The organism is Streptomyces albiaxialis, assembly GCF_039530985.1.
Taxonomy (GTDB): Bacteria; Actinomycetota; Actinomycetes; order Streptomycetales; family Streptomycetaceae; genus Streptomyces; species Streptomyces albiaxialis.
Genome location: NZ_BAAAPE010000028.1, coordinates 282,682 through 340,352 on the forward strand (window position 1 = coordinate 282,682; position 57,671 = coordinate 340,352).

Annotated in this window: 50 protein-coding genes (2 of these 50 only partly in view); 37 read left to right on the forward strand and 13 right to left on the reverse strand. The window is 72.5% G+C overall.

The features are described from left to right. Together ABD343_RS38580 and ABD343_RS38585 are read right to left on the reverse strand one after the other, a co-directional pair. Positions 1-530: the 5' portion of a DUF349 domain-containing protein gene (locus tag ABD343_RS38580; protein ID WP_344535301.1), read on the reverse strand. 700 nt of this gene lie to the left of the window's left edge; 530 of the gene's 1,230 nt are visible here — the first part of the coding sequence; its start codon is at positions 528-530; the stop codon falls past the left edge of the window. Positions 531-734: 204 nt separating this feature from the next. Continuing rightward, positions 735-1,565, reverse strand: coding sequence for a peptidylprolyl isomerase (locus ABD343_RS38585; RefSeq protein ID WP_344535302.1), 831 nt, complete (start codon positions 1,563-1,565; stop codon positions 735-737). 176 nt (positions 1,566-1,741) lie between these two features. On the opposite strand from ABD343_RS38585, the gene ABD343_RS38590 reads away from it, so the two are divergent. The 4 genes from ABD343_RS38590 to ABD343_RS38605 all read left to right on the forward strand — a co-directional run bounded on the left by ABD343_RS38590 (position 1,742) and on the right by ABD343_RS38605 (position 5,896). Beyond that, positions 1,742-2,461: an MBL fold metallo-hydrolase gene (locus ABD343_RS38590; protein WP_344535304.1), complete on the forward strand. Its 720-nt coding sequence runs from the start codon at positions 1,742-1,744 to the stop codon at positions 2,459-2,461. A gap of 10 nt (positions 2,462-2,471) precedes the next feature. Next, on the forward strand, positions 2,472-3,734 hold the full coding sequence (hisS, locus tag ABD343_RS38595; protein ID WP_344535306.1) for a histidine--tRNA ligase: 1,263 nt from the start codon (positions 2,472-2,474) through the stop codon (positions 3,732-3,734). Positions 3,735-3,803: 69 nt separating this feature from the next. After that, entirely contained in the window at positions 3,804-4,439 is a 636-nt protein-coding gene (locus tag ABD343_RS38600) for a vitamin K epoxide reductase family protein (RefSeq protein WP_344535308.1), read from the forward strand. Between the two features lie 98 nt (positions 4,440-4,537). After that, on the forward strand, positions 4,538-5,896 hold the full coding sequence (locus tag ABD343_RS38605) for a replication-associated recombination protein A (protein ID WP_344535310.1): 1,359 nt from the start codon (positions 4,538-4,540) through the stop codon (positions 5,894-5,896). 69 nt (positions 5,897-5,965) lie between these two features. Here ABD343_RS38605 and ABD343_RS38610 read toward each other — a convergent pair whose 3' ends face one another. Together ABD343_RS38610 and ABD343_RS38615 are read right to left on the reverse strand one after the other, a co-directional pair. Then, positions 5,966-7,414 (reverse strand): carboxylesterase/lipase family protein, encoded by a 1,449-nt coding sequence (locus ABD343_RS38610; protein WP_344535312.1) that lies wholly within the window; start codon positions 7,412-7,414, stop codon positions 5,966-5,968. Positions 7,415-7,471: 57 nt separating this feature from the next. Then, entirely contained in the window at positions 7,472-8,374 is a 903-nt protein-coding gene (locus tag ABD343_RS38615; RefSeq protein WP_344535314.1) for an MBL fold metallo-hydrolase, read from the reverse strand. Positions 8,375-8,502: 128 nt separating this feature from the next. On the opposite strand from ABD343_RS38615, the gene ABD343_RS38620 reads away from it, so the two are divergent. After that, on the forward strand, positions 8,503-9,474 hold the full coding sequence (locus tag ABD343_RS38620) for a helix-turn-helix domain-containing protein (RefSeq protein WP_425578369.1): 972 nt from the start codon (positions 8,503-8,505) through the stop codon (positions 9,472-9,474). 186 nt (positions 9,475-9,660) lie between these two features. Here ABD343_RS38620 and ABD343_RS38625 read toward each other — a convergent pair whose 3' ends face one another. Further along, the gene (locus tag ABD343_RS38625; RefSeq protein ID WP_425578370.1) at positions 9,661-10,380 is read right to left on the reverse strand and encodes a DUF2470 domain-containing protein; all 720 of its coding nucleotides are present in this window, start codon (positions 10,378-10,380) and stop codon (positions 9,661-9,663) included. 184 nt (positions 10,381-10,564) lie between these two features. Here ABD343_RS38625 and rpsD point away from each other — a divergent pair, with 184 nt between their 5' ends. Continuing rightward, positions 10,565-11,176 (forward strand): 30S ribosomal protein S4, encoded by a 612-nt coding sequence (gene rpsD, locus ABD343_RS38630; RefSeq protein ID WP_344535318.1) that lies wholly within the window; start codon positions 10,565-10,567, stop codon positions 11,174-11,176. A gap of 24 nt (positions 11,177-11,200) precedes the next feature. Here the strand turns inward: rpsD and ABD343_RS38635 are convergent, their stop codons facing one another. Beyond that, complete coding sequence (locus tag ABD343_RS38635) at positions 11,201-13,525, reverse strand: ATP-binding protein (protein ID WP_344535320.1); 2,325 nt, start codon at positions 13,523-13,525, stop codon at positions 11,201-11,203. 211 nt (positions 13,526-13,736) lie between these two features. Here ABD343_RS38635 and ABD343_RS38640 point away from each other — a divergent pair, with 211 nt between their 5' ends. From ABD343_RS38640 to nusB, 13 genes are all read left to right on the forward strand, one after another. Next, positions 13,737-14,171, forward strand: coding sequence for a DUF948 domain-containing protein (locus ABD343_RS38640; protein WP_344535322.1), 435 nt, complete (start codon positions 13,737-13,739; stop codon positions 14,169-14,171). Between the two features lie 9 nt (positions 14,172-14,180). After that, complete coding sequence (locus ABD343_RS38645) at positions 14,181-14,513, forward strand: DUF6167 family protein (RefSeq protein ID WP_344535324.1); 333 nt, start codon at positions 14,181-14,183, stop codon at positions 14,511-14,513. Beyond that, positions 14,513-17,188, forward strand: coding sequence for an alanine--tRNA ligase (alaS, locus tag ABD343_RS38650; protein WP_344535326.1), 2,676 nt, complete (start codon positions 14,513-14,515; stop codon positions 17,186-17,188). The genes ABD343_RS38645 and alaS overlap by 1 nt, the downstream gene beginning before the upstream one ends. Then, a complete protein-coding gene (ruvX, locus tag ABD343_RS38655) occupies positions 17,188-17,661 on the forward strand; it encodes a Holliday junction resolvase RuvX (RefSeq protein ID WP_344535328.1) in 474 nt (157 codons plus the stop codon). Before alaS ends, ruvX begins: the two co-directional genes overlap by 1 nt. Positions 17,662-17,791: 130 nt before the next feature. Further along, complete coding sequence (gene mltG, locus ABD343_RS38660) at positions 17,792-19,498, forward strand: endolytic transglycosylase MltG (RefSeq protein WP_344535329.1); 1,707 nt, start codon at positions 17,792-17,794, stop codon at positions 19,496-19,498. Next, entirely contained in the window at positions 19,498-20,382 is an 885-nt protein-coding gene (locus ABD343_RS38665; RefSeq protein WP_344535331.1) for a shikimate dehydrogenase, read from the forward strand. The genes mltG and ABD343_RS38665 overlap by 1 nt, the downstream gene beginning before the upstream one ends. Positions 20,383-20,724: 342 nt before the next feature. Then, positions 20,725-21,909: a chorismate synthase gene (aroC, locus tag ABD343_RS38670; RefSeq protein WP_344535333.1), complete on the forward strand. Its 1,185-nt coding sequence runs from the start codon at positions 20,725-20,727 to the stop codon at positions 21,907-21,909. Beyond that, the gene (locus ABD343_RS38675) at positions 21,906-22,433 is read left to right on the forward strand and encodes a shikimate kinase (protein WP_425578371.1); all 528 of its coding nucleotides are present in this window, start codon (positions 21,906-21,908) and stop codon (positions 22,431-22,433) included. Before aroC ends, ABD343_RS38675 begins: the two co-directional genes overlap by 4 nt. Then, positions 22,430-23,524: a 3-dehydroquinate synthase gene (gene aroB / locus ABD343_RS38680; protein WP_344535335.1), complete on the forward strand. Its 1,095-nt coding sequence runs from the start codon at positions 22,430-22,432 to the stop codon at positions 23,522-23,524. The genes ABD343_RS38675 and aroB overlap by 4 nt, the downstream gene beginning before the upstream one ends. A gap of 154 nt (positions 23,525-23,678) precedes the next feature. After that, positions 23,679-24,728, forward strand: a complete 1,050-nt coding sequence (locus tag ABD343_RS38685) for an AAA family ATPase (protein ID WP_425578372.1) — start codon at positions 23,679-23,681, stop codon at positions 24,726-24,728. Between the two features lie 93 nt (positions 24,729-24,821). Next, positions 24,822-25,943: an aminopeptidase P family protein gene (locus ABD343_RS38690; protein WP_344535337.1), complete on the forward strand. Its 1,122-nt coding sequence runs from the start codon at positions 24,822-24,824 to the stop codon at positions 25,941-25,943. Positions 25,944-26,012: 69 nt separating this feature from the next. Continuing rightward, a complete protein-coding gene (gene efp, locus ABD343_RS38695; RefSeq protein WP_344535339.1) occupies positions 26,013-26,579 on the forward strand; it encodes an elongation factor P in 567 nt (188 codons plus the stop codon). Between the two features lie 2 nt (positions 26,580-26,581). Next, positions 26,582-27,007: a transcription antitermination factor NusB gene (gene nusB / locus ABD343_RS38700; protein WP_344535341.1), complete on the forward strand. Its 426-nt coding sequence runs from the start codon at positions 26,582-26,584 to the stop codon at positions 27,005-27,007. Positions 27,008-27,058: 51 nt separating this feature from the next. On the opposite strand, the gene ABD343_RS38705 is transcribed toward nusB, so the two are convergent. Further along, positions 27,059-28,018, reverse strand: coding sequence for a DUF4331 family protein (locus ABD343_RS38705; RefSeq protein WP_344535343.1), 960 nt, complete (start codon positions 28,016-28,018; stop codon positions 27,059-27,061). A 136-nt stretch (positions 28,019-28,154) separates the two neighbouring features. Continuing rightward, positions 28,155-28,655, reverse strand: coding sequence for a transcriptional regulator BldD (bldD, locus tag ABD343_RS38710; protein ID WP_027751102.1), 501 nt, complete (start codon positions 28,653-28,655; stop codon positions 28,155-28,157). A 253-nt stretch (positions 28,656-28,908) separates the two neighbouring features. Between bldD and pyrR the strand changes: the two genes are divergently transcribed. The 13 genes from pyrR (at position 28,909) to metK (ending at position 43,232) form a co-directional block, all read left to right on the forward strand. Further along, complete coding sequence (pyrR, locus tag ABD343_RS38715; protein WP_344535347.1) at positions 28,909-29,475, forward strand: bifunctional pyr operon transcriptional regulator/uracil phosphoribosyltransferase PyrR; 567 nt, start codon at positions 28,909-28,911, stop codon at positions 29,473-29,475. 125 nt (positions 29,476-29,600) lie between these two features. Next, positions 29,601-30,569 (forward strand): aspartate carbamoyltransferase catalytic subunit, encoded by a 969-nt coding sequence (locus ABD343_RS38720; protein ID WP_344535348.1) that lies wholly within the window; start codon positions 29,601-29,603, stop codon positions 30,567-30,569. Beyond that, positions 30,569-31,858: a dihydroorotase gene (locus tag ABD343_RS38725; protein WP_344535350.1), complete on the forward strand. Its 1,290-nt coding sequence runs from the start codon at positions 30,569-30,571 to the stop codon at positions 31,856-31,858. Before ABD343_RS38720 ends, ABD343_RS38725 begins: the two co-directional genes overlap by 1 nt. Beyond that, the gene (locus ABD343_RS38730; RefSeq protein ID WP_344535352.1) at positions 31,855-32,460 is read left to right on the forward strand and encodes a PH-like domain-containing protein; all 606 of its coding nucleotides are present in this window, start codon (positions 31,855-31,857) and stop codon (positions 32,458-32,460) included. The genes ABD343_RS38725 and ABD343_RS38730 overlap by 4 nt, the downstream gene beginning before the upstream one ends. After that, a complete protein-coding gene (gene carA, locus ABD343_RS38735) occupies positions 32,457-33,617 on the forward strand; it encodes a glutamine-hydrolyzing carbamoyl-phosphate synthase small subunit (protein ID WP_344535354.1) in 1,161 nt (386 codons plus the stop codon). Before ABD343_RS38730 ends, carA begins: the two co-directional genes overlap by 4 nt. Next, the gene (carB, locus tag ABD343_RS38740) at positions 33,610-36,921 is read left to right on the forward strand and encodes a carbamoyl-phosphate synthase large subunit (protein WP_344535355.1); all 3,312 of its coding nucleotides are present in this window, start codon (positions 33,610-33,612) and stop codon (positions 36,919-36,921) included. The genes carA and carB overlap by 8 nt, the downstream gene beginning before the upstream one ends. A gap of 20 nt (positions 36,922-36,941) precedes the next feature. Next, positions 36,942-38,051: a quinone-dependent dihydroorotate dehydrogenase gene (locus ABD343_RS38745; RefSeq protein WP_344535469.1), complete on the forward strand. Its 1,110-nt coding sequence runs from the start codon at positions 36,942-36,944 to the stop codon at positions 38,049-38,051. After that, positions 38,048-38,899: an orotidine-5'-phosphate decarboxylase gene (pyrF, locus tag ABD343_RS38750; RefSeq protein WP_344535357.1), complete on the forward strand. Its 852-nt coding sequence runs from the start codon at positions 38,048-38,050 to the stop codon at positions 38,897-38,899. Before ABD343_RS38745 ends, pyrF begins: the two co-directional genes overlap by 4 nt. A 215-nt stretch (positions 38,900-39,114) precedes the next feature. Continuing rightward, positions 39,115-39,438 carry an integration host factor gene (locus ABD343_RS38755; RefSeq protein ID WP_019356158.1) on the forward strand — a complete coding sequence of 108 codons (324 nt, stop codon included), beginning with the start codon at positions 39,115-39,117 and terminating at the stop codon, positions 39,436-39,438. A 37-nt stretch (positions 39,439-39,475) separates the two neighbouring features. Next, entirely contained in the window at positions 39,476-40,072 is a 597-nt protein-coding gene (gmk, locus tag ABD343_RS38760; RefSeq protein ID WP_344535358.1) for a guanylate kinase, read from the forward strand. A gap of 85 nt (positions 40,073-40,157) precedes the next feature. After that, positions 40,158-40,439 carry a DNA-directed RNA polymerase subunit omega gene (rpoZ, locus tag ABD343_RS38765; protein ID WP_344535360.1) on the forward strand — a complete coding sequence of 94 codons (282 nt, stop codon included), beginning with the start codon at positions 40,158-40,160 and terminating at the stop codon, positions 40,437-40,439. Positions 40,440-40,526: 87 nt separating this feature from the next. Next, a complete protein-coding gene (coaBC, locus tag ABD343_RS38770) occupies positions 40,527-41,759 on the forward strand; it encodes a bifunctional phosphopantothenoylcysteine decarboxylase/phosphopantothenate--cysteine ligase CoaBC (protein WP_344535362.1) in 1,233 nt (410 codons plus the stop codon). Between the two features lie 264 nt (positions 41,760-42,023). Next, entirely contained in the window at positions 42,024-43,232 is a 1,209-nt protein-coding gene (metK, locus tag ABD343_RS38775; RefSeq protein ID WP_344535364.1) for a methionine adenosyltransferase, read from the forward strand. Positions 43,233-43,541: 309 nt separating this feature from the next. Here metK and ABD343_RS38780 read toward each other — a convergent pair whose 3' ends face one another. Genes ABD343_RS38780 through ABD343_RS38795 form a run of 4 tightly spaced genes read right to left on the reverse strand, consistent with a single transcriptional unit; the run spans position 43,542 to position 48,878 of the window. After that, complete coding sequence (locus tag ABD343_RS38780; protein WP_344535366.1) at positions 43,542-44,666, reverse strand: hypothetical protein; 1,125 nt, start codon at positions 44,664-44,666, stop codon at positions 43,542-43,544. Between the two features lie 16 nt (positions 44,667-44,682). Then, on the reverse strand, positions 44,683-46,689 hold the full coding sequence (locus ABD343_RS38785; RefSeq protein WP_344535368.1) for a hypothetical protein: 2,007 nt from the start codon (positions 46,687-46,689) through the stop codon (positions 44,683-44,685). Further along, entirely contained in the window at positions 46,686-47,459 is a 774-nt protein-coding gene (locus ABD343_RS38790) for a toll/interleukin-1 receptor domain-containing protein (protein ID WP_344535370.1), read from the reverse strand. The genes ABD343_RS38785 and ABD343_RS38790 overlap by 4 nt, the downstream gene beginning before the upstream one ends. Positions 47,460-47,495: 36 nt before the next feature. Continuing rightward, positions 47,496-48,878, reverse strand: a complete 1,383-nt coding sequence (locus ABD343_RS38795) for an NsdA family TPR-like regulatory protein (protein ID WP_344535372.1) — start codon at positions 48,876-48,878, stop codon at positions 47,496-47,498. A gap of 187 nt (positions 48,879-49,065) precedes the next feature. Here ABD343_RS38795 and ABD343_RS38800 point away from each other — a divergent pair, with 187 nt between their 5' ends. The 3 genes from ABD343_RS38800 to ABD343_RS38810 all read left to right on the forward strand — a co-directional run bounded on the left by ABD343_RS38800 (position 49,066) and on the right by ABD343_RS38810 (position 53,697). Further along, positions 49,066-49,707 (forward strand): TetR/AcrR family transcriptional regulator, encoded by a 642-nt coding sequence (locus ABD343_RS38800; protein ID WP_344535374.1) that lies wholly within the window; start codon positions 49,066-49,068, stop codon positions 49,705-49,707. After that, a complete protein-coding gene (locus tag ABD343_RS38805) occupies positions 49,704-51,305 on the forward strand; it encodes an MFS transporter (RefSeq protein ID WP_344535376.1) in 1,602 nt (533 codons plus the stop codon). Before ABD343_RS38800 ends, ABD343_RS38805 begins: the two co-directional genes overlap by 4 nt. 139 nt (positions 51,306-51,444) lie before the next feature. Beyond that, a complete protein-coding gene (locus ABD343_RS38810; protein WP_344535377.1) occupies positions 51,445-53,697 on the forward strand; it encodes a primosomal protein N' in 2,253 nt (750 codons plus the stop codon). Positions 53,698-54,625: 928 nt separating this feature from the next. Here ABD343_RS38810 and ABD343_RS38815 read toward each other — a convergent pair. Next, entirely contained in the window at positions 54,626-55,246 is a 621-nt protein-coding gene (locus ABD343_RS38815; RefSeq protein ID WP_344535379.1) for a hypothetical protein, read from the reverse strand. Positions 55,247-55,587: 341 nt separating this feature from the next. On the opposite strand from ABD343_RS38815, the gene fmt reads away from it, so the two are divergent. Both fmt and ABD343_RS38825 read left to right on the forward strand, forming a co-directional pair. After that, positions 55,588-56,520 (forward strand): methionyl-tRNA formyltransferase, encoded by a 933-nt coding sequence (gene fmt / locus ABD343_RS38820; protein ID WP_344535381.1) that lies wholly within the window; start codon positions 55,588-55,590, stop codon positions 56,518-56,520. Between the two features lie 107 nt (positions 56,521-56,627). Further along, positions 56,628-57,671 carry the 5' portion of an RsmB/NOP family class I SAM-dependent RNA methyltransferase gene (locus ABD343_RS38825; RefSeq protein WP_344535383.1) on the forward strand. The gene runs 438 nt beyond the window's last position, so the window shows 1,044 of its 1,482 coding nt (coding positions 1-1,044); its start codon is at positions 56,628-56,630; its stop codon lies beyond the right edge, outside the window.

Sequence of the window (57,671 nt, forward strand, 5' to 3'; positions counted from 1 at the left end):
CGCGCGTGGGAGAAGCGGTGCCACAGCTCGTCGTCGGTCTTCCGGTCGAGCCGGGGCAGGCCCTTCCAGGTGTCGACGAGGGCCCGCAGCCGTTCGCCCGCCGCGCGCCACTGCTCGCTCTGCGCCAGCTCCTCGGCCTCGGCGACCAGCTCCTCCTTGGCGCCCCTGGCCTCCTCGTTCTGCTGTGCCTTGCGCGCCTTGCGCTCCTCGCGGCGCTCCTCGACGGCCTCCATCAGCTTGTCGAGCCGGGCGCGGAGCGCGTCGAGGTCGCCGACCGCGTGGTGCGCGTCCACCTGCTCCCGCAGGTGCTCGACGGCGGTCGTCGCGTCCTTCGCCGACAGGTCGGTGGTCTTCACCCTGCGCTCAAGGAGGCCGATCTCCACGACCAGACCGTCGTACTTGCGCTTGAAGTAGGCGAGGGCTTCCTCCGGCGAGCCCGCCTGCCACGAGCCGACGACCTTCTCGCCGTCGGCCGTACGCACGTACACAGTCCCCGTCTCATCGACGCGGCCCCACGGGTCGCTGCTCACAGCGCCTCCTCCACATGACGCCTGGACAGGGGCTCCCGCGCCCCCCGGCATCGTCCACAGTTTTCGTCCGGCCGACAGAAAGGTCCGGCCGTCGGCGCAGGCACCCTACACAACGCCAACATAGGCGACCGGCGCCCGCGCTGTCCGCAATCCGCGCGCCGGAAATTCCCCGTGTGCGCGGTGTCGTTCCCGCTGTACGCGGGGTCAGGACTCGCGGACCCGCGCCCGGTCGATCACCACGGTCGCGTTGGGCGGGGTGTTGCCCGTCTGGGGGTCGGGCGAGGACCCGGCTTTCGCGATCTTCTTGAGCACGTCCATACCCTGCGTGATCCGGCCGAACGGGGTGTAGTCGGGCGGCAGCTTGCTGTCCTCGAAGACGAGGAAGAACTGGCTGCCGCCGGTGTCGCGGCCCTTGCCGGTCTTCGCGTCGTACTGGTTGGCCATCGCCACCGTGCCCGCCGGGTACTTCTTGCCCTTGAGCCGCGGGTCCTTCAGGTTCTCGTCCGGGATCGTGTAGCCCGGACCGCCCTGCCCCGTGCCCTGGGGGTCGCCGCACTGGAGGACGTGGATGTCGGCGTCGACGAGCCGGTGGCAGGGGGTGTGGTCGAAGAACTTCTGCCCCGCGAGGAAGCGGAACGAGTTGACCGTGTGCGGGGCCTTCCCCGCGTCCATCTCGATGCCGATGGTGCCGCAGGTGGTGTCGAGGCTCATCGCGTACGAGGCCGACTTGTCGACCTTCATCGCGGGCTCCTTCTTCCACTGCTTGCCGTTCGGCTCGCCCTTGGCGGGCTTGTCGCAGGGGTCGGGCGCCTGGCTCGGCTCCGGCGACCGCGCGGCGTCCGCCGTGTCGCCGTCGTCCCCGCCGAGTCCGCCGGTGGCGGCATAGGCCGCGCCGGCCGCGAGCACGAGCACCAGTCCGAGCGCGATGGCGCCGTTGCGGACGCGGGCCTTGCGCCGCGCGGCGGCCCGGCGGCGCTCCTGGCGCTCGAACTTCTCCCGTGCGAGCTGCTTTCTCCGCTGCTCACTGCTGACCACGGTCTCGTCTCCTTCGAGCCTTCGGGGGCTGCGGGTGCAGTGGGGGGTGCGTGCTGGCCACGTACCGTATACGCCCCGGATACGGGTTCGCCCCGTGCGTACCGGCGCCGGTAGGCTGTGACCAGCCTGATCGGCGGAAACGCCGTTCCCCGTTGTCGGACGACTGAAGGACGATCGTGCTCGTTGCCGGGTTCCCCGCCGGGGCCTGGGGGACCAACTGTTATCTGGTCGCCCCCGCCGCCGGCGAGGAGTGCGTGATCATCGACCCGGGCCACCAGGCCGCCGAGGGTGTCGAGGAGGTCATCGCCAAGCACCGGCTGAAGCCGGTCGCGGTGCTCCTCACGCACGGCCATATCGACCATGTCGCCTCCGTCGTCCCGGTCTGCGGCGCGCACGACGTGCCCGCCTGGATCCACCCCGACGACCGGTTCATGATGAGCGACCCCGAGAAGGCCCTGGGGATGCGCATCGGCCAGCCGCTGATGGGCGAGCTGACCGTGGGCGAGCCGGACGACGTCGAGGAGCTGTCGGACGGAGCGAAGCTGGAGCTGGCCGGGCTGGAGCTGACCGTCGCGCACGCGCCGGGCCATACCAGGGGGTCGGTGACCTTCAGGATGCCCGAACAGGCCGACGTACCGCCGGTGTTGTTCTCGGGCGACCTGCTGTTCGCCGGCTCCATCGGACGCACCGACCTGCCCGGCGGTGACCACGCCGAGATCCTCCGCTCGCTGGCGCGCGTATGCCTGCCGCTGGCGGACGAGACCGTGGTCCTGCCCGGACACCAGCACCAGACGACCATCGGCCGCGAGCGCGCCACCAACCCGTTCCTTTCCGGGCTGGCCGCCGACGGCACGGGAGGCGGCGCCCCGGGCGCCGCCCCGCGACGAGGAATGTGACGAGAAGACCGTGAGCACCTTCAACGCCCCCAAGGGCACCTACGACCTGCTGCCGCCCTCCTCCGCGACCTACCTCGCGGTCCGCGAGGCCCTCGCGGCCCCCCTGCGCCGCGCCGGGTACGGGTATGCGGAGACGCCGGGATTCGAGAACGTCGAGCTGTTCGCGCGCGGCGTCGGCGAGTCCACGGACATCGTGACCAAGGAGATGTACACCCTCACCACCAAGGGCGGCACCGATCTCGCCCTGCGCCCCGAGGGCACCGCCTCCGTGCTCCGCGCGGCGCTGGAGGCCAGCCTCCACAAGGGCGGCAACCTCCCGGTGAAGCTGTGGTACTCGGGCTCGTACTACCGCTACGAGCGCCCGCAGAAGGGCCGCTACCGCCACTTCTCGCAGGTCGGCGCCGAGGCACTCGGCACCGAGGACCCCGCGGTCGACGCGGAGCTGATCATCCTCGCCCACGACGCGTACCGCTCGCTGGGCCTGCGGAACTTCCGCATCCTGCTCAACTCGCTGGGCGACAGGACCTGCCGTCCCGCCTATCGCGCGGCGCTCCAGGAGTTCCTGCGCGGGCTCGACCTCGACGAGGAGACCCGCGCCCGTATCGAGATCAACCCGCTGCGGGTGCTGGACGACAAGCGCGAGAGCGTGCAGCGGCAGCTCGGCGGCGCGCCGATGATGCGCGACCACCTGTGCGAGGAGTGCAAGGCCTTCCACGAGGAGGTCCGCGCCCTGATCACCGAGGCGGGCGTGGCGTACGAGGACGACCCCAAGCTGGTGCGCGGCCTCGACTACTACACGCGGACCACCTTCGAGTTCGTCCACGACGGCCTCGGCGCGCAGTCCGCGGTCGGCGGCGGCGGGCGGTACGACGGCCTGTCCGAGATGATCGGCGGCCCCGCGCTGCCGTCGGTGGGCTGGGCCCTGGGCGTCGACCGTACGGTCCTCGCGCTGGAGGCCGAGGGCATCGCGCTCGAACTGCCGTCCGCGACCGAGGTGTTCGCGGTGCCGCTCGGCGAGGACGCGCGGCGCACCCTGTTCGGCGTGGTCACCGCGCTGCGCCGGGAAGGCGTCGCGGCCGACCTCGCCTACGGGGGCAAGGGCATGAAGAACGCGATGAAGTCCGCCAACCGCTCCGGCGCGCGGTACGCGCTGCTGCTGGGGGAGCGCGACCTCGCCGAGGGCGTCGCGCAGTTGAAGGACCTCGACAGCGGCGAGCAGACCCCCGTCCCCCTCGCGAGCGTCGTCGCGGACGTATCGGCCAAGGTGCGCTAACTCCCCTTGCCGGTGGGGCAGAATGACGCACACACCCCCCATGGACCAAGTGACGGGACGAAGAGCGCTATGACCACGACGGCATCCCTCGACGAGACGCACACCGATGCGGACGGATCGAAGGGGGGTGCCGTCGGCGCGAGTCGCGCGTTCGCCTGGATGCTGATCGTCACGGGCGCCGCGGGGCTGCTCGCCGCCTGGGTCATCACCATCGACAAGTTCAAGCTGCTGGAGGACAAGGGCTTCAAGCCCGCCTGCAGCATCAACCCGGTGGTGTCCTGCGGCGACATCATGGAGAGCGACCAGGCGTCCGCCTTCGGCTTCCCGAACCCGATGCTGGGCCTGGCGACCTACGCCATCGTGATCTGCGTCGGCGTGACCCTGCTCGCGAACGCCCGCTTCCCGCGCTGGTACTGGCTCACGTTCAACTTCGGCACGCTCTTCGGCGTGGGCTTCTGCACCTGGCTGATGTACCAGTCGCTCTACGTCATCGGCAATCTCTGCCTGTGGTGCAACCTCGCCTGGATCGCGACGCTGATCATGTTCTGGTACGTGACGGCGCACAACATCCGCAACGGCTTCCTGCCCGCGCCCCGCGCCGTGCGCGACTTCGTGTCCGAGTTCCCCTGGGTGCTGCCCGTGCTGCACACCGGCGTGATCGGGATGCTGATCCTGACCCGCTGGTGGGACTTCTGGACGAGCTGACGGGCGCTGACGGGCATCGGCGGGCGTGGGCGGCGCCGACCGGGCAGGCTGACCGGCCGTTTCGGGCTCTGTCAGTGGTCTGACTTAGGGTTTCCGACGTGGAGCCCGATCTTTTCACCGCAGCAGCCGAGGACCGCCAGGCCAAGGACCCCTCCGCCAGCCCCCTGGCCGTGCGGATGCGCCCGCGTACGCTCGACGAGGTCGTCGGCCAGCAGCATCTGCTCCGCCCCGGCTCCCCGCTGCGCCGCCTGGTGGGGGAGGGCGGCGGCGGTCCCGCGGGCGCCGCGTCCGTGATGCTGTGGGGCCCGCCCGGCATCGGCAAGACCACCCTGGCGTATGTCGTCAGCCAGGCCACCGACAAGCGCTTCGTGGAGCTGTCCGCGATCACCGCGGGGGTCAAGGAAGTGCGCGCCGTGATCGACGGCGCCCGCCGCTCCTCGGGGGCGTACGGGAAGGACACCGTCCTCTTCCTCGACGAGATCCACCGCTTCAGCAAGGCCCAGCAGGACTCCCTGCTGCCCGCCGTGGAGAACCGCTGGGTCACCCTCATCGCGGCGACGACGGAGAATCCGTACTTCTCGGTGATCTCCCCGCTGCTCTCCCGCTCCCTCCTGCTCACCCTGGAGCCCCTCACCGACGACGACATCCGCGGCCTGCTCCACCGCGCCCTCACCGAGGAGCGCGGGCTCAACGGGGAGGTGGAGCTGCCGGAGGACGCGGAGGCCCACATCCTGCGCATCGCGGGCGGCGACGCGCGCCGGGCGCTCACCGCGCTGGAGGCGGGCGCGGGCGCGGCGCTCGCCAAGGGCGAGGCCGCGATCTCCCTGGCCACCATGGAGGAGGCCGTCGACCGCGCCGCGGTGAAGTACGACCGCGACGGCGACCAGCACTACGACGTCGCGAGCGCCCTCATCAAGTCCATCCGCGGCTCGGACGTCGACGCCGCGCTGCACTACCTCGCGCGGATGATCGAGGCGGGCGAGGACCCCCGGTTCATCGCGCGGCGCCTGATGATCTCGGCGAGCGAGGACATCGGGATAGCGGATCCGACGGCGTTGCCGACCGCCGTGGCCGCCGCGCAGGCCGTCGCCATGATCGGCTTCCCGGAGGCGGCCCTCACCCTCAGCCACGCGACGATCGCCCTCGCCCTGGCCCCGAAGTCGAACTCGGCGACGAAGGCGATCGGCGCCGCCCTCGAAGACGTCCGAGGCGGCCTCGCGGGCCCGGTCCCGTCCCACCTGCGCGACAGCCACTACAAGGGCGCGCAGAAGCTGGGCCACGGCAAGGGCTATCAGTACCCGCACGACCTCCCGGGCGGCATCGCCGCCCAGCAGTACGCCCCGGACGAGATCCACGGCAAGCACTACTACGAGCCGACGCGTTACGGCGCGGAGGCCCGGTACGCGGACGTGGTCGAGCGCGTCAGGGCCCGGCTGCGCGGGGAGACGGGCGACTAGGACCCCGCGCCCTCGCCGGACTCACGCCTCGCGGCCCTCACGCCTCACCGCCCTCACGCCTCACCAGACCTACGCCTCGCCCGTGAAGCGCCGGGGCTCCGTGGGCGCCCAGCCCGGATCGCCGGTGCGGGCGAACCGTACCCATGCGGCGTGCGTCTCCGAGGCGAGCGCGGTGAGCGCGGCGGGCGGCTCCGGGGCCGGGGCGTCCCCCAGGAGCCCGCGCGGACCGCGCAGCGTGGGCAGGTCGAGCCGGTCGAACACGAAGGGCAGCTCCACCGTGTGCGCCGCCCCGAGCAGGCCGTCCACGGCGGGGGAGCGCCAGCCGAACTCGTATGTGTACGTCGGCGCGCCTCCCCGTCCCGCGTGTGCCTCGGCGAGGCGGCGGCTGCCCGTGCCGAACAGCGCGTCGCCCAGCACGGCGGCGCGCAGCTCCCCGGGGCTCGCGTGCGGACGCCGCGCGCGGTACCGCGCGAGCGCCGCGTCGGGATCGGCGTGCGCCCGCGCAGCGGCCTCGCGCGCGTCCCGCGAGGTCGAGGCGGTCAGCTCGCCCTGCGGTACGAGGTAGAGGTTGCCCTCCTCCGCGTTCGTACCGACGACGAGCGGGACGTCGGCGCCCTCACCGGCGGCCACCGCCTCGGCGGGCTGCCGCTCCAGCACCAGGCTGAACGGGCTGAGCCCCACCAGCGGGTCGAACCGGTCGGCCGTCCGCAGGTCCAGGCCCGCGAGGCGCGGCAGCACCTCCACGAACCCCGCGTCCGGCACCCGCGCGAACTCCGCGGCCGTCGGCGCGACGCCGAGCGCCTCCGCCGCCGCGCGGGTCACGCGGGCGGCCTGGTCCGGCGAGAACGCGCCGAGGCCGTTGCCGCTCTGGACGACGGCCCGGTGGAAGAGGCCCTCGGCCCCGGGGTGCGCCAGCACCCCGGCCGTGAGCGTGGCGCCCGCGGACTGGCCGCACAGGGTGACGTTGCCGGGGTCGCCGCCGAACGCCCCGATGTTGCGCCGCACCCAGCGCAGCGCGGCCACGACGTCGAGCAGCCCCCGGTTGGGCGGGGCGCCGGGCAGGTCGAGGAATCCGGCCACGCCCAGCCGGTAGTTGAGGGTCACCAGCACCACGCCGTCGCGCGCGAAGGCCGTCCCGTCGTACAGCGGGGCGCGGGCGGACCCGGTGACGAAGCCGCCGCCGTGCACGAAGACCAGGACGGGAGCGCGCCGGACGCCCGGCGGGGCCCACACGTCGACAGTGAGGTGATCGTCGCCGGGCACCCAGCCGGGCCCGAAGTACGGCGTCATGTCGAGCGCCCCGAAGCCGTCCCTGCGCGGCTGCGGCGCGGTGGGACCGGGGCGCAGCGCGTCCCGTACGCCCTGCCACGGGGCGTGCGGCGCGGGCGCGGCGAAGCGGGCGGCGCCGGTCGGGGGCGCGGCGTAGGGGATGCCGTGGAAGACGTGCGCGGTGCCGTCGGCGCGTCCGCGTACGGTGCCCTCCGCCGTGGTGACGACCGGTTCGTCCGTGCTCTTCATCGCTGTTCTTCCCCTCGTGGTCCTGTCGTGGTCCTGGTTCCTGTTCCGCGGGCCGCGTCAGGCACGGCTGAACGGGGCCCAGGAGCGGACGGCGAAGCCGTCGCCCTCGCGGGCGATCTCGGCGCCGCCGCGCCCGCCGAGGTGCGCGGGGAGGACGAGCGTGCGCGTGTCGGCCGCCCGACCCAGCAGCCTCCGCCGGGAGGCGGCGGCCTCGGCGGGGTCCTCGCAGAAGCAGCTATTGGTGTCGGGGTCGGTGAACTGGAACGGCGAGTGCAGCAGGTCCCCGACGAACAGCGCGCGGTCCGTGCCGGACGCGAGCGAGAGCACCGACGAGCCGGGAGTGTGCCCCGGGGCCGCCTCCAGCGTGAGGTTCTTGTCGATGCGGTGCCGGTCCTCCCACAGCAGGGCGAGGCCCGCCTCGTGGACGGGGGCGACGCTGTCCTCGAAGACGTTCTGGTTGCCGCGTCCGAGGCGCGAGGAGTGGCCGTTGGCGGGGTTCCAGAAGGTGAAGTCGGCGCGGGGGAGGAGGTAGGTGGCGTTGGGGAACGTCGGTACCCAGGTCCGGTCGTCGAGGTAGGTGTTCCAGCCGACGTGGTCGATGTGCAGATGGGTGTTGATCACGAGGTCGACGTCCTCGGGCCGCACCCCGGCCCGGGCGAGGTTGCCGAGGAAGTCGGTGCGCAGATGGCTCCAGACCGGGGCGTACGGCCGTTCCTTGTGATTGCCGGCGCCCGTGTCGACGAGGATCGTCCGGCCCTCGCTGCGCAGCACCCAGGTCTGGAGCGCCGAGACGCAGATCCCGGAGTCGGGGTCGAGGAAGTCCGGGGCGAGCCAGTCCGCGTGCTTCTTCCAGGCTTCCCCGGGACTTCCGGGGAAGAACTCGTCGGGCCGCATCCCGACCGGGCCGGTGTACTCCATGACGCGGGTGACCGTGACGTCACCCAGGACGATCTCGTGCATGTTCGCTCCCGAGCGTTCGCTGGTGGTCCGGCCAGCCTGTGACCGGCACCGGGAAGCAACCAGCCCCGCTCGTGGCTATCCCCGGCAGGGACAGGCTCGGGACACGGGCACGGCGCACACTGAGAGGCATGAGCGTGACGGAGGAGCTGCGGACGACGGGCGGGCCGAGAGAAACGGGCGAACTGGGCGCGCTGGGAGAGCTGGGCGAGCCGGGCGCATTGGGCGAGCTGGGGGAGCTGGGCGAGTTCCTGCGCGCCCGTCGCGCGCGGCTGCGCCCCGAGGACGTCGGGCTGCGCCGTTACCCGGAGCGGCGGCGCGTCGCCGGGCTGCGCCGGGAGGAGCTGGCCCAGCTCGCCGGGGTGAGCCCCTCGTACTACACGCGCCTGGAGCAGGGGCACGCGGCGAACGCCTCGGACGCCGTCCTCGACGCGCTCGCCGCGGCCCTGCGGCTGGACGGCCACGAGCGCGCCCACCTCCACGACCTGGCGGCGCGCCGCTCCCGGTCCGCGCACCTCCCGCCGCCGGAGCGGATCGCCCCCGCCACCCGCGACCTGCTCCGCTCGCTCGGGGGCGCGCCCGCGATGGTGCTCGGGCGGCGCACGGACGTCCTGGCGTGGAACGCCGCGGGGCACGCGCTGTTCGCGGGACACCTCGACCGCACCGCGCCGGAACGGCCGGACGCGCGGCCGAACCTGGCCCGTACGCACTTCCTGGACCCGCGCGCCCGCGCGCTCTACGACGCGGACTGGCACCGCAAGGCCCGCGCCGTGGTCGGCAATCTGCGGCTGATCGCCGGGCGCCACCCGGACGACGCGCTGCTGGCCGCGCTGGTGACGGAACTGTCGGCGAAGAGCCCCGAGTTCGCGGCCCTGTGGCGGGACCACCGGGTCAGCGCGTGCGAGGCGGACACGTACGGGCTGCGTCATCCGGTGGCGGGCAGGCTGACGGTCACCCAGCAGATGCTGGTCCTGGCCCGTTCCCCGGAGCAGTCGGTGGCCGTGGTCACGGCCGAGGAGGGCTCGGCCTCGGAACGGGCCCTGGCGTCCCTGGCGTCCCGCGCGGCGGAGAGCGGCCGGACCGCGCCCGGGAGCGCCCCGTAAGGGGCCCGGGGAGCTGCGCGCTCAGCTCTCCCGGCGGGCTCCCCTCGTCCGGAGGACGCGGGGAGGACCCGTGAGGTCCCGCCCGCACTCCGCGGCACGCGGCCCGGACCCTCCTCACCGGCGGGAACCCGCACAGGCGGGGCCCCTCACCGGCGGGTCCGACCGGCCCCCTCGGGGGCCCGGCGGCTAGCTCCCGGAGGCCGTGAAGAGGGCGTGCATCGCGTGCCGCAGCTCGGCCACGCTCTCCACCGTCCGGGGGAACTCGAAGCGCGCGTCCATGCAGCGCTCCCCGCGTTCCCCGCGCCCCCCGGGTTCCCCCTCCCCGTCCCCGTCGGACTCGCAGAACCGCACCCGCAGCCCGTACCGGTCCAGGGCGAGCGGCACCACGCGCTCGGTCTCCCGGCACGCGCACAGCCCCCGCACCTGCTCGCCGTGGGCGGAGGCGAGGTGCTGGAGCAGCTCGGCCTCGTGGCGGACGAGGGGGTCCGGCGCGGCGTCCGCGAACTCGTCGGGCTCGACGTGCTCGGGGCCCCACAGGTCGTCGACGAAGGCCTCGCCGACCTCCAGCCGCAGCATCAGCCAGGCCGTGCCCGCGGGCATGCCGGAGGGGTTGGCCTCGCCGAGCAGGCGGGCGCACTCGGCCCGCTGCTCGTTCCGTACGGCCGTGAGCCACCCGGCGACCCAGGCGCGTCCCCGGATGCGGTGCGGGACCGCGACGGGCGCGACGTCCGTGATCTCCATCACCGCCGTGAGGTCGTCGTCCTGCGCGTACGCGGCGGCCTGGGCCGCGGGGGAGTCCGCCGGGACCAGCAGAATCACGTCCCCGTCGGGGGTCACGGCTCTGACCTCGGGCGACCCTGCGCCGGGGACGCCGGCACCGGTCTCGATGCCGGGAATGGTCAGCATGGCGGATACGCTGGACTCCACGAGGGTTCGTACACGCTCGGCGGCCGTGGGCCGCGGGGCGTCTTCCACGGGACGCGGCTGATCCCCCTCGGCGTCGGTGCCGGGCTGGGAAATCCCAGGTCGAAACATGCGTTCTCCTCCGCTAAGGTAAGCCTCACCTAACTTACACGGAGGTCCGTTCAACGTGAACCAGTCGCGTCCCAAGGTCAAGAAGTCGCGTGCGCTCGGCATCGCGCTGACCCCGAAGGCTGTCAAGTACTTCGAGCAGCGCCCCTACCCGCCGGGCGAGCACGGCCGGGGCCGCAAGCAGAACAGTGACTACAAGGTCCGTCTGCTGGAGAAGCAGCGCCTGCGCGCGCAGTACGACATCAGCGAGCGCCAGATGGCGCGTGCCTACGACCGCGCTCGGAAGGTCGAAGGCAAGACGGGCGAGGCCCTCATCGTCGAGCTTGAGCGCCGTCTGGACGCGCTCGTCCTGCGTGCCGGTCTGGCCCGCACGATCTACCAGGCCCGCCAGATGGTGGTCCACGGCCACATCGCGGTCAACGAGCGCAAGGTCGACAAGCCGTCCTTCCGCGTCCGCCCGGACGACGTGGTGCAGGTCCGCGAGCGCAGCCGCGACAAGCACCCCTTCCAGGTGGCCCGCGAGGGTGGTTACGCGGGTGAGGGCGAGACCCCGCGCTACCTGCAGGTCAATCTGCAGGCCCTGGCCTTCCGCCTGGACCGGGACCCGAACCGCAAGGAGATCCCGGTGATCTGCGACGAGCAGCTCGTCGTCGAGTACTACGCCCGCTGATCACTCGCTGATCCGGCGGCACGCTCAGCCCGCCTGCTGTCCCCCGTCGGCCCCGGCCGTCGGAGGCGGCACGGCGGGCTGAGCCGTCTCCGCCCCCGGACCGCGCTCCGGCTCCGGCAGCCGCCCCGCCGACCCCTGCGTGGTCCGCGCGACCCCGGCGCCCGCTCCCGCGCCGGTGCCCGCTCCCGTGCCCGCCGCCGAGAAGGGCACTCGCGCCGCCCCGCCCGTACGCGCTCCCCGGTGCACGGCGTCGTCCACCGCCGCGAGCAGCCCCCGCTTCCGCCCCCGCGCGTACGCGTCCTCGTACGCCTCCTCGCCCAGCTCCGCCAGCAGATGGGAGCGGCACGAGGCGGCGATGCTCTCGAAGTGCCGCGAGCCGAAGCGCCGCGCGCCCACCACCCGCCACCCCGCGTCGGCGGCGCCCAGCATGGCCGCCGCGCCCCCCGGGTCCTCGGCGGCCGTGAGGGGCGCCAGGTGTTCCAGTGCGATCGTCATGCCGAGGACGTCGTGGAACTCCCGTTTGATCGTCAGGCACTCCACGCTCAGCTCGCGCGCCCGCGCGTGGTCGTCGCGGACCATGTGCACGTAGGCGAGCAGATAGAGCGCGTACGACCGCACCCAGCGCTCCCCGCTGTCCGCCGAGACGTCGCGCGCCTCCTCGCACAGCGTCCGCGCCGTCTCCAGCTCGCCGTCGAACGCGTGGGCCATGGCCAGTTCGACCTGCGCCAGCATCACCAGCGCGTTCAGCTCGCCCAGCTCGCGGAAGCGGTCCAGGGACTCGCGCAGCAGCGACTTGCCCCGGGGCAGGTCGTCGCTGACGACCGCGAGGACGCCGAGCATCTGCAGCGCGTACGCCTTCGCCGTCTCGTCGCCCCGCTCCTCGCTCAGCTCCAGGCACTCGTGCAGCAGCCCGAGCGCCTTGACGACCTGGCCGCGCACGAGCGAGGCGAGGCCGGAGACCCAGAGCGCCTTCGTGCGCGTCTGCGGATGGCCGCCGTCCCAGGCGAGCGCCTGGTCCAGCCAGTGCTGCCCCTCCGCGAGCCGTCCGCAGCCGATCCAGTAGAACCACAGCGTCGCCGCGAGGTACTGCCCGATGTGCGCGTCGTCCGGCGAGCGCAGGCTGTGCTCCAGCGCCAGCCGTACGTTGGGCAGGTCCTGCTCGACGCGGGCCGCGACCTCCGGCTGGCGGGGCCCGAACCAGTCCAGCTCGCACCAGGTCGCCAGGCCCAGGTACCAGTCCCGGTGACGGCGGCGCAGCTCCTCGGCCTCGCCCAGCTCCTCCAGCCACCCGGCGCCGTACTCGCGCACGGTCTCCAGCAGGTGGTACCGCGCCTGCCCCTCGGTGCCGACGCCCGTGTCCCGTACGACGACGGACTGGGCCACCAGCTCGTCCAGGACCGAGAGGACGCGGTCGGCGGGCAGGGCCTCGCCGGAGCACAGGTACTCCACGGCCTCCAGGTCGAAGTCCCCGGCGAAGACCGACAGCCGCGCCCACAGCAGCCGTTCGCGCGCGGTGCACAGCTCATGGCTCCAGCCGATCGCCGTGCGCAGCGTCTGATGGCGCGCGAGCCCGCTGCGGCTGGTGCTCGCCAGCAGCCGGAAGCGGTCCTCGATGCGGTGTGCGATCTGCTCGACGGAGAGCACCCGCAGCCGTCCGGCGGCCAGTTCGAGCGCGAGCGGGATCCCGTCCAGGCGGCGGCACAGCTCGACCACAGCCTCGTCGGGGCCCGGCGGCTCGGCGAGGACGGCGGCGGCGCGCTCGGTGAACAGCTCCACCGCCTCGTCCTCCGGCATCGGCGCCAGCGTGAACACGTGCTCGCCCGCGATCTCCAGCGGGCGGCGGCCGGTGGCCAGGACGCTCAGCCCCGGCGCGTGCCGCAGCAGCGCGTCCGTCAGCTCCGCGCACTCCTCGACGAGGTGTTCGCACCCGTCGAGCACGAGCAGCACCTCGCGGTCGGCGAGCTGGCGCAGCAGCGCCGAGCGCGGCGGACGCACCGAACTGCCCGCCAGCCCGAGGGCCTCGGCGACGGTGTGGTCGAGCAGCCTGCCGTCCCGCAGCGCGGACAGCTCGGCCAGCCATACACCGTCGCAGAAGCGATCCTGCACTTGTTCAGCGGCGTGCAGCGCGAGACGGGACTTGCCCACGCCGCCCACGCCCGTCACCGTCACCAGCCGCGCGGAGGCGAGCTGTCCGCCCAGCTCGACGGCCTCGACGGAGCGGCCCACGAACCGGTTCAGCTCCGCCGGGAGATTGCCCGGCCGGGGTGTGGCGCCGCCGCCCGGGGGCGTACGCCGGGGCGTGCGGGCGCGATCGCGGGGCGTGCCTGATGAGGACTGAGAGCGTCGCATAAGACACGGAGCGTACTGGCCTGTTCGCTGACCGTACAATCGCCCGGAACGATGACACCACGCACCCTGTGCCTCGCGGGCGTAATGCGGTACGGGCGCGGCAGCGCGGCGCGATAAGGTCGGTACCTGTCTGTCGCCGCGGTCGGCCACCCGGCGAGCGGCGGCCGATCCCATGACGATTCTGAGGGAATTCCGAGGAAAGCGGTGCAGCGTGTCCGGTGGAGAAGTGGCCGGCCTCCTGGTGGCAGTCTTCTGGGCGATCCTGGTGTCGTTCCTCGCCGTGGTGCTGGTGAGGCTCGCCCAGACGCTCAAGGCCGCGACCAAGCTGGTGACGGGCGTGACGGAGCAGGCGGTGCCCCTCCTCGGTGAGGCGTCCGCGACCGTGCGCTCCGCACAGACCCAGCTCGACCGCGTCGACGCCATCGCGACCGACGTCCAGGAGGTCACCTCCAACGCGTCGGCGCTCTCCTCCACCGTCTCCACCGCCTTCGGCGGCCCCCTCGTGAAGGTGGCCGCGTTCGGATACGGCGTGCGACGCGCGCTCTCCCGGAAGAACGGGACGGACGCGCCGCCGCCCCGCAAGGTCGTCGTGAGCCGCACCCTGCCCGCCGCCCGGCGGGCCGGCCGCAGGCGCGGAAAGGGCTGATCCACGCACATGTTCCGCCGCGCCTTCTGGTTCACGACCGGCGCAGCCGCCGGTGTCTGGGCCACCACCAAGGTCCAGCGCAAGATCCGCAGCCTCGCCCCCGACGCGCTCGCCGTCCGGGCCGCCGACAAGGCCGTCGAGGGAGGCCACAAGCTGAAGGGCTTCGCGCTCGACGTCCGCGCGGGCATGACCCAGCGCGAGACCGAACTCAAGGACGCGCTGGGCCTGTCGGCGCCCCCCGAGGGCGAGCGGCTCACCGAGCTGCCCGCGCAGGCACGCAACCGCCAGCTCGGCGGCACCGTCCATCCCACCTACACGTACGACCGGAAAGAGGACCACTGATGGAGTCGGCTGAAATCCGCCGCCGCTGGCTGCGCTTCTTCGAGGAGCGCGGGCACCACGTCGTGCCGTCGGCGTCGCTGATCGCGGACGACCCGACGCTGCTCCTGGTCCCCGCGGGCATGGTCCCCTTCAAGCCGTACTTCCTGGGTGAGGTCACCCCGCCCTGGCCGCGCGCCACCAGCGTGCAGAAGTGCGTGCGCACGCCCGACATCGAAGAGGTCGGCAAGACCACCCGGCACGGCACCTTCTTCCAGATGTGCGGCAACTTCTCCTTCGGGGACTACTTCAAGGAGGGCGCCGCCAAGCTCGCCTGGGAGCTCCTCACCAGCCCCCAGGACGAGGGGGGTTACGGACTGGACCCCGAGCGCCTGTGGATCACGGTCTACGAGCAGGACGACGAGGCCGAGCGCATCTGGCGCGATGTCGTGGGCGTCCCGGCCGAGCGCATCCAGCGCCTCGGCATGGAGGAGAACTACTGGTCGATGGGCGTCCCCGGGCCCTGCGGACCCTGCTCCGAGATCAACTACGACCGAGGCCCCGAGTTCGGCGTCGAGGGCGGCCCCGCCGTCAACGACGAGCGGTACGTGGAGATCTGGAACCTGGTCTTCATGCAGTACGAGCGCGGTGAGGGCTCCACCAAGACCGACTTCGAGATCCTCGGGGACCTGCCCAGCAAGAACATCGACACCGGGCTCGGCCTGGAGCGCCTGGCGATGATCCTCCAGGGCGTGCAGAACATGTACGAGATCGACACCTCGCGCGTCGTCATCGACAAGGCCACCGAGCTGACCGGTGTGGCCTACGGCGCCGCCGAGGAGTCCGACGTCTCCCTGCGCGTCGTCTCGGACCACATCCGTACGTCCGTGATGCTCATCGGCGACGGCGTCACGCCCGGCAACGAGGGCCGGGGCTATGTGCTGCGCCGCATCATGCGCCGCGCCATCCGCAACATGCGCATCCTCGGCGCCACAGGCCCGGTCGTCGCCGACCTGGTCGACGTCGTCATCAAGACGATGGGCCAGCAGTACCCCGAGCTGGAGACCGACCGGAAGCGCATCGAGACCGTCGCGCTCGCCGAGGAGGCCGCCTTCCTCAAGACGCTCAAGGCCGGGACGAACATCCTCGACGCCGCCGTCACCGAGACCAAGGCCGAGGGCGGCAAGGTCCTCCCCGGCGACAAGGCGTTCCTGCTCCACGACACCTGGGGCTTCCCCATCGACCTCACCCTGGAGATGGCCGCCGAGCAGGGCCTCTCCGTGGACGAGCGGGGCTTCCGCCGCCTGATGAAGGAGCAGCGGGAGCGCGCCAAGGCCGACGCGAAGGCCAAGAAGACGGGCCACGCCGACCTGTCCGCGTACCGCGAGATCGCCGACAGCAGCGGCACCACCGACTTCACGGGCTACACCGACACCGAGGACGAGGCCAGCATCGTCGGCCTGCTCGTCGACGGCGTCTCCTCGCCCGCGGCCCACGAGGGCGACGAGGTCGAGGTCGTCCTCGACCGCACCCCCTTCTACGCCGAGGGCGGCGGCCAGCTCGCCGACACCGGCCGGATCCGGCTGCACAGCGGCGCCGTGATCGAGGTGCGCGACGTGCAGCAGCCGGTGCCGGGCGTCAGCGTCCACAAGGGCACCGTCCAGGTCGGCGAGGTCACCGTCGGCGCCCCGGCGTACGCCCAGATCGACATCACCCGGCGCCGCTCCATCGCCCGCGCCCACAGCGCCACCCACCTCACCCACCAGGCGCTGCGCGACGCGCTGGGCCCGACGGCCGCACAGGCCGGTTCGGAGAACGCCCCGGGCCGCTTCCGCTTCGACTTCGGCTCGCCCGCCGCCGTTCCCGGCACGGTGCTCACCGACGTCGAGCAGAAGATCAACGAGGTGCTGGCCCGCGAACTCGACGTCCAGGCCGAGTACATGGGCATCGACGAGGCGAAGAAGGCGGGCGCGCTCGCCGAGTTCGGCGAGAAGTACGGCCAGACCGTGCGCGTCGTCACCATCGGCGACTTCTCCAAGGAGCTGTGCGGCGGCACCCACGTCCACAACACGGCCCAGCTCGGGCTGGTGAAGCTGCTGGGCGAGTCGTCCATCGGCTCCGGCGTGCGCCGTGTCGAGGCCCTGGTCGGTGTCGACGCGTACAGATTCCTGGCCCGCGAGCACACGGTCGTCTCGCAGCTCACCGAGCTGGTCAAGGGCCGCCCCGAGGAGCTGCCGGAGCGGATCTCCGGGATGCTGGCCAAGCTCAAGGACGCGGAGAAGGAGATCGAGCGCTTCCGCGCCGAGAAGGTCCTCCAGGCCGCCGCCGGGATCGCCGAGGGCGCCAAGGACGTGCGGGGCGTCGCGCTCGCCGCCGCCCGGGTGCCGGACGGCACCGCCGCCGACGGCCTGCGCACGCTCGTCCTCGACGTGCGCCAGCGGCTCGGCTCCCGCCCGGCCGTCGTCGCCCTCTTCGCGGTGACCAACGGCCGCCCGCTGACGGTCATCGCCACCAACGAGGCCGCGCGCGAGCAGGGCCTCAAGGCCGGCGACCTGGTGCGTACGGCCGCCAAGACGCTCGGCGGCGGTGGCGGCGGCAAGCCCGACGTCGCGCAGGGCGGCGGCCAGAATCCGGAGGCCGTGGACGAGGCCCTCGCCGCCGTCGAGCGGCTCGTCGCCGAGGCCGGGGGCAACGCCTGATGTCGTCCGTCCGGCGGGGCCGCCGCCTCGCCGTCGACGTGGGGGACGCCCGTATCGGGGTCGCGAGCTGCGACCCCGACGGGGTCCTCGCGACCCCCGTGGAGACCGTGCCGGGACGCGACGTCCCGGCCGCGCTCCGGCGGCTCGTGGCTCTGACCGAGGAGTACGAGCCGCTGGAGGTCGTCGTCGGGCTCCCCCGTTCGCTGAGCGGGGGAGAGGGGCCCGCGGCGGCCAAGGTGCGGGCCTTCGCCGAGGAGTTGGCGAAAAACATCACACCCGTACCGGTCAGACTCGTCGACGAGCGCATGACAACGGTCACAGCGGCGCAGGGGATGAGAGCCTCGGGGGTCAGTTCCAAGAAGGGCCGGGGGCGCATCGACCAGGCGGCCGCCGTGGTGATTCTCCAGAGTGCACTGGAGACCGAACGGGTGTCTGGGCAGGCACCGGGCCAGTGCGTCGAAGTGGTTGTCTGATCGCGATACGGTAACGTGCCGCGCGACACGGCAGCCGCCCGAACAGCACTCGCACAGCGCGGGGCACCCACGGAACTCGCGCCCGACGCGCACCGCAAGGCTGCCGCACCCTCGCGGCACAAGGGGATCGATGACTGAGTACGGCCAGGGACCTGGCTCCCAACCGTGGCACCCCGATGACCCCCTCTACGGGGATCAGGAGTGGAACGGTGGTCAGCCCGTCGGACAGCAGAATGGCTGGAATCAACCCCCGTACGAGGGCCAGCCCCAGCAGCCGTACTACCCCCAGCAGCAGGCTCCCCAGCCGCACGCCCCCCAGCAGCAGTACGACGGGTCCGCGTACGGCTGGAACGGCCAGCAGTACGACCCCTCGTACGGCGCGGGCGGTACCGATCCCTACGGCATGCCGCCCGTCGACCCCTACGGCACCGGCGAGCAGCCCGACTACTACGCGGCCCAGGGCGGCTATCCGCCCCCGCGCCCGCAGCACATGCGGGACAGGCCGGGCCCCGAGATGTACGAGCAGCAGGTCCACGCCCATCCGGGTCATCCCGGGTATCCGGGGCACCCTCATCCGGGTCATCCGCAGCAGGGCGACCACGGCGGCGGCCCCGGCGCTCCCGACCCGGAGACCGGCTGGGACCCCGGGCCGGACCGGGGCGAGCACGCCTTCTTCGCCGACCGGGACGAGGACGACGCGGACCGCCAGGCGTTCCTGGAGGAGGAAGAGGACTCCCGGCGCGGGCGGCGCGGCGGCAAGGGCGGCAAGCCCAAGAAGGCCGACGGCACCAAGCGCCGCAGCGGCTGCGCCTGCGCCGTGGTCGCCGCCGTGCTGGCCGTGGGCGTGGGCACGGCCGGCTATTTCGGCTACGACTTCTACAAGTCCCATTTCGCCCCGGCCCCCGACTACTCGGGCTCCGGCAGCGGCGAGGTCCAGGTCGACATCCCGGACGGCGCGTCCATCTCCGACATGGGCGCCGTCCTCAAGCGCGAGGGCGTCATCAAGAGCTCGGGCGCCTTCGTCGAGGCCTCGAACAGCAACAAGAAGGCCCAGAGCATCCAGGCGGGCACGTACACCCTCCGCAAGGAGATGTCCGCCTCCAGCGCCGTCGACATGATGCTCGACCCCGCCAGCCAGAACGGGCTGATCGTCGCCGAGGGCTGGCGCGCCAAGAAGGTCTACGAGGAGATCGACAAGAAGCTCGACGCGCCCAAGGGCACCACCAAGAAGGCCGCGGACAAGGCGGACCTGGGGCTGCCGGGCTGGGCCAAGGGCAAACCGGAAGGTTTCCTCTTCCCCTCGAAGTACAGCGTCGGCAAGAGCAGCAAGCCCGAGGACGTGCTGCGCCAGATGGTCAAGCGCGCCGAGGCCGAGTACTCCAAGACCGGCCTGGAGAGCGCGGCGAAGAAGACCGGCAAGTCGCCGGAGGAGATCATCACCATCGCCTCCCTCATCCAGGCGGAGGCCCAGCAGGACCACGAGTTCGGCAAGGTCTCCCGGGTCATCTACAACCGCCTCGACGACGGCATGCTCCTCGGCTTCGACTCCACGATCAACTACGCCAAGGGCCGCTCCACGCTGAACACCTCCGTCGAGGACACGCGCTACCCCTCGCCGTACAACACCTACCTGCACAAGGGCCTGCCGCCCGGGCCCATCGGCAACCCCGGGCACCAGGCCATCGAGGCGGCACTCAAGCCCACCAAGGGCAACTGGCTCTACTTCGTCACCGTCAAGCCCGGCGACACCCGCTTCACGGACAGCAAGTCCGAGCACGACAAGAACGTCCAGGACTTCAACGCGGAACAGCGCAAGCAGAACGGGAGCGGCGGCTGATGCCCCACCAGGTGCGCCAGGAGTCACACACGGCCCGAACGGGGACCGCGGCGCGCACCAGACGCGCGGCCGTCCTCGGCTCGCCCATCGCGCACTCGCTCTCCCCGGCCCTGCACCGCGCCGCGTACGGCGAGCTGGGCCTGGACTCCTGGACGTACGACAGCTTCGACGTCGACGAGTCCGGTATCGCGGGGTTCCTCGCCGACCTCGACGCGACGTGGGCGGGGCTCTCCCTCACGATGCCGCTCAAGCGCGCGGTGATCCCGCTGCTCGACGAGATCAGCGAGACCGCCGCCTCGGTCGAGGCCGTCAACACGGTCGTCTTCCGCGAGGACGGGCGCCGCCTCGGCGAGAACACCGACATCCCCGGCATGATCGCCGCCCTGCGCGAGCGCGGCGTCGAACGCGTGGAGAGCGCGGCGGTGCTGGGCGCGGGCGCCACCGCCTCCTCCGCGCTCGCGGCGCTCGCACGCGTGTGCGCGGGCGAGGTCACGGCGTACGTCCGCAGCGAGGCCAGGGCCCGCGAGATGCGGGGCTGGGGCGAGCGGCTCGGGGTCCCCGTCCGTACGGCCGAGTGGGCCGACGCGGCGGAGGCGCTGCGTGCGCCGCTGGTCATCGCCACGACCCCGGCGGGCACGACGGACGCCTTCGCGCCGGCGGTTCCGGCTGAGGGGCTCGGCACCCTCTTCGACGTGCTCTACGACCCGTGGCCGACGTCCCTCGCGGCGTCCTGGCAGCAGCGCGGCGGCGCGGTGGTGAGCGGCCTCGACCTGCTGGTGCACCAGGCCGCATTGCAGGTCGAACAGATGACGGGCCTCCGCCCGGCTCCGCTGGCGGAGATGCGAGCAGCGGGCGAAGCGGCCTTGAGGGCCCGAGGAGCGTAGCGCCGTTACCCGGCATGGCGGGCTGCGCTTGCCAGCCCTGCACCTCCGGCGCAGGCCTCCCGAGGACAGCGGGGGAAGGTGCCCCGTCAGGGGCGCGGGGAACTGCGCGAGCGGGCACGGCGTACCCGCGGACCGCGACGCGCGGGAAGGGGCAGCCCTTCCCCGGAGCCACGGGAGGGCAGGCGAAGGCCGGGCCCGGAACGAGACGAGGGCGGGTTTCCGTATGCCGGACCAGTAATCGGTGGCGGGCTCCCACGTGGGAGGATCGGGGCAGGCACAAGTGGGCGTAGGGCCCGTGAGGGGCCGCGCTCTTCCGCTGGCGCGCCCCGCGAGGAGGAGACGTTGAGCAGGTTGCGCTGGCTTACGGCGGGGGAGTCGCACGGTCCCGCACTCGTGGCGACGATCGAGGGGCTGCCCGCAGGGGTGCCGGTCACCACCGACATGGTCGCCGACGAGCTGGCACGGCGGCGCCTGGGCTATGGACGCGGCGCCAGGATGAAGTTCGAGCGCGACGAGGTCACCTTCCTCGGCGGCGTCCGGCACGGACTGACGCTCGGCTCCCCGGTCGCGGTGATGGTCGGCAACACCGAGTGGCCCAAGTGGGAGAAGGTGATGGCCGCCGACCCGGTCGACCCCGCGGAGCTGGCCGAGCTGGCGCGCAACGCGCCGCTGACCCGCCCCCGCCCCGGCCACGCGGACCTCGCGGGCATGCAGAAGTACGGCTTCGACGAGGCCCGCCCCGTCCTGGAGCGCGCCTCCGCGCGCGAGACCGCGGCCCGTGTCGCGCTCGGCACCGTCGCGCGCTCGTACCTGCGGGAGACCGCCGGCGTCGAGCTGGTCTCGCACGTGGTGGAGCTGGGCCGCGCCAAGGCCCCGTACGGCAGCGTGCCCGTGCCCGGCGACGTCGAGCGGCTGGACGCCGACCCCGTGCGCTGCCTCGACCCGGAGGCGAGCGAGGCGATGGTCGCCGAGATCGACCAGGCCCACAAGGACGGCGACACGCTGGGCGGCGTCGTCGAGGTCGTCGCGCACGGCGTGCCCGTCGGCCTGGGCTCGCACGTCCACTGGGACCGGCGCCTCGACTCGCGGCTCGCGGGCGCGCTGATGGGCATCCAGGCGATCAAGGGCGTGGAGCTGGGCGACGGCTTCGACCTCGCGCGGGTGCCTGGCTCGCAGGCGCACGACGAGATCGTCCCGACCGACGAGGGGCTCCGCCGCTCCTCCGGCCGTTCCGGCGGCACCGAGGGCGGCCTCTCGACGGGCGAACTCCTGCGCGTACGGGCCGCGATGAAGCCCATCGCCACCGTGCCCCGCGCCCTGGCCACCGTCGACATCGCCACCGGCGAGCCCGACAAGGCGCACCACCAGCGCTCCGACGTGTGCGCCGTCCCGGCGGCCGGGATCGTCGCCGAGGCCATGGTCGCGCTGGTGCTGGCGGACGCGGTGGCGGAGAAGTTCGGCGGCGACAGCGTGGCCGAGACCCGGCGCAACGTCCGCGGCTACCTCGACAACCTGGAGATCAAGTGACGGACACGGGCGGGGGGCCCGCCGTCGTCCTCGTCGGCCCGATGGGCGTCGGCAAGACGACGGTGGGCGCGATTCTGGCCGAGCGGCTCGGTGTGACCTGCCGGGACACCGACCGGGACATCGTGGAGAGCACGGGCAGGGAGATCTCGGAGATCTTCCTCGACGACGGCGAGCCCGCCTTCCGCGAGCTGGAGCGCGCCGCCGTACGGACCGCGCTCGCCGAGCACACGGGCGTGCTGTCCCTCGGCGGCGGCGCGGTCCTCGCCGAGGAGACCCGCGCGCTGCTGGCCGGGCACCGCGTGGTCTACCTGGAGATGGACGTCCACGCGGCCGTCAAGCGCGTCGGACTGGACGCCCCCCGCCCGCTGCTCGTCATCAACCCGCGCCAGCAGTGGCGGAAGCTGATGGAGGAGCGCCGCCCGCTCTACACCGAGGTCGCCCGCGTGACGGTCGACACCGGGACCCGCACCCCCGAAGAGGTCGCCGAGACGATCCTCGACGCATTGGAGCTCAAGGAAGCATGACCGAGCAGGCACCCACCCGTATCACCGTCGGCGGCTCGGCGGGGACGGACCCGTACGACGTCCTCGTCGGGCGGCAGCTCCTGGGCGAACTCCCCGGTCTCATCGGGGAGAAGGCCCAGCGCGTGGCGGTGCTGCACCCCGAGGCGCTGGCCGAGACGGGCGAGGCCCTCCGCGAGGACCTCGCCGCGCAGGGCTACGAGGCCATCGCGGTCCAGCTCCCGAACGCGGAGGAGTCCAAGACGGCGGAGGTCGCCGCGTACTGCTGGAAGGCGCTCGGCCAGACCGGCTTCACCCGCACCGATGTCATCGTCGGCGTCGGAGGAGGGGCCACCACCGACGTCGCGGGCTTCGTGGCCGCCACCTGGCTGCGCGGGGTCCGCTGGATCGCCGTGCCGACGACGGTGCTGGGCATGGTGGACGCGGCGGTCGGCGGCAAGACCGGCATCAACACCGCCGAGGGCAAGAACCTCGTCGGCGCCTTCCACCCCCCGGCCGGAGTGCTGTGCGACCTGGCCGCGCTCGACTCGCTGGGCACGCACGACTACGTCAGCGGCCTCGCCGAGATCATCAAGGCGGGCTTCATCGCCGACCCCGTCATCCTGGACCTGATCGAGAAGGACCCTGCGGCGGCCCGTACGCCCGAGGGCCCGCACACCGCCGAGCTGATCGAGCGCTCGATCCGGGTCAAGGCCGACGTGGTCTCCGACGACCTGAAGGAGTCGGGCCGCCGCGAGATCCTCAACTACGGGCACACCCTCGCGCACGCGATCGAGAAGAACGAGCGCTACAACTGGCGGCACGGCGCGGCCGTCTCGGTCGGCATGGTCTTCGCCGCGGAGCTGGGCCGCATCGCCGGACGCCTCGACGACGCAACCGCGGACCGCCATCGCGCCGTCCTCGAATCCGTCGGGCTTCCGGTCACCTACAGGGGCGACCAGTGGCCCAAGCTCCTGGAGACCATGAAGGTCGACAAGAAGTCCCGGGGCGACAGGCTGCGCTTCATCGTCCTGGAGGGCCTGGCACGGCCCTCCGTCCTGGAGAGCCCGGACCCGGCGATGCTGCTCGCCGCGCACGCCGAGATCGCGGCCTGACCGGCGCGGCCCGGCGCGACCGGCCTGACCGGGCACTCGGGAGCGGACCCGGCCGTTCATACGGGGACGGCCGGGGAAGGTACCGTTCGGTATCTGCACGACACACGGCACCGCGGGGGCGGCGTCGGCACACGTGAGACGGAGTGGGGTCCGGATGCAGCGTTACGGGGACGGTGGAGCCTACGGGGCACGTCCGCCCGTACCTCCCCCCGGTTTTCCGCCCCCTCCGGCCGTCGCGCGGGCGGCCGGACCCCCGCAGGGACCGCCGGGTCCGCCGGGCCAACCGGGTCCGCAGGGTCCGCCGGGCTCACGGGGACAGCAGCCGCCGCCGCATCCGCACCCCCAGGCCCAGCACCACCCCCGGCCCCAGCCTCCCCAGCACCCGCACCCCCAGCCGCCGCAGCACCAGCCCCCGCACCCCCAGGCCCAGCGCCCGGGGCCGCCGCCGGGGCCGCTGGTGCCCACGGCGCCGCCCGCCCCGGGCGGTCCGCGCCCGGCGGCTCCTGCCGGGCCGCCGCATCCCGGGGGCGCCCCCGCGGGCGGCGGAGCGCCGTCCAGCGAGACCACCGGTCACATCAAGCTGCCGCCCGGCGGTCCCGTCCAGGTGCCCGCGCCCGGCGCGACGCCCGCGCAGCTCGACGGGACCCGCGCGGCCGTCGCCGTGCTGCTGATCGGCCCGGCGGGCGCGGGCAAGACGACCGTCGCGCGGTACTGGGCGGAGCACCGTGCCGTGCCGACCGCGCACATCAGCCTCGACGATGTCCGCGAGTGGGTCCGCTCCGGCTTCGCCGACCCGCAGGCGGGGTGGAACGACCACTCGGAGGCGCAGTACCGGCTGGCCCGCCGCACCTGCGGCTTCGCCGCGCGCAACTTCCTGGCGAACGGGATCTCGTGCGTCCTGGACGACGCCGTCTTCCCCGACTGGCCCGTGATCGGCCTCGGCGGCTGGAAGCGCCACGTCGGACCGGGCCTCATCCCCGTCGTGCTGCTGCCCGGCCTCGACATCGTCCTGGAGCGGAACGCGGAGCGGAGCGGCAACCGCCGCCTGTCCGACGAGGAGGTCGCGCACATACACGGCCGGATGGCGGGCTGGTACGGCTCGGGGCTGCCCATCATCGACAACTCCCGCCAGGAGGTGTCGGCCACGGCCCAGATGCTCGACACCGTCGTCGCGCGCAGCCTCGCGAGCCCGCCGAGCTGGTAGCCGGGAGAGCGCGCGGGCCACGGATGGACACGCCGTCGCCCGCACGGCCCCTCCCAACCGGTCGGCCCGCCCACCCGTGCGTACCCTCGGCATATGTCCGAGGTGCATGTGGCTCGCAGGTCCAGGCTGCGCGAGCGTTGTGCGGCGAGCACGGCCCACGGCGGCCCCGCCGACGCGGTGCTCGTCTCCCGCCCAGCCAACGTCCACTATCTGACGGGCCGCGCCCCGCAGGACGGGGTGCTGCTGCTCGGGCCCGACGGCCAGGACACCCTCTTCACCCCGTCCGACGCGGGCCCGCCCGGCGGCAGCCACCCCGCCGACGACCTGCGGGACGTCGCGCTGGCCGAGGAGGACGGGGACGCGGCCGTCTCCGCCGCCGGGCTCGCCGCGCACCGGGGCCCGCACACGCTCGCCGTCGAGGAGCACCACCTCACCGTCGCCCGCCACCGCGCGGTGGCCTCGGTCGCGCCCGCGCTCCGGCTCGCGGACCTCGGCTGCGCGGTCGAGCAGCAGCGGGTGATCAAGGACGAGGAGGAGATCTCCGCGCTGCGCATCGCCGCCGAGATCACCGACCAGGCGCTCGGCGAGCTGCTGGAGTCGATCCTCGTCGGCCGCACGGAGCGGCATCTCGCGCTGGAGCTGGAGCGCCGCCTGATCGACCACGGCGCGGAGGGTCCCGCGTTCCCGACCTCGGTCGCCACGGGGCGCAACTCGGGACTCTCCGGACACCGGCCGACGGACCGGCGCGTGGAGGAGGGCGATTTCCTCACCGTGCGCCTGGGCGCCCGGTACCGCGGATACCGCTGCCAGATCGGCCGTACGTTCGTCATCGGCACCGCGCCCGACGACTGGCAGATCGAGCTGTACGACCTCGTCTTCGCCGCTCAGCGGGCCGCGCGGGAGTCGCTGGGGCCCGGCACCGAGTACCGCGACGTGGACCGCGCCGCCCGCCAGGTGCTGGACGCCGCGGGGCACGGCGGAGCCCTCGGACAGGCGACGGGACACGGGGTGGGGCTGGAAATCGGTGAGGACCCTCGGCTGTCACCTGCGGCCATGGGTAAACTGGACGCTTGTGTGCCGGTCACCGTCGAACCGGGGGTCCATCTCCCGGGCCGGGGCGGTGTCCGGATCGACGACACGCTCGTCGTTCGCCCGCAGGCGGACGGCGGACCCGAGCTACTCACCATCACGACCAAGGAGCTGCTCGCGCTCTGAGCAGTACAGGCTTCTGCGCGGCGCTGCTCCTCGGTTTCCGCAGCAGCAGTCTCAGGAGATTCCGCGACCGTGGCATCCACGAACGACCTCAAGAACGGCATGGTGCTCAAGCTCGACGGCGACCAGCTCTGGTCCGTCGTTGAGTTCCAGCACGTCAAGCCCGGCAAGGGCCCCGCTTTCGTCCGCACCAAGCTGAAGAACGTGCTGTCCGGCAAGATCGTCGACAAGACGTTCAACGCCGGCACGAAGGTCGAGACGGCCACCGTGGACCGACGTGACATGCAGTTCTCGTACATGGACGGCGACTACTTCGTCTTCATGGACATGCAGACCTACGACCAGCTCCACGTCGAGCGCAAGATCGTCGGCGACGCGGCCAACTACCTCATCGAGGGCTTCGAGGCCACCGTCGCGCAGCACGAGGGCGCGGTGCTCTACGTCGAGCTGCCCGCGGCCGTCGAGCTGACGATCAAGCACACCGAGCCGGGTGTCCAGGGCGACCGCTCCACCGGCGGCTCCAAGCCCGCCGAGCTGGAGACCGGCTACAGCATCCAGGTGCCGCTCTTCATCACCACCGGCGAGAAGATCAAGGTGGACACCCGCTCCGGCGAGTACCTGAGCCGGGTGAACAGCTAACCGTGGCCGCTCGCAACAAGGCCCGTAAGCGCGCCTTCCAGATCCTCTTCGAGGCCGACCAGCGCGGCGCGGAGGTGCGCACCGTGCTGGCCGACTGGTTGCGGCTCGCCCGGACCGACCCGCGGCAGCCGCCGGTCACCGAGTACACGATGCAGCTCGTCGAGGGGTACGCGGAGAGCGCGCCCCGGATCGACGAGCTGCTCTCCACCTACGCCGTGGGCTGGACCCTCGACCGGATGCCGGTCGTCGACAGGGGCATCCTGCGGCTGGCGGTCTACGAGCTGCTGTGGGTGGACGAGGTGCCGGACGCCGTGGTCATCGACGAGGCGGTGCAGCTCGCCAAGGAGTTCTCCACCGACGAGTCCCCGGGCTTCATCAACGGCCTGCTGGGCCGTCTGAAGGAGCTCAAGCCGACGCTGCGCCGCTAGCGACGGCCCGTGCAGGGGGTGCCCGGAGTCCTCTCCGGGCACCCCCTGCGTTCAGTTCGCCGGATGCGGGTGTCCCAGGAACGGGAAGTCCGGCAGCAGGTCCGTGTGCGGGCCGATGCCGTCCCCCGTGATCCTGCCGCCCGACACCATCGCGAGCCGCGCCGAGGTCACGTCGTCCGTGAGCGTGCGCCCGTTCGGGTAGGCCGCGGGCCGCCTGCGGTCGTAGCGCAGCACGTCCGGCAGCACCGTGCCCAGCGCCTTCCCGGCCTCCTCGCGGGAGTACCCGCCGGTGTGGGCGAGGACCGCGCTCCAGGCCTCCAGATAGTTCTCCCGGTCGTCGGCGGGCTCGCCTGCGTTGTACGCCTCCTTCGCGTCCTCCTCGTTGAAGTACGCGGTGAGGGACGGGTGGGCGCCCCGGTCGACCGACACCAGTGCGCCGTCGCGTACGACGCTCACCCGCGCCCAGACGCCGACGGGGCCCTCGCCGAGCTCCGAGTCGGGGACCTCCAGGACGATGCCGAAGACGTTCTTGTCGATGCCGAAGTCGTTGCCCGTCCATTGGAAATCGTTGCCGATGCCCTCCAGGTCGGCGAAGAACGGGTCGCTGCGCAGCCCGGCCGACAGCCGGTAGCGGCCGTACTCCACGATGTTGGGCTCGGGGCCGAAGGCCACCGAGGCGTCGCTGAGGATCACCTCGCCCGCGGCCTCGTGCCGCTGGGCGTCCTCGCCCGTCGCACGGTGCACGGTGACGGTCTGCCCGGCGCTGTCGGGCTCGGAGAAGACGAAGCTGTAGGCCAGGTCGGCCCGGTGGTCGCCGTCCGTGTCGACATTGACGCGGTACACGGCGTCGGGGTGGAACTCCTCGCCCTGTACCGGTGCGAACGGATTCACGTTCATGATCAGGACGGTGTGCCCCCGCACGGTCGACGGGAAGACGAACAGATCCGTCAGGTCCAGCCGTGCGTCGTCCTCGGGCGGGCGGAGGTTCGGGCCGCTGAGATGGTGCGACATGAGGTCCTCTTCGGGTCTGTACGGCACCCCCTCCGCCATCAGACCAGAACCCGCGCCGACCCGCCCCGTGAACGCCGCTGGGCGGGGCTCCCCGGAGGAGGCCCCGCCCAGCGGACGTACGACAGGAGGACGGCCGTCAGGCGTCCTCGTGGGAGACGGCGCGGCGCGCGTCCGCGTCCAGCACGCCCCAACTGATGAGCTGCTCGGTCAGCACGGACGGCGACTGGTCGTAGATCACCGCGAGGGTGCGCAGGTCGTCCTGGCGGATCGAGAGGACCTTGCCGTTGTAGTCCCCGCGCTGGGACTGGATCGTGGCCGCGTAACGCTGGAGGGGGCCGGCCTTCTCGGCGGGCACGTGGGCCAGGCGCTCCAGGTCGAGCACGAGCTTCGGCGGCGGCTCGGCGGCACCGCCCGGGGTGGTGCCGGGCAGCAGCTCCTGCACCGGGACCCCGTAGAAGTCCGCCAGCTCGGCGAGGCGCTGCACGGTCACCGCACGGTCGCCGCGCTCGTACGAGCCGACCACGACCGCCTTCCAACGGCCCTGGGACTTCTCCTCCACGCCGTGGAGGGAGAGGCCCTGCTGGGTGCGGATGGCGCGGAGCTTCGCTCCGAGCTGTTTGGCGTATTCGCTGGACATATGGCTCCCCGGACGCTGTGTCGCGTATCGCTGAGCGGCTCCGCCGCGTGGGGCCTTGCCGCGTGCTTCGTAACTCACTGTGAGGTTACGCAGCGTAATGTGCCGCGTCAAGCCGAGAGGGTCCAGACGGCTTCCACCTGGGGTGGGGGAGGGGCGGGAGTGACCCGTCACCGGGCCCTGGTACCGTTGTCCGACGACAGATCGACGTCCTTTAAGGCCCGTCCCGTGAGGCGGGGAAGGAGGTCCGTTTTTCATGGACGACAGCAGTATGCCCCCCGGTCCGGCCCGGCCCGTTCTGGAAGCCCCGGACATCGCGCGGGTTCTGACCCGCATCGCCCACGAGATCGTCGAGCGCGCCAAGGGCGCCGACGACGTGGTGCTTCTCGGTATTCCGACCCGTGGCGTCTTCCTCGCGAGAAGGCTCGCCGCCAAGCTCGAAGAGATCACCGGACGCCCCGTCCCGGTCGGCTCCCTCGACATCACGATGTACCGCGACGACCTCCGCCTCGGCCCGGCACGCGCCCTCGCGCGCACCGAGATCCCCGGCGAGGGCGTCGACGGCCGCCTCGTCGTCCTCGTCGACGACGTGCTCTACTCCGGCCGTACGATCCGCGCCGCGCTCGATGCCCTGGGTGACATCGGCCGCCCCCGCGCCGTGCAGCTCGCCGTCCTCGTCGACCGCGGTCACCGCGAGCTGCCGATCCGCGCCGACTACGTCGGCAAGAACCTCCCCACGTCGCAGCGGGAGACCGTCAAGGTCCAGCTCACCGAGGAGGACGGCCACGACGGCGTGCTCCTCGGCACCCGCGAGACCGTCTAGCCGGCTCTCCACCGACCCCGAGCAGGGCCGGTGCGCGCCCGCATGCCCGCACGCGTGCGTGAGCGCCGGGCCCCTGGACCACCGCGACCACTCCTGACCCACCACGGAAGGCAGGAAGGCAACAGATGAAGCGACACCTCATCTCGGCCGCCGACCTCACCCGCGACGACGCCGTCCTGATCCTCGACACCGCCGAGGAGATGGCCCGGTTCGCCGACCGGCCGATCAAGAAGCTGCCGACGCTGCGCGGCCGCACCATCGTCAACCTCTTCTTCGAGGACTCGACCCGCACCCGGATCTCGTTCGAGGCCGCCGCCAAGCGGCTCTCGGCCGACGTCATCAACTTCTCCGCCAAGGGATCCTCGGTCTCCAAGGGCGAGTCCCTGAAGGACACCGCGCTGACCCTGGAGGCCATGGGCGCCGACGCCGTCGTCATCCGGCACGGCGACTCCGGCGCCCCGCACCGCCTCGCCACCTCCGGCTGGATCGGCGGCTCGGTCATCAACGCGGGCGACGGCACCCACGAGCACCCCACGCAGGCCCTGCTCGACGCCTTCACCATGCGCCGCCGCCTCGTGGGCGAGGAGGGCGCCGACCTCGCGGGCAAGCGCATCACGATCGTCGGCGACATCCTGCACAGCCGCGTCGCCCGCTCCAACGTCCACCTGCTCTCCACGCTCGGCGCCCACGTCACGCTCGTCGCCCCGCCCACTCTGGTGCCGGTCGGCGTCGAGAGCTGGCCCTGCGAGGTCTCGTACGACCTGGACGCGGTGCTCGCCAAGTCCGACGCGGTGATGATGCTGCGCGTCCAGCGCGAGCGGATGAACGCCGCGTTCTTCCCCACCGAGCGCGAGTACGCCCGCCGTTACGGCCTCGACGGCGAGCGCATGGGCCGGATGCCCGACCACGCCATCGTGATGCACCCCGGGCCGATGAACCGCGGCATGGAGATCACCGCCGAGGTCGCCGACTCGCCCCGCTGCACCGCCGTCGAGCAGGTCGCCAACGGCGTCAGCATCCGGATGGCCGTCATGTACCTGCTGCTCGGCGGCGCCGAGCCCGCCCGCACCGTTCACGCTGAGGAGAGCAACTGATGAGCAAGACCCTGATCCGCGGCGCGAAGGTCCTGGGCGGCGAGCCGCAGGACGTCCTGATCGAGGACGACGGCACGATCGGCGCCGTCGGGCGCGGCCTGGAGGCGCCCGGCGCCGAGGTCGTCGAGGCCCGCGGCTCCGTGCTGCTCCCCGGACTGGTGGACCTGCACACCCATCTGCGCGAGCCCGGCCGCGAGGACTCCGAGACCGTGCTGACCGGCACCCGCGCCGCCGCCAAGGGCGGCTACACGGCGGTGCACGCCATGGCCAACACCTTCCCGGTCGCCGACACGGCGGGCGTCGTCGAGCAGGTCTGGCGCCTCGGCAAGGAGTCCGGCTACTGCGACGTACGCCCCGTCGGCGCCGTCACCGTCGGCCTGGAGGGCAAGCAGCTCGCCGAGCTGGGCGCCATGCACGACTCGGCGGCCGAGGTGCGGGTCTTCTCCGACGACGGCAAGTGCGTGGACGACGCGGTGATCATGCGGCGCGCCCTCGAATACGTGAAGGCGTTCGACGGCGTCGTCGCGCAGCACGCCCAGGAGCCCCGGCTCACCGAGGGCGCCCAGATGAACGAGGGCACCGTCTCCGCGGAGCTGGGCCTGGCCGGCTGGCCCGCCGTCGCCGAGGAGTCGATCATCGCCCGGGACGTGCTGCTCGCCGCGCACGTCGGCTCGCGGGTGCACATCTGCCACCTGTCCACGGCGGGGTCCGTGGAGATCGTCCGCTGGGCCAAGTCGAAGGGTTGGGACGTGACCGCCGAGGTCACCCCGCACCATCTGCTCCTCACCGACGAGCTGGTCCGCTCGTACAACCCCGTCTACAAGGTCAACCCGCCCCTGCGTACCGAGGCCGACGTCATGGCCCTGCGCGAGGCGCTGGCCGACGGCACCATCGACTGCGTCGCCACCGACCACGCCCCGCACCCGCACGAGGACAAGGACTGCGAGTGGGGCGCGGCGGCCATGGGCATGGTCGGCCTGGAGACCGCGCTGTCCGTCGTCCAGCACACGATGGTGGACACCGGGCTCCTCGACTGGGCGCAGGTCGCCGACCGGATGTCGCACCGCCCCGCCGCCATCGGACGGCTCGAAGGACACGGCCGCCCCCTGGAGCCCGGCGAGCCCGCCAACCTCGTCCTCCTCGACCCGGCTTACCGTGGACAGGTGGACCCCGCGGGCTTCGCCTCCCGCAGCGGCAACACCCCTTACGAGGGCCGTGAGCTGCCCGGACGCGTGACCCACACCTGGCTGCGGGGCCGGACGACGGTTGTGGACGGGACATTGGTGTGAGCGCACAGATCCGAATCGGTCATCAGATCCAGCAGATCCCCCTCGCGCAGAAGTCGCAGGAGGTCACCGACTGGGCCGCGCGCATCGGCTGGGTCGTCGGGCTCGTGCTCTTCGTCGCGCTGATCTACTGGCTGATGCGGCAGGGCTGGAAGTGGCGCGGAACCCTCCAGGGCGACCTGCCCGAGCTGCCGGAGATCCCCGAGGAGACCGGCGAGCCCCTGCTCCTGCTCAGCGGGCGGTACCACGGCTCGACCAGCGCGGGCCAGTGGCTCGACCGGATCGTCGCGCACGGACTCGGCACCCGCAGCCGCGCCGAGCTGACCCTGACGGCCGACGGCCTCGCGGTCGTACGCCCGGGAGCGCAGGACTACTGGATCCCGGCGGACCGGCTGCGGGGGGCTCGCCTCGACACCGGCATCGCGGGCAAGGTGCTCACCGAGGGCGGCCTGCTGGTCGTCACCTGGCAGCACGGCGACCGCACCCTCGACTCCGGCTTCCGCTCCGACCACGCCGCGGACCACCAGGCGTGGGTCGACAAGATCAACGAGATGAGCGGCGACAACGGCGTCGCGGCGCAGCACAACCAGGAAGGCGCACCATGACGACCTCCGCCAGGGGAACCGCGAAGGTTCCCGCCGTCCTCGTCCTGGAGGACGGCCGCACCTTCCGCGGCCGCGCCTACGGGGCCGTGGGGGAGACCTTCGGCGAGGCCGTGTTCTCCACCGGCATGACCGGCTACCAGGAGACCCTGACCGACCCGTCCTACCACCGCCAGGTCGTCGTCATGACCGCGCCGCACGTCGGCAACACCGGTTGGAACGACGAGGACGACGAGTCCCGGCGCATCTGGGTCTCCGGCTACGTCGTCCGCGACCCGGCCCGCGTCCCGTCCAACTGGCGCGCCACGCGCTCGCTGGACGAGGAGCTCGTCGGGCAGGGCGTGGTCGGCATCCAGGGCATCGACACCCGCGCCCTCACCCGCCATCTGCGCGAGCGCGGCTCCATGCGCGTCGGCATCTTCTCCGGCGACGCCCTCCCCGCCGAGGGCGACATGGTCGAGCTGGTGCGCCAGACGCCCGAGATGACGGGCGCCGGCCTCGCCGAGCAGGTCACGGTGGAGGAGACGTACGTCGTCCCGGCGGTCGGCGAGAAGAAGTACACCGTCGCCGCCATCGACCTCGGCATCAAGGCCATGACCCCGCACCGGATGGCCGAGCGCGGCATCGAGGTGCACGTCATGCCGGCCACCGCCACGGTCGAGGACGTCTACGCCGTCGCCCCCGACGGACTCTTCCTCTCCAACGGCCCCGGCGACCCCGCCACCACCGACCACCAGGTCGGGCTGGTCCAGGCGGCCCTCGACCGCGGTACCCCGTTCTTCGGCATCTGCTACGGCAACCAGATCCTGGGCCGCGCCCTCGGCTTCGGCACGTACAAGCTCAAGTACGGCCACCGGGGCATCAACCAGCCCGTCCAGGAGCGCAGCTCCGCGGGCACGTGGACAGGGGGGAAAGTCGAGATCACCGCGCAGAACCACGGCTTCGCCGTCGACGCGCCGCTCGACAAGGCCGTGGACACCCCGTACGGGCGGGCCGAGGTCTCCCACGTCGGGCTCAACGACAACGTGGTCGAGGGCCTGCGCCTGCTCGACAAGCCCGCCTTCAGCGTCCAGTACCACCCCGAAGCGGCAGCGGGTCCGCACGACGCCGCCTACCTGTTCGACCGCTTCGTGAAGCTCATGGAGGACCAGCGTGCCTAAGCGCACCGATATCCAGTCCGTCCTGGTCATCGGCTCTGGTCCGATCGTCATCGGCCAGGCAGCAGAGTTCGACTACTCCGGTACCCAGGCCTGCCGCGTCCTCAAGGCCGAGGGTCTGCGCGTCGTCCTCGTCAACTCCAACCCGGCGACGATCATGACCGACCCGGAGATCGCCGACGCGACCTACGTCGAGCCGATCACCCCCGAGTTCGTCGAGAAGATCATCGCCAAGGAGCGCCCCGACGCCCTCCTGCCCACCCTCGGCGGCCAGACCGCGCTCAACACCGCGATCTCCCTGCACGAGGCCGGGACCCTGGAGAAGTACGGCGTCGAGCTGATCGGCGCCAACGTGGCGGCCATCAACAAGGGCGAGGACCGCGACCAGTTCAAGGAGGTCGTCGAGGCCGTCCGCGGCAAGATCGGCCACGGCGAGTCCGCGCGCTCCTACATCTGTCACTCGATGGAAGACGTCCTGCGCGGCGTCGACGAGCTGGGCGGCTACCCCGTCGTCGTCCGCCCCTCCTTCACCATGGGCGGCGCCGGCTCCGGCTTCGCGCACGACGAAGAGGAGTTGCGCCGCATCGCCGGCCAGGGCCTGGAGCTGTCGCCGACCACCGAGGTGCTCCTGGAGGAGTCCATCCTCGGCTGGAAGGAGTACGAGCTGGAGCTGATGCGCGACAAGAACGACAACGTCGTGGTCGTCTGCTCCATCGAGAACTTCGACCCGATGGGCGTGCACACCGGCGACTCGATCACCGTCGCCCCGGCCATGACGCTCACCGACCGCGAGTACCAGATCCTCCGCGACATCGGCATCGCCGTCATCCGCGAGGTCGGCGTCGACACCGGCGGCTGCAACATCCAGTTCGCGGTCAACCCGGCCGACGGGCGGGTCGTCGTCATCGAGATGAACCCGCGCGTCTCCCGCTCGTCCGCCCTCGCCTCCAAGGCCACCGGCTTCCCGATCGCGAAGATCGCCGCGAAGCTCGCCGTCGGCTACACGCTGGACGAGATCCCCAACGACATCACCGAGGAGACCCCGGCCTCCTTCGAGCCGACCCTCGACTACGTGGTCGTCAAGGTCCCGCGCTTCGCCTTCGAGAAGTTCCCGGCCGCCGACTCGGGGCTCACCACCACCATGAAGTCCGTCGGCGAGGCCATGGCGCTCGGCCGCAACTTCCCCGAGGCCCTCCAGAAGGCGCTGCGCTCGCTGGAGAAGAAGGGCAGCCAGTTCGACTTCACCGGGGACCCCGGCGACAAGGCCGGGCTGCTCACGGAGGCCGCGCGCCCGACCGACGGCCGTATCAACACCGTCATGGCCGCCATCCGCGCCGGGGCCACCCCCGAGGAGGTGTTCGAGGCGACGAAGATCGACCCCTGGTTCCTCGACCAGCTCTTCCTCGTCAAGGAGATCGCCGACGAGATCGCCGCGGCCCCCGAGCTGAGCCCCGGGCTGCTCGCCGAAGCCAAGCGGCACGGCTTCTCCGACGCGCAGATCGCCGCGGTCCGCTCGCTGCGCGAGGACGTCGTCCGCGAGGTCCGGCACGCCCTCGGCATCCGCCCGGTCTACAAGACGGTCGACACCTGCGCCGCCGAGTTCGCCGCGAAGACCCCGTACTTCTACTCCTCGTACGACGAGGAGACCGAGGTCGCGCCGCGCGAGAAGCCCGCCGTGATCATCCTCGGCTCGGGCCCGAACCGGATCGGCCAGGGCATCGAGTTCGACTACTCCTGCGTGCACGCCTCCTTCGCGCTCAGCGACGCGGGCTACGAGACCGTCATGGTCAACTGCAACCCCGAGACCGTCTCGACGGACTACGACACCTCCGACCGCCTCTACTTCGAGCCGCTCACGCTCGAAGACGTGCTGGAGATCGTCCACGCCGAGCAGCAGGCGGGCCCCGTCGCGGGCGTCCTCGTCCAGCTCGGCGGCCAGACCCCGCTGGGCCTCGCGCAGGCGCTCAAGGACAACGGCGTGCCGATCGTCGGCACCTCGCCCGAGGCCATCGAGCTGGCCGAGGAGCGCGGCGCCTTCGGTCGAGTGCTGACCGAGGCCGGGCTGCCCGCGCCGAAGTACGGCACGGCCTTCTCCTTCGAGGAGGCCAAGCGGATCGCCGCCGAGATCAACTACCCGGTGATGGTCCGTCCCTCGTACGTGCTGGGCGGGCGCGGCATGGAGATCGTCTACGACGAGCCGTCGCTGGCCGAGTACCTGGAGCGGCACGCGGGTCTCATCGAGAAGCACCCGGTCCTCATCGACCGTTTCCTCGACGACGCCATCGAGATCGACGTCGACGCGCTGTACGACGGCACCGAGCTGTACCTCGGCGGCGTCATGGAGCACATCGAGGAGGCCGGAATCCACTCCGGCGACTCCGCCTGCGCGCTGCCCCCGATCACCCTCGGCGGCTTCGACATCAAGCGGCTCCGCGCCTCGACCGAGGCCATCGCGCGCGGCGTCGGCGTCAGGGGCCTGATCAACATCCAGTTCGCGATGGCCGGGGACATCCTCTACGTCCTGGAGGCCAACCCCCGCGCCTCCCGTACCGTCCCCTTCACCTCCAAGGCCACGGCCGTCCCGCTCGCAAAGGCGGCGGCCCGGATCTCGCTGGGCGCGACCGTCGCCGAGCTGCGCGCCGAGGGCATGCTCCCGGCCGGGGGCGACGGCGGCGACCTGCCACTCGACGCGCCGATCTCGGTCAAGGAGGCGGTCCTGCCCTGGACCCGCTTCCGTGACGTGCAGGGCCGCGGCGTCGACACGGTGCTCGGCCCGGAGATGCGCTCGACCGGCGAGGTCATGGGCATCGACTCGGTGTTCGGCACCTCCTACGCGAAGTCGCAGGCGGCCGCGTACGGCGCGCTGCCGAACAAGGGGCGGGCCTTCGTCTCGGTCGCCAACCGCGACAAGCGCTCGCTGATCTTCCCGGCCCGCGAGCTGGTCGCGATGGGCTTCGAACTGCTCGCCACGTCCGGCACCGCAGAGGTTCTCAAGCGCAACGGGATCAACGCGACGGTCGTCCGCAAGCAGAGCCAGGGCGAGGGCCCGAACGGCGAGCGCACCATCGTCCAGCTCATCCACGACGGCGAGGTCGACCTGATCGTCAACACGCCGTACGGCACGGGTGGCCGTCTCGACGGCTACGACATCCGCACGGCCGCCGTCGCCCGCTCTGTCCCGTGCCTGACCACCGTCCAGGCGCTGGCCGCCGCGGTGCAGGGCATCGAGGCGCTCACGCGCGGCGAGGTCGGCGTCCGCTCGCTCCAGGACCACGCGGAGCACCTGATCGCGGCGCGGGAAGGGTGACCCGGTACGTGACCAGTCCCGTGTACCGGCTCCTCTTCCGGGTGGTTTTCCGCAGGATGGATCCGGAGAAGGCCCACCACCTGGCCTTCTCCTGGATCCGCCTGGCGGCCCGCGTCCCGATCGTGCGTACGTTCGCCGCCGCCGTCCTCGCGCCCCGCTTCAAGGCCCTGCGTACCGAGGCCCTGGGCCGCCGCATGCACGGCCCCTTCGGGCTCGCGGCGGGCTTCGACAAGAACGCGGTCGCGATCGACGGCATGGCCATGCTCGGCTTCGACCACGTCGAGATCGGCACGGTCACCGGCCGGGCCCAGCCCGGCAATCCCAAGAAGCGGCTCTTCCGTCTCGTCGAGGACCGCGCGCTGATCAACCGGATGGGCTTCAACAACGACGGCTCGGCCGCCGTGGCCGCCCGTCTCGCGGCGCGTGAGGCCGTCTTCCGCACGACCGTGGGCGTCAACATCGGCAAGACCAAGGTCGTCCCGGAGTCCGAGGCCGCCGGGGACTACGTCACCTCGACGGAGGCCCTGGCGTCCCACGCCGACTACCTCGTCGTGAACGTCTCGTCCCCGAACACCCCGGGCCTGCGGAACCTGCAGGCCACCGAGCACCTGCGCCCGCTGCTCACGGCGGTCCGCGAGGCCGCCGACCGTACGGTCACGGACCGCCACGTGCCGCTCCTCGTCAAGATCGCGCCCGACCTCGCCGACGAGGACGTCGACGCCGTCGCCGACCTCGCCGTCGAACTGGGCCTGGACGGCATCATCGCGACCAACACCACGATCGCCCGCGAGGGCCTGGGCCTGCGCTCCGACCCCCGTACGGTCGCGGAGACCGGCGGTCTGTCCGGGGCGCCGGTCAAGGACCGCTCGCTGGAGGTGCTGCGCCGCCTGTACGCCCGTGTGGGCGACCGCCTCACCCTCGTCGGCGTGGGCGGCATCACCACGGCCGAGGACGCCTGGCAGCGCATCCTCGCCGGTGCCACGCTCGTCCAGGGCTACTCCGCCTTCATCTACGAGGGCCCGTTCTGGATGCGCCGGCTCCACAAGGGCCTCGCCGAGCGGCTGGCGGACAGCCCGTACGCGACGCTCGCCGAGGCCGTCGGCGCCGAGCACAGGAAGGTCACCGCATGACGTACCCCGAAGGCCCCGAGCCCTTCGGCACGCGGCTGCGCCGCGCCATGGACACCCGCGGCCCCCTCTGCGTCGGCATCGACCCGCACGCGTCCCTGCTGCGCGACTGGGGCCTGGACGACGACGTGGCGGGCCTGGAGCGCTTCGCGCGGACGACGGTCGAGGCGCTGGCGGACCGGGTCGCGGTCCTCAAGCCGCAGTCCGCGTTCTTCGAGCGCTTCGGCTCGCGCGGCGTCGCGGTCCTGGAGCGGACCGTGGCCGAGGCCCGGGAGGCCGGGGCCCTGGTGCTGACGGACGCCAAGCGGGGCGACATCGGCTCGACCATGGCCGCGTACGCCGCCACGTTCCTGGACCGGGGCTCCCCGCTCTTCTCCGACGCGCTCACCGTCAGCCCGTACCTGGGCTACGGCTCGCTCGCCCCGGCCGTCGAGACGGCCCGGGCGAACGGCGCGGGTCTCTTCGTCCTCGCGCTCACCTCGAACCCGGAGGGCCGCGAGGTCCAGCACGCGGTCCGCGAGGACGGGACGACGGTCGCGGCGACCGTACTGCGCCATCTGGCGGCCGAGAACGCGGACGCGGAGCCGCTCGGCTCCTTCGGCGCGGTGGTCGGCGCGACGCTGGGCGACCTGTCGGCGTATCCGCTGGCCGCAGTGAACGGCCCGCTCCTCGCCCCCGGCATCGGCGCCCAGGGCGCGACACCGGCCGCTCTCCCCGCGGTCTTCGGCGGCGCGGTCCGGAATGTCGTGCCGAGCGTGAGCCGGGGCGTGCTGAAAAACGGCCCGAACATAATCGGACTGCGGGATTCCGCGACACGTTTCGCGGACGAGGTGCGGAAAGTGGTCGGCTGAGGCGTAAAAATCTGCTGATTATGTCCCGAAATGTCCAGGTCGATGAACTCTGACCTGGACTTTTCGTCTGTTCTCGCTGACTGTGGGGCTCACGGCCGCTAGTCTCCGTCGAGAGCACCGCGAACAGGCGCGTTGCTCGTTGCTCCGCAGGTGTAGGGCTACTAGGTTCCTCACCGATCCGTATCCGACAGTTCGACATCCGAGGTGACGTAGGCGTGGCTCTTCCGCCCCTTACCCCTGAACAGCGCGCAGCCGCGCTCGAAAAGGCCGCCGCGGCTCGCCGGGAGCGCGCCGAGGTCAAGAACCGGCTGAAGCACTCCGGCGCATCCCTTCACGAGGTCATCAAGCAGGGCCAGGAGAACGATGTCATCGGCAAGATGAAGGTCTCGGCGCTGCTCGAGTCCCTGCCCGGCGTCGGCAAGGTCCGCGCCAAGCAGATCATGGAGCGTCTCGGGATCTCCGAGAGCCGCCGCGTGCGCGGGCTGGGCTCCAACCAGATCGCCGCCCTGGAGCGCGAGTTCGGCGGCGCGAACGCCTGAGGTACCAGGCACTCCCGGGAACCGGGATAATCACTGCATGAGTTCTGCAGTTCCCCGGGGGGAGACCCCGGCACCCCCGGTCGGCACATCGCGGCTGACCGTGCTCTCCGGTCCCTCCGGGGTCGGCAAGAGCACGGTCGTCGCTCACATGCGCAAGGCCCATCCCGAGGTCTGGCTCTCCGTCTCCGCCACCACCCGAAGGCCCCGCCCCGGCGAACGTCACGGGGTGCAGTACTTCTTCGTGGACGACGAGGAGTTCGACAAGCTCGTCGCCAATGGTGAGCTGCTCGAATGGGCCGAGTTCGCGGGCAACCGGTACGGAACGCCCCGGCAGGCCGTTCTCGAACATCTGGAGCGGGGAGAACCCGTTCTGCTGGAGATCGACCTCCAGGGCGCCCGTCTCGTCCGGGAGTCCATGCCCGACGCCCGACTGGTCTTCCTGGCTCCGCCGAGCTGGGAAGAGCTGGTCAGGCGGCTGACGGGCCGCGGCACCGAGCCGCCCGAGGTCATCGAGCGCAGGCTGGAGGCCGCCCGCACCGAGCTGGCGGCCGAGGCCGAGTTCGACACCACCCTGGTCAACACCTCCGTCGAGGCCGTCAGCGCTGAGCTGCTAGCCTTGATGCGTATTGATTGATTCCCGCTGATCCCCCGTGCCGCGAGGCGGCCGGAAGAGCCCCGGAATCGATCACTCTCTCTTCAACCACTTCGGAAGGCAGAGCGTGTCCTCTTCCATCACCACGCCCGAGGGCATCATCAACCCGCCGATTGATGAGCTGCTTGAGGCCACCGACTCGAAGTACAGCCTTGTGATCTACGCCGCCAAGCGCGCCCGTCAGATCAACGCGTACTACTCGCAGCTCGGCGAGGGCCTCCTCGAGTACGTCGGCCCGCTGGTGGACACCCACGTGCACGAGAAGCCGCTCTCGATCGCGCTCCGCGAGATCAACGCGGGCCTGCTGACCTCCGAGGCCGTCGAGGCCCCGGCCACGGTCGGCCAGTAGCACACTCCTCACCAGGGGCCCGGCAGCGCGGCTGCCGGGCCCCTGGTGTGTCATGGAGACCTAGCAACCGCGTGTGGGGAGAGACGAGTGACGGAGAAGCCGAAGGTCGTCCTGGGTGTGAGCGGCGGCATCGCGGCCTACAAGGCGTGCGAGCTGCTGCGGCGGCTGACCGAGAGCGGCCATGACGTACGGGCCGTGCCGACGGAGTCGGCGCTCCACTTCGTGGGGGAGGCCACCTGGGCCGCGCTGAGCGGCCACCCCGTCTCCACGGAGGTCTGGGAGTCCGTCGAGGACGTCCCGCACGTCCGCATCGGCAAGGGCGCCGACCTCGTCGTCGTCGCGCCCGCGACCGCCGACCTGCTCGCCAAGGCCGCCCACGGCCTCGCCGACGACCTGCTGACGAACACGCTGCTCACCGCGCGATGTCCGGTCGTCTTCGCCCCCGCGATGCACACCGAGATGTGGGAGCACCCGGCCACCCGGGAGAACGTGGCCACGCTGCGCCGCCGCGGCGCCCTCGTCATCGAGCCCGCCGTCGGCCGCCTCACCGGCGTGGACACCGGCAAGGGGCGGCTCCCGGACCCCGACGCGATCTTCGACTTCTGCCGCGCGGTGCTCGCGCGGGAGCGGAGCGTGACCGAGAGTGACCGGCATGTGACCGATCTCGCGGGCCGGCACGTCGTCGTGAGCGCCGGCGGCACCCGCGAGCCGCTCGACCCCGTCCGCTTCCTCGGCAACCGCTCCTCCGGCAAGCAGGGGTACGCCCTGGCGCGTACGGCCGCGGCGCGCGGCGCCCGCGTCACGCTCCTCTCCGCGAACAGCGCGCTGCCCGACCCCGCGGGCGTGGACGTCGTCCCCGTCGGCACCGCCCTGGAGCTGCGGGACGCCGTCCTCAAGGCCGCGGTGGACGCCGACGCGGTGGTGATGGCGGCCGCGGTCGCCGACTTCCGGCCCGCCGTCTACGCCCCCGGCAAGATCAAGAAGAAGGAGGGCGGGGCGGAGCCGGAGCCGCTGGAGCTCGTCCGGAATCCGGACATCCTGGCCGAGCTGTCGGGCGCGCGGCCGCGCGCCGGGCAGGTGGTCGCCGGATTCGCCGCCGAGACCGACGACGTGCTCGCGCACGGCCGCGCCAAGCTCGCCGCGAAGGGCTGCGACCTCCTCGTCGTGAACGAGGTGGGGGAGCGCAAGACCTTCGGCGCCGAGGAGAACGAGGCGGTCGTCCTGGGCGCCGACGGCAGCGAGACGACGGTGCCGTACGGCCCGAAGGAGACCCTCGCCGACACGGTCTGGGACCTCGTCGCCGAACGTTTTCCCGAGTAGGCCGGATTCCGTCGAACGGGGCCGGAAGGGCGCTCTTGACCCGTTCCGCCGACGACCGACACGCCACCATTTATCGGGATTGCGGGCCCGCCGTGGATGGTGCTGAAGTTCGGATTGGGCTGGTCATGGTCGTCTCGGAGTTCGAGAGTCCGTGATTGGATGCCGGTGGAGATGGATAAACTGGCCGCGGACCGTGCTTGGGCGCAGCCCCCGACCGGTCCGCCCCATGTTCAGCCAGCAGCCGCTGCAACCCCAGGGAGCGATGTGTCGCGCCGCTTGTTCACCTCGGAATCCGTGACCGAGGGTCACCCTGACAAGATCGCTGACCAGATCAGCGACACCATCCTCGACGCCCTTCTCAAGGAGGACCCCCACTCGCGGGTCGCCGTCGAGACGCTGATCACCACCGGCCTCGTCCACGTGGCCGGAGAGGTGACGACCAAGGCGTACGCGCCCATTCCGGCGCTCGTGCGCAACAAGATCCTCGACATCGGCTACGACTCGTCGAAGAAGGGCTTCGACGGCGCCTCGTGCGGTGTCTCCGAATCGATCGGCGCGCAGTCGCCCGACATCGCGCAGGGCGTCGACACCGCCTACGAGAAGCGGGTCGAGGGCGACGACGACGAGCTCGACAAGCAGGGCGCCGGCGACCAGGGCCTGATGTTCGGCTACGCCTGCGACGAGACGTCCGAGTACATGCCGCTGCCCATCACGCTGGCGCACCGGCTCTCCGAGCGCCTCTCGGCCGTCCGCAAGAACGGGACCATCCCGTACCTGCGCCCCGACGGCAAGACGCAGGTCACCATCGAGTACAACGGCGACAAGGCCGTCCGCCTGGACACCGTCGTCGTCTCCTCGCAGCACGCCGCCGACATCGACCTCGACTCGCTGCTCGCGCCCGACATCCGCGAGTTCGTCGTCGAGCCCGAGCTGAAGGCCCTGGTCGACGAGGGCATCAAGCTCGACACGGAGGGTTACCGGCTGCTCGTCAACCCGACGGGCCGCTTCGAGATCGGCGGCCCGATGGGTGACGCGGGTCTCACCGGCCGGAAGATCATCATCGACACCTACGGCGGCATGGCCCGCCACGGCGGCGGTGCCTTCTCCGGCAAGGACCCGTCCAAGGTCGACCGCTCCGCGGCGTACGCGATGCGCTGGGTCGCCAAGAACGTCGTCGCGGCCGGCCTCGCCTCCCGCTGCGAGGTCCAGGTGGCGTACGCGATCGGCAAGGCCGAGCCCGTCGGTCTCTTCGTCGAGACCTTCGGCACGGCCACGGTGGACGTCGAGAAGATCGAGCAGGCCATCTCCGAGGTCTTCGACCTCCGTCCGGCCGCGATCATCCGCGACCTCGACCTGCTCCGCCCGATCTACGCCCAGACCGCGGCGTACGGCCACTTCGGCCGCGCCCTCCCGGACTTCACCTGGGAGCGCACGGACCGCGTGGAGGCCCTCCGCAAGGCGGTCGGCATCTAGCCGCACGCCTGAGTTCTCCTGCCGGGGCCCGGCATCCCACGCTGGCGGGATGCCGGGCCTCCGGCATAGAGTCATCCCGGACGCGCCCGGTGCGAAGGCAGGGGCTACTTCATCGGAGACCGAGTCTCCTCGCGGGTTCGAATCCCGCCACCGCCCCGTCGTCCCCTCCCCGGAGGGGTGTCCTCCTCGGAGGGATCTCCTCCTCGGAGGGCAACGGGACCGGTCGTGGCCGAGTGGTCGAAGGCATGCCAGCGCCTACGGGCGGGGCCCCAGCCGTCCTGACCTCGGGCGCGTCTTCTCTTGCCGAACCTATTCCTGCTGGGACTCCTCCTCGGGGTCCTCGGTCGCTTCGTCCGGCGGCGGAGGCGGGGAGTTGAAGCGCTCGCGGATCCGGCGTGCCTCGTCGTTCCGCCCGAAGGCGTCCAGGTTGGCGGCGTGCTCCTCGGCGATGTACGCGGCCTCTCCGTCACCCGGCGAGAAGCCCATCGCGTGCATCATGTCGGCGAACAGGTCCGACGCGTCCGGCGGTGGAGGCGCAGCGCCGTTCGTCGAGGGGCTGTCCCCGAAGGGCGGCTCGGAGTGGGCGAAGCCGTTGCCGGAGTACGGGGGGCCCAGGGGCGGGGGTGCCGGTTCCGGCAGGGGATGCGGCACCATGTGCGCGAACTCGTCCGGGACGTTCTGGTTGTTGGCCGCCGACGTGAGCTGTGCCAGCACACCGATGTCGTCGACGGTCTTCTGGATCTGGTCGTCGTTCTTCGCGAGCCACCACACGACGGCGCTTCCTGTGTTCCTGAGCACGTCCTCGCCCAGGTACGCGCGTTTGCTGCGTTCCCACTTGCGCTCGTGCTCCCACAGCGCCTCGTCCTTGCGGACGGTCGAGAGCCGGGCCAGCCGTCGGGAATCCTCCTCGGACAGTGTGAGCGTGATGTTCTCGGCCATGACCAGCAGCCGGCCCGTGGGGTCCGGACGCATCGTCCCCAGCGCTCCTTCGAGTTGGTGCTGCGCGAAGGAGGCGCGGTGCGGGGGCAGCTTCACCGTGATGTGCCGGGCCCAGTCCAGCACGGCGCCGACCGCCAGGCCGCCGGGGCTGATCGGAGGAGCGTCCGGATGCGCCTCCACCGGGCACCAGCGAACGGTGGCGGACAGCAGGAAGTCGTAGTCGGGCACGGAACTGGACAGGGCCACATCGTGGACGCGCTGTTCGCGGTGCTCCCGAGGCGGCACGGGGAGGTCGGGCTCCGGTCCGTACGTCCGGGAGAGCGGGTCCGTCCGAGGGGCGGTCAGCTTCCCGGCGAGGAGCGCGAACACCAGCAGCGCGGCCCCCGCGGTGGCCCATGCCCAGGGCGGCCAGTGCGCGTACAGCCCGACGATGGTCAGGAACAGCCCGGTGATGACGGTGAGGAAGACCGTCAGCGTCCTGTGGCCGGAACTCATGGCTCTGTCTCCCGGTTCATGAGGAGGGACGGAAGGAGGAAGGACGGCGGCCGATGCCGAGCGCGGTACGGATACGGGTCTGCACGCGGGTGAGGGTCATGGCGGCGGCGTCCTGGTCGGCGGACGGCCTCCGGGCGGCCCAGTCACGGGTCACCACGTAGAGGCGGCTGGCGGCCGTCGCGTCGCCCTCGCAGGAGTCGACGAGGACGTCGAGCAGCAGCTCGCTGTGCGGCCCCTCGACGCGAGCGGCATCCAGCCAGCTCAGCTCGCGAGAGGACCAGTCCGCGGCGGGCGCCCGCCGCCGTACGGCGTGCCAGTGCGCGGCGAGCTGGGCACGGACGGACGCCGAGGCGATGAGCGGGTCCCCGCGGCGTGCCGGAGTGAGGAGGCGGGCGGGTTCCGCCAGGTGCAGGAAGAGCTCGCTGTCCGCCGCGCCGTACCGGGGGGAGTCCGGCTGCAGGCGCTCCATCAAGCGCCAGTGGAGACGGTCGTCACGGGTGACGCTGGTGAGGGCCACGCGCGCCGATTCCCGTACGGAGAGGTGCTCGTTCCGTGCAAGGTGGCGCAACCGGATCATGGCTTGATCCGGATACCGGGTCAGCAGGACCGTCTCGCAGATGCCGATGAGGACGTGTGCGAGGCCGGGCCCCTGCTTGCTGTCGCACGACCAGTCGTACAGCATGCGGCGGAAGTGGCCTCCGTGCCGTTCGTGGAGGACGGCGACCCGGAGTAGCTGGGACGCCGAGGGCCTGCCGAGCCGTTCCGACTGGTGCTTCGCCCAGTTCTCCGGGAGCTCCCTGAGCTCCTCGGGCCGTTCGGTGCGCAGCCACTGTTCGGTGAAGCGTCGTACGAGGCCGGCGCGTTCGTCATGGGCCAGCCAGGGTGCGGTGGCGATCTGGGCCACCCATGCGCGCAGGGTGGGGCGCATGGCGGGAAAGTTGTTCCAGCCGTGCGTGCGCACGATCTGGTCGTAGTCCATCCCCTCCAGGAAGACGCGGCCGCCGTCGCCGGTGCTCGCGTGAACGGCGCGGAGGCGGGTGGCGAGGGGCTCATGCGCGAGGAGCGGGGTGTCCTCCTGAGGATGGCGTGCCAGTTCGACCAGCGTATGCGCGGCCCGGTGCACCGTGTCGGGGCGCGCGCCGTGGAGGAACGCGGTCGTCAGGAGCAGAGCCCTCTGAGGGCCCTCACCGGTGTCGGCCAGCCACTTGGCCACTTCGGTGTCGCTGGGGGAAAGAGCCTTGACCGCCGTTCTCAGCCACCCGCCGAAGCCGGGATGCTCGCCCTCGCGCTGCCGCGCCCGGCGGATGCGCAGCGCCAGGGCGCCGATGCGCTCCATGCTCTCGCGCTCCAGGAACTGCGGGAGTTCACCGAGCGCCAGTTCGGTGTCGCTGGGATGGATGCCTTCCTGGTGCAGATGCCGGAGCAGCACCTCGCGTCCGTCCGGCCGCCCCACGCGTACGGTGAGGGCGAGGTGTTCGGGAGGGACCGAGGCCTCCTCTTCCGAGGGCAGCACGACTGCCATGTACGCGCCCCGTTCCCGCACGGTCGCCAGGAAGCCGTCCAGTTCCTTGAGGACAGCGCGACGATTGTGGTCGGCCAGATGCACGAGATCGAGCAGCAGCCGGTCGCCGTCCCCCACATGCCCCGGATCGAGCGCCCTGCCGCTGCTCTCCTCCTCGCTCTGGTCGAGCAGTTCGTGAAAGCTGCCGCGCGTTTCCCGGAGTTCGTGCAGCAACATGGCGGCGGCGCAGTGCCTGCCGACGCCGGGGTCGCCCGTGAGCATCACTAGGTGACGGTCGAGCAGGGTGTCGCGCGCGTCTCCGAGCCTGTCCGGTGCGACGAAGCGCCGGGCGCGCCAGCGCAGGTAGTCCTCCGCGAGGCGACGGGGGTCGGAGCCCGCAGTGCGGGCGGCGTCGATCCCCGCCTGCTGGAGCATGGTGACGTACATGTCTCCGGGACCGGTGTGGACCGGGCCTCGCGGGTCGTTGACGTGCGGTGCGGAGTAGCGGCCGCTGCCGGTCATGTGTCGTCCTCGTCGGTCCCTCGGGGCCGGCGGCCGCCGAAGTTCTGGGTGAACCGGTTGTTCTCGGCGTTCTCGAAGTACGTCGTGCTCTCGCCCTCGAAGCGCATGGTGCGGTGGTTCAGGTCGCCCTGGCCCGCGTGGACTGGGCCGGAAGCTCCATCGATCACCGTTCCGGCCACGTTGCCGTGCATGTCGCGGCCCGCCTGGACGGAGGGGCCGCTCGGGGCGCGCATGGTGTTCGAGACGGTGCCGTCACCCGGTGCGGCCTCCGCGGCGCGGGACGCGTCGAGTTCGGCCAGGCGCGGGACGAGCGCCGCCAGTTCGTCACCGATGTGCAGGAAGTCAGCGGATCCGCGCTGCATGTCGAGGCGGAGCGATTGGCGGTCCGCGAGCCGGGCCAGAGCGGGCGGCAGGGCCGCACGGTTCAGCCGCGGCATGGTCCTTCCGTCGAGCACGGGGACGACGGGAAGAGCGCAGCGGAACGCTTCCAGGATCTCCCTGCGGACCCAGTCGTCCTTGTTCTCCAGCGCTCGACGGGCCCGATCGGAGGGGTCGGGGGCGTCGAGCCAACGAGGGCCGACCACGGCGACGAAGACACTGCTGCGCCGTACGTTCGTCAGCAGACTCTCGTCGAAGACCTCGCCGGGACGGATGGACTTGCTGGCGCGGAAGACGTGATCGCCGCCGAACCGGTGGGACAGTTCGCGTTCGAGAGCCGCAGCGGTCTTCTCGCCGTCGCCGGTGCGGTAGTTGAGGAAGATCTCGGGCATGCGGTTTCTCCCATGGGTCTTGGTGAGCGGACAGGGTCAGGGACGGCTGGCGAGCCAGGGGGCCAGCGCGCGAGTGGCGGAGGTGGGGCGTCGGGCGAACGCGTGGGCGAGGCGACGCAGGTCGACGGCGATCGTGGCCGAGGCGACCGCTTCGGTCGCGGGAACGAGCGCCTCGGTGAGGGCGCACGCGTGATCGATCTCGCCCGCCTCGGCGTGCGCCAGGGCACGGCGGAGGCCGTAACGGGCCCGGGAGCGCAGGGCGTCTTCGGGGAGCCCGGCCGTTTCTCGATCGAGGATCTCGGCCGCCTCACCGGGACGGCCGAGGTCGTGGAGGCACCACCCGGTGATCATCGTGACGGGATCGGAGAGGGCGGTGGGACCGATGACGGGGGCGCCGTCCCGGGTGTCCGCCTGCTCATCGGCGCGGGCGAGGAGATCCCGGGCCTGGTCGAGGCAGCGCATGCACGCGTCGTAGTCGCCGCCGAGCGCGTGTCCCTGCGCCTCGCGCTGCGCGGCGAGTCCGCGAACGCGGTACGGGCCGGCCTTCTCCCGTGCGTGCCGCGCGAGTTCGACGGTCTGGCCCGCGTCGTCACGGTAGAGGGTGATGAGGGCACGCCGGACGAGGGCGTACGCGGCGAGATCGTGGTCGCCGCCCGCCTCGGCGAGGCGTACGGCGCGCTCCGTCCACCACAACGCGCCCCGGTCGTCCCCCGATTCCTGGACGAGCCAGCCGACGTACTCCGCGTACCGTGAGGCGAGGGCGAGGAGCTCCTTGCGCGTGCGGGATCCGCTCCGGGAAGCCAGCTCCCGGAGTGCGTGGGTCTGCGCGATGAGCGGCGGGAGGATGAGCTGGGGCCCCGCTGACTGGCCGAGCTGACGGTACTGGTCGAAGAGGGCGCGTGCCGAGCCGATCAGGGCCGAGCTGTCGCCCCGCGGAGCCCCGTGGCCGTCGCTGTGGCCGAGGCCGAGCGGAATGACGGAGGCGGCTCCCGCGGCCATGAGCTTTCTCCGGCCCACGGGCTGGAACCAGCTCGGGCCTTCGGCGGAGAGATGCATCAGCCATACCTCGCCTTCGTCATCTTGGTCGTCTTCGTACGCGTCTTCGCCCGCGCTTTCGTACGCGGCGTCGCGCATGCCGGGGTGAGGGGCGGTGGCTCCTGGGGAGCCGGGTGGGGCGGTGGAGTGCTGCGGGCCGGGCGCGGGGCGGACCGGGGCCAGTTCCGCGAGAGTGCCGTCCGCGTGGAGGGCGGTGTCGCAGAGCCGGGCCAGGGCGCGGCTGGGCGGCTTGAGGCCGCGTTCGACCTTGCTGAGATGGCTCTTGCTGTAGTGCACGAGGGCGCTGAGGCGGCTGAGGGAGATGCCCGCCGCGAGGCGCAGTCTCCGGAGCTCCGGTCCGAACGGGAGCGGCTGCTGGTCCACTTCGACCTCCGTCTCTCTTCTCCGGGCAGCAGCCGGTCACCGGAAGTCAGCGTGGGGCAGGCGGCCCGGACCAACAAGGCGCGAGGGGGTGTTTCCCGTTTCCCCTTTCCGCAGGCAACAGGAAATCCGGCGGGCAGTCGAGGGTGCGTCATTGACGGAGTGAGTACTCACTCCGTACTCTTGAGGCATGGCTGAGACACCTGCGCGGCGCCGGGCGCCCGCGATGAGTCCTGATCAGCGGCGGGCGATGATCGTGACCGCGGCGCTGCCCTTGGTGGTGGAGTACGGGGCGGCGGTGACGACGGCGAAGATCGCGCGCGCCGCGGGGATCGGGGAGGGGACGATCTTCCGCGCGTTCGAGGACAAGGACGCGCTGCTGGCGGCCTGTATGGAGGAGGTCGTGCGGCCGGACGACACCGTGGTGCACCTGGAGGGGGTGTCGCTGGACCAGCCGCTGGCCGGGCGGCTGACCGAGGCCGCCGAGGTCATGCGGGGGTACATGAACCGGATAGGGGACGTGGCCGGGGCGCTGGCCGCGGCGGGGAAGCTGTCGCGGCAGCCACCCGGGGAGGGCGGGAGCCCGCCGGACCGCGAGGCGGGGCTCGCGGCTCCGCGGGCGGCACTCGCGGCGCTGTTCGAGCCGGACAGGGAGAGGCTGCGGCTGTCGCCGGAGCGGCTGGCGGACGCGTTCCAGATGTTCCTGATGTCGACCGGACGGCCAGGCGCCCCCGAGCCGTTGAGCATGGAAGAGCTGGTCGAGCTGTTCCTGTACGGGGCGTTGACGAGGCCCGGAGTGCCGGGCGAGGGGGAGGGGGAGGGCGCGTTGTGAGCGGGGAGAGGGGGGATCCGGGGCCGGAGCGGACGCCGGGGGCCGAGGCCGCTCCGCCGCCCCCGGACGGGGCGTACGAGGGATTAGGGCGGGCACGCAAGCGGCTCGTCACACTCGCCCTGCTGAGCTGCGCGTTCCTCGCCATGCTGGACGGCACCGTGATCGGCACGGCGCTGCCCCGCATTGTGGAGCAGGTCGGCGGGACGGACTCCTGGTACGTGTGGCTGGTCACCGCCTATCTGCTCACGTCATCGGTGAGCGTGCCCGTGTACGGGCGCTTCTCGGACCTCTATGGGCGAAGAAGGCTGCTCCTCGCGGGGCTCGGCGTCTTCCTCGTCGGCTCGCTCGCGTGCGGGCTGGCCGGATCGATGCCGGCGCTGATCGCGGCCCGCGCGGTGCAAGGGCTCGGCGCCGGGGCACTGTTGACGCTCGGGATGGCACTCGTCCGGGACCTGTATCCGCCCGACCGGACGAGCGGCATGATCCGGATGCAGAGCGTGCTGGGCGTGATGATGGTCCTCGGCCTGCTCGGCGGCCCGCTGGTCGGAGGGCTGCTGACCGACCACGCCGACTGGCGCTGGGCGTTCTGGCTCAACCTGCCGTTGGGGGCAGCGGCCGCGGCGGTGCTGGCCGTCGTTCTTCCGGAGCGGCGGCCGGGCCCGGCGCCTTCGGGGCGGCTCGACACGGCGGGGATCCTGGTGCTCGCCGCCGGGCTGTCGCTCACCCTCACCGGGCTCAGCCTGAAGGGCAATCCGGTGGACGGGCGGCTCCCCGGATGGGGCGACCCGGTGGTCGCGATGAGCCTGCTGGCGGGGCTCGCGCTGCTGGCCCTGCTGGTGCCCGTCGAGCGGCGGGCCGAGGTGCCGGTCCTGCCACCGCGCCTGTTCCGCCGCCGCACCTACGCCGCGCTGCTGAGCGCCGGGTTCTTCTTCCAGCTCGCCGCGTTGCCGATGGGGGTCCTGCTGCCGCTCTATTTCCAGTACGTACGCGGGAGTTCGGCCACCGTCTCCGGGCTGATGCTGCTGCCCTTGCTCGGCGGCATGGCGCTGGGGAACAGGCTGACGGCGGCAGCGGTGCTGCGCAGCGGCGAGGCACGGCCCGTGCTGCTGGCGGGGGCGGGACTGCTGACGGTCGGCACGGGCGCGTTCTTCGCGCTGGACGAGGCCACGCCCGTCGCCCTCACCTGCGTCTGGCTCCTGCTGGCCGGACTGGGAACGGGCCCGGCGATGGGCGGCCTGACCATCGCCACCCAGAGCTGTGTTCCGCGAGCCGACATGGGCAGCGCGACGGCCGGTTCGGCACTCACCAAGCAGATAGGCGGCGCCTTCGGCCTGGCAGTCGCCCAGTCCCTGATCGCCTCGACTGCCTCGCATCACGGGAGCGGTGCGGCTCCGAGCGGTGGCTCGGCCACCGCGACCGCGACCGCCTCGGTGATCGGCTCGACCGTGGCCTGGACGGGAGTCATCGGCGGAGGCCTCGCGCTCGCCGCCCTGCTGCTGATACGGGACCTGCCGGTCCCTGTCCCGGTACGCGGCGAAGGACGCGGACGTACGGTCGCGGGGCGCAGCCGCACCCGGGCCGCCGCAGAGCAGGAGTAGAGCACGAGTAGAGCAGGAGCGGAGGAGGAGCGAGGGCGGCGCGAGTGGATCGTGACGGGAGGAGGCGAGGTTAGGTAGAGGGGGGCGGCGGTGGGCGGTCCGGGCGAAGGTGTCAGCGGTGTCTGTTAATACTGGGGCTGTGAGCAGGGACGATGAGCGACGGGGAGAGCAGGCGCCGGACGGGAGCGGGGCTGGGCCCGAGCAGCCCGAGCCACACAAGCCGCACGAGTCACACGAGCAGCCCGCGCCGCACGAGCCGCACCAGGGATCCGAGGCGCCCGAGCAGCTCGCGCTCATCCGCGAGACCGTGCGGGAGCACAAGAAGCGGCAGCAGCCCCCGAAGGCCAAGCCCCGCACCTGGCGGGGCGCCGAGCTGGCGTCCGGCCTCCCCGTGGCGCGGGTCCTGGTCGACAAGGGACTCGTCCACCTCGACCGCTATTTCGACTACGCGGTTCCGGCCGCCATGGATGAGGAGGCACAGCCGGGCGTCCGGGTCCGGGTGCGGTTCGGCGCCGGGGAGCGCGAGGGGCGCAGGGAAGGGGGGAAGCTCACCAACGGGTTCATCGTCGAGCGGCGGGCCGACTCGGACTTCACCGGCAAGCTCGCTCCCCTCGCCCAGGTGCTGTCGCCGGAGCCCGTGCTCGGTCCGGGGCTGCTCCAGCTCTGCCGGGCGGTCGCGGACCGGTATGCGGGATCGCTCGCCGACGTCGTGCAGTTGGCCGTGCCGCCCCGGCGGGCGAGGGCCGAGCGCAAGCCCTCGCCCAAGCGCCGGCCGAGGCCGAAGCCCCCGGAGCCGGGAGGCTGGGGGCGGTACGAGCAGGGGGAGGCGTTCCTGGCGGCGCTGGCCGGGAAGGAGGCGCCCCGGGCGGTGTGGACCGCGTTGCCCGGAAGGGAGAGCTGGGCGGACGAGTTGGCGCGGGCTCTGGTGGCCACGCTGGCCTCCGGGCGTGGGGCGCTCGCGGTGCTCCCCGACGGCAAGGCCGCCGCACGCGTCGACGCGGCGCTGACCGCGCTCATCGGCGGCGACCACCATGTGGTGCTCACCGCCGATGCCGGGCCCGAGGTGCGGTACGAGCGGTGGCTCGCGGTGAACCGGGGCGCGGTGCGGGCCGTGGTGGGGACGCGGGCGGCGATGTTCGCCCCCGTGCGGAATCTGGGGCTGGTCGCCATCTGGGACGACGGCGACGGCAGCCACAGCGACGACCACGCCCCCCAGCCGCACGCCCGCGAGGTGCTGCTCCAGCGCGCGGTCACCGAGCAGGCCGCCTTCCTCCTCGGGGCGCACGGGTGCACGGTCGAGGCGGCGCAGCTCGTGGAGTCGGGCTTCGCCCGGCCCCTCGTCGCGGACCGTTCCGTCGTCCGGGCCGTGGCGCCGCTGGTCCGCACTGTGGGTGACCGGGATGAGGCGCGGGACGTCGCGGCCCGGAGCGCCCGGTTGCCGAGCCTGGCGTGGAACGTGGCGCGGGACGGTCTGGAGCGCGGCCCTGTCCTGGTCCAGGTGCCCCGGCGGGGCTATGTGCCCCGGCTCTCCTGCGAGCGCTGCCGCGAGCCCGCGCGCTGCCCGCACTGCGCCGGGCCGCTCGAAGCGGCGGGGGAGGGCGCGGAGTTGCGGTGCGGCTGGTGCGCGCGGGGTGTGCCGGACTGGCGGTGCCCGGAGTGCGGGGGAGTGCGGTTGCGGGGCCGGGTGTTCGGTGCGCGGCGTACGGCGGAGGAGCTGGGGCGGGCGTTTCCGGCCGTGCCGGTGCGGACGTCCGGGGGCGATCATGTGCTGGACACCGTGCCGGACAGGCCCGCGTTGATCGTGTCGACGCCGGGGGCCGAGCCAGTTCCGGAGGCAGGGCCCGGTTACGCGGCGGCGTTGCTGCTGGACGGCTGGGCGCTGCTGGGGCGGCCCGATCTGCGGGCAGGGGAGGAGGCGTTGCGGCGCTGGCTGGGCGCGGCATCGCTCGTACGGCCGCAGGGGGAGGGCGGCAGCGTGGTGATCGTGGCGGAGGAGACGTTGCGGCCTGTGCAAGCCCTGGTGCGGTGGGACCCGGTGGGCCATGCCCGGCGCGAGCTGGCCGACCGGGCGGAGCTGGGCTTCCCTCCGGTGTCCCGCATGGCGGCGGTGACGGGACCGCCCGAGGCGGTCACGGCGCTGCTCGCCTCGGCCGAACTGCCGGAGCAGGCCGAGGTGTTGGGGCCCGTCCCGTTGCCGGTGGTCGAGCGGGGCCAGCCGCGCCGTCCCGGCGACCCACCGCCCGGCGAGCGCTGGGAGAGAGCGCTCGTACGCGTGCCGACCGGCAGCGGCGCGGCGCTCGCGGCCTCGCTCAAGACGGCACTGGTGTCACGGCTGACGCGCAGGGAGGGGCCCGCGGCCCACATCCGTATCGATCCGCCGGACATCGGCTGAGACGAGGCGGGCCGGTCGTTCTCGGGGGGCGAGGGGCGGGCCTGTGGTCGGCCCGTGGCCACGGACCGGAACTGGCCGGACTCGGGTCCGGGCCCAGACCTGGACCCGGAGCCGGGGCCCGGTCCCTGGTCGGCCCAGGGCCGGACCGGGGCCATCCGGAGTCGGCCCGGACCCGGACCCGGACCCGGGACCGGGTCCGTGGCCGGCCCACGGCCGGACCGGGCCAGCGCCCGTGGCCACTGACCGGAGCCACCCCCAGGGCCGGACTGGGGCTAGCTCGGGGCCCGTTCGTGGCCACCGAGCGGAGCCACCCGGGGCCCGGCCTGGGGCTGAACTGGGGCCGGCCCGGAGCCGGACCGGGGACCGCGGAGTCGGCTCCGGGTAAGCCTGAGTCGGACCGGAGCGATCGGAGGCGGCCCCGGAAGTGCAGCGCGCAGAGGGCTGCCCCCGGCGTCTGGGGGACGCCGGGGGCAGCGGGGGAGGAGGAACGAGGGGAGAAGGGGCGGGGCGGGGATGGAGTCGGTCGGCACCGGACCCCAGGCCGGACCCGCGGGCTCGGTCAACTTCGTCGGCACTGGACCGTGGACCGGGTCAGCGGGCGCGGTCAACTTACGGGGCACCGGACCACGCGGACCGAGTTTGCGGGCCGGACCTGCGGGCTAGGCCCGCTCAGTCGGCACCGGGCCCGCGGGCTGGACCTCAGGGCCCGGCCCGCTGACCGGACCTGGACCTGTGGCGCGGCCAGCTCGGCCGGCGCCCGGCCCGTCGGCCGGACCCGCGGGCTGGGCCCGGGGGCCGGACTTGCCGACCGGACCTGCGGACTGGGTCCGGGGCCGGATCTGCTGGCCGGACCTGCCGATCGAGCCTGAGGACCGGGCCCGGGGCCGGATTTGCTGGCCGGACTGGCCGGACGGGCCCTTCGGTGGGGTCAGCCGTTGCGGGGGCCCGGGAGTGCGCCCGGGCGGGGTTCCTGCGGGGGGCCGGCCTGTGACGGCTGCGTCGGCATGGAGCGTGCCGCGGGCACCGAGGGGGTGGGCCGTGGTCCGCCGGGTGCCGGGACCCCCGGCACGGCGGGGACGACGGGACGCGCCGCCGCGGGCACCGTCTCCGGGGAGCGCGGGGCGCCCGCCGGAGCGGGGGCCGCCGCCGGGGTGGTCGCGGGGGCCGTGGCGTCGGCCGTCTCCGGGGAGTTGCGCGCGGTCCCGCGCCGCGAGCCGTACCGGCGGTGCACCGCCTGCTTGGTGACCCCCAGTGCCGAACCCACCGCGTCCCAGGAGAAGCCCAGCGAGCGGTCGAAGTCCACCGCGGCGGTCACCAGCGTCTCGACGCTGTCCCGTAGCTCCTGGGCGAGCCTGACGGTCGGCGCGGGGGCGCGGCCGTAGACGACGAAGCCCGCGGACGGGCCGGTGCGCCGCGGGCGGTAGACATTGCCGAGCTGCGCCGTGAGCGTACGCAGCGCGTCCACCTGTCGGCGGACCCGCTCGATGTCCCGCACCAGAAGATGCAGGCTGGCCCGCGCCTGGGCGTCATGGGTTGCGTGGTCGGCCATGAAGAAGCCTCTCGAACCGGCTGAAAAGGGCTGTTGTTGCTGAGGTGCCGCGAAGCGGCCCCCGGAGCCGCTGAGTGCTGCTAGCGACCCGATTCGGTCAATCTGACTTGACCAACGCCAAAACGGTCTCTCTGGTCACGGTGTGGGGGCGTGGGGGAGGTGTGCGGAGGGCGCACAGCGTTCCGTACGCCCCTCGGGCGGGAGCACGGCGCTGACCTTAAACTGGGCTGTCTTCCAGGCGTTTTCCGCCACACCCGACGTCTGGCCGACATCTGGCCGACGTCTGCCCGACGTTTATGCCCACCCCGTCACCGCCGTTCGCGAGAGGTAGTTCGCCACCGATGAGGCTCGTCTTCGCAGGCACCCCCGAGGTCGCCGTTCCCGCGCTCGATACCCTGATCGCCTCGGACCGGCACGAGGTCGTCGCCGTCGTGACCCGGCCCGACGCGCGGGCCGGACGCGGACGCCACCTCGTGCCCAGCCCCGTCGCCCAGCGCGCGGAGGAGGCGGGCATCGAGGTACTCAAGCCGACGCGCCCCCGCGACGAGGACTTCCTCGCGCGGCTCCGCGAGATCGGTCCGGACTGCTGCCCCGTCGTCGCCTACGGCGCGCTCCTGCCGCGCGTCGCCCTCGACGTGCCCGCCCGGGGCTGGGTCAATCTGCACTTCTCGCTGCTCCCTGCCTGGCGCGGCGCCGCGCCGGTGCAGCACGCGGTGCTCGCGGGCGACGAGGTCACCGGCGCCTCCACCTTCCTCATCGAGGAGGGCCTGGACTCCGGCCCGGTGTACGGGGTGGTGACCGAGGACGTACGGGTCACCGACACCAGCGGCGACCTGCTGACGCGGCTCGCGTTCGCGGGTGCCGGACTGCTGGCCGCCACGATGGACGGCATCGAGGACGGCAGCCTCCAGGCCGTTCCGCAGACGGAGGACGGGGTCTCCCTCGCGCCGAAGATCTCGGTCGAGGACGCCCGTATCGACTGGACGGCGCCCGCGCTGCGCGTGGACCGCGTCGTGCGCGCCTGTACGCCCGCGCCCGGGGCGTGGACCGGCTTCCGCGACGAACGGCTCAAGGTCCGCTCCGTGGCCCTCGCCCCCGACGGGCCCGAGGGCCTGGCGCCGGGGGAGCTGGCCGTCGGGAAGAAGGCCGTGCACGTGGGCACGGGCTCGCACCCGATCGCGCTGGACTGGGTGCAGGCGCAGGGCAAGAAGCCGATGCGCGCCACGGACTGGGCCCGCGGCGCACGGATCGAGGAGGGCGACCGCCTCCACTGAGGTGGCCCCGACCCGACCACCGCCTGCCCCTCGCCGCCCGGCAGGCGGGGCGGGGGCGGACGTAGGGTGGGGAGTCACATCACACCCACCCCGGAGCACCTTTACCCGTGAGCACTCGGTCACGACGACCCGCGAATCCCGCGAATCCCGCGAAATCGGCGAAACCCGCGAAGCCCTACCGCCGCCCCCGCAAGGACCCCGTCCGGATCCTCGCCTTCGAGGCCCTGCGCGCCGTGGACGAGCGTGACGCGTACGCCAACCTCGTGCTGCCGCCGCTGTTGAAGAAGGCGCGGGAGCAGGAAGGTTTCGAGGTGCGGGACGCCGCGCTCGCGACGGAGCTGGTGTACGGGACGCTGCGCCGCCAGGGCACGTACGACGCCGTGATCGCGGAGTGCGTGGACCGGCCGCTGCGTGAGGTCGATCCGCCCGTGCTGGACGTGCTCTCGCTCGGCGCGCACCAGTTGCTCGGTACGCGCATTCCCCGGCACGCCGCCGTCAGTGCCACCGTGGAGCTGGCGCGGGTGGTGCTCGGGGACGGCCGCGCCAAGTTCGTGAACGCGGTGCTGCGCCGGATCGCCGCCGACGACCTCGACGGCTGGCTCGACCGTGTGGCGCCGCCCTACGACGAGGACGCCGAGGAGCACCTCGCCCTCCGTCACGCGCACCCCCGCTGGGTCGTCTCCGCGCTGTGGGACGCGCTGGGCGGCGGGCGCGCGGGGATCGAGGAGCTGCTGGACGCCGACAACGCGCGCCCGGAGGTCACCCTCGTCGCCCGCCCCGGCCGCTCCACCGCCGACGAGCTGCTGGACGCCGCCGACGAGGCCGAGCCCGGCCGCTGGTCGCCGTACGCCGTGCGGCTCGCCGAGGGCGGCGAGCCCGGCGCGCTCGGCGCCGTGCGCGAGGGCCGGGCCGGGGTGCAGGACGAGGGCAGTCAGCTCGTCGCGCTCGCGCTCGCGAACGCGCCCGTGGACGGCCGGGACGAGCGCTGGCTCGACACCTGCGCGGGCCCCGGCGGCAAGGCGGCCCTACTCGGGGCGCTCGCCGCGGAGCGGGGCGCCTCGCTGGTCGCCGCCGAGAAGCAGCCGCACCGTGCCCGTCTCGTCGCCCGTGCGATGGAGGGGAACCCGGGCCCGTACACGGTGGTCACGGCC

What these genes read in the sequence shown, in the direction of transcription:
- ABD343_RS38600 (WP_344535308.1), top strand. Translation starts at nt 3,804, where the DNA reads ATGACCACGACGGCATCCCTCGACGAGACGCACACCGATGCGGACGGA.
- ABD343_RS38610 (WP_344535312.1), bottom strand. Translation starts at nt 7,414, where the DNA reads ATGAAGAGCACGGACGAACCGGTCGTCACCACGGCGGAGGGCACCGTA.
- ABD343_RS38615 (WP_344535314.1), bottom strand. Translation starts at nt 8,374, where the DNA reads ATGCACGAGATCGTCCTGGGTGACGTCACGGTCACCCGCGTCATGGAG.
- ABD343_RS38620 (WP_425578369.1), top strand. Translation starts at nt 8,503, where the DNA reads ATGAGCGTGACGGAGGAGCTGCGGACGACGGGCGGGCCGAGAGAAACG.
- ABD343_RS38625 (WP_425578370.1), bottom strand. Translation starts at nt 10,380, where the DNA reads ATGCTGACCATTCCCGGCATCGAGACCGGTGCCGGCGTCCCCGGCGCA.
- ABD343_RS38635 (WP_344535320.1), bottom strand. Translation starts at nt 13,525, where the DNA reads ATGCGACGCTCTCAGTCCTCATCAGGCACGCCCCGCGATCGCGCCCGC.
- ABD343_RS38645 (WP_344535324.1), top strand. Translation starts at nt 14,181, where the DNA reads ATGTTCCGCCGCGCCTTCTGGTTCACGACCGGCGCAGCCGCCGGTGTC.
- alaS (WP_344535326.1), top strand. Translation starts at nt 14,513, where the DNA reads ATGGAGTCGGCTGAAATCCGCCGCCGCTGGCTGCGCTTCTTCGAGGAG.
- ruvX (WP_344535328.1), top strand. Translation starts at nt 17,188, where the DNA reads ATGTCGTCCGTCCGGCGGGGCCGCCGCCTCGCCGTCGACGTGGGGGAC.
- mltG (WP_344535329.1), top strand. Translation starts at nt 17,792, where the DNA reads ATGACTGAGTACGGCCAGGGACCTGGCTCCCAACCGTGGCACCCCGAT.
- ABD343_RS38665 (WP_344535331.1), top strand. Translation starts at nt 19,498, where the DNA reads ATGCCCCACCAGGTGCGCCAGGAGTCACACACGGCCCGAACGGGGACC.
- aroB (WP_344535335.1), top strand. Translation starts at nt 22,430, where the DNA reads ATGACCGAGCAGGCACCCACCCGTATCACCGTCGGCGGCTCGGCGGGG.
- ABD343_RS38685 (WP_425578372.1), top strand. Translation starts at nt 23,679, where the DNA reads ATGCAGCGTTACGGGGACGGTGGAGCCTACGGGGCACGTCCGCCCGTA.
- ABD343_RS38690 (WP_344535337.1), top strand. Translation starts at nt 24,822, where the DNA reads ATGTCCGAGGTGCATGTGGCTCGCAGGTCCAGGCTGCGCGAGCGTTGT.
- ABD343_RS38705 (WP_344535343.1), bottom strand. Translation starts at nt 28,018, where the DNA reads ATGTCGCACCATCTCAGCGGCCCGAACCTCCGCCCGCCCGAGGACGAC.
- bldD (WP_027751102.1), bottom strand. Translation starts at nt 28,655, where the DNA reads ATGTCCAGCGAATACGCCAAACAGCTCGGAGCGAAGCTCCGCGCCATC.
- pyrR (WP_344535347.1), top strand. Translation starts at nt 28,909, where the DNA reads ATGGACGACAGCAGTATGCCCCCCGGTCCGGCCCGGCCCGTTCTGGAA.
- ABD343_RS38720 (WP_344535348.1), top strand. Translation starts at nt 29,601, where the DNA reads ATGAAGCGACACCTCATCTCGGCCGCCGACCTCACCCGCGACGACGCC.
- ABD343_RS38725 (WP_344535350.1), top strand. Translation starts at nt 30,569, where the DNA reads ATGAGCAAGACCCTGATCCGCGGCGCGAAGGTCCTGGGCGGCGAGCCG.
- carA (WP_344535354.1), top strand. Translation starts at nt 32,457, where the DNA reads ATGACGACCTCCGCCAGGGGAACCGCGAAGGTTCCCGCCGTCCTCGTC.
- pyrF (WP_344535357.1), top strand. Translation starts at nt 38,048, where the DNA reads ATGACGTACCCCGAAGGCCCCGAGCCCTTCGGCACGCGGCTGCGCCGC.
- gmk (WP_344535358.1), top strand. Translation starts at nt 39,476, where the DNA reads ATGAGTTCTGCAGTTCCCCGGGGGGAGACCCCGGCACCCCCGGTCGGC.
- ABD343_RS38780 (WP_344535366.1), bottom strand. Translation starts at nt 44,666, where the DNA reads ATGAGTTCCGGCCACAGGACGCTGACGGTCTTCCTCACCGTCATCACC.
- ABD343_RS38785 (WP_344535368.1), bottom strand. Translation starts at nt 46,689, where the DNA reads ATGACCGGCAGCGGCCGCTACTCCGCACCGCACGTCAACGACCCGCGA.
- ABD343_RS38790 (WP_344535370.1), bottom strand. Translation starts at nt 47,459, where the DNA reads ATGCCCGAGATCTTCCTCAACTACCGCACCGGCGACGGCGAGAAGACC.
- ABD343_RS38800 (WP_344535374.1), top strand. Translation starts at nt 49,066, where the DNA reads ATGGCTGAGACACCTGCGCGGCGCCGGGCGCCCGCGATGAGTCCTGAT.
- ABD343_RS38815 (WP_344535379.1), bottom strand. Translation starts at nt 55,246, where the DNA reads ATGGCCGACCACGCAACCCATGACGCCCAGGCGCGGGCCAGCCTGCAT.
- fmt (WP_344535381.1), top strand. Translation starts at nt 55,588, where the DNA reads ATGAGGCTCGTCTTCGCAGGCACCCCCGAGGTCGCCGTTCCCGCGCTC.